Below are 57,671 nucleotides of genomic sequence, written 5' to 3'. Positions count from 1 at the left end.
TGGTTGCGGGGTCGCTCGTTGCGTTCATCGCCTCTACTGTGGAGTGGGTGCAGACCCTCGCGGGCTGAGCGCAGGGATCTCGACAGACTCGATCACCCGGCCGCGGTCGATCACCGGGGCCCCCGGGTCTACTCTTCCGTCACGCGGAGAAGAACCACCCGCTCCGGGAACGAACCCGGAGCCTGCAGACCCACCACGGCGAGCGCCCGCCCGCTCAGCACCGTTCCCGCGCCGCCGTTGTACCAGAGCGGCTCGGTGCGGCCGCGGTCGGGAGTACCGACGATCACCGGCGCGACCCGGTAGCGCTTGCTCGGGTCGAGGCCCGGCAGCGTGAACCGGCCTCGCGGCGACACGTCTGAACGACCGAGGAACGCCAGGAACATCAGCGCCTCCGTCTTATCGGCAGACACCGCTCCGTACACCTGCAGAGTCGGGTCGGTCTCGTCGGCCCGCACCAAGTCACCGGTGTGCAGCAGCGCACGGTGCTCCTTGTAGAACTCCACCCACCCCGCCAGGTCGCTGAGCTCCTGCTCCGTCGCCTTCGCCAGGTCCCACTCGATGCCGAAGTGCCCGAACAACGCCGTACCCGCCCGGAAAGACAGCTCATGCCAGCGCCCCGTGGTGTGATTCACCCCTGAACCCACGTGCGTTCCGAGCATCTCCGCCGGGAGCAGCTGCATCGTCCACCGGTTCATCTGCTGCCGGTCGAGCGGGTCGACACAATCGCTGACCCACACCCGGTCAGTGCGCTCGATCACACCGAGGTCGACGCGACCACCACCCGACGAGCACGACTCGATCTCGAGCCCGGGGAAGCGGCGCTTCAGCTCGTCCATCAGCCGGTACGCCGCGAGCGTCTGCTCGTGCACGCCCGCCACCCCGGTCGGAAACGTACCTGCGTCGATCAGGTCACGGTTGTGATCCCACTTGATGTACGCGATGTCGTACTCGGTGAGGATGCTCGACATCCGCCCGAGAATATGGTCGTACGCCTCCGGAATGCCGAGGTTCAGCACCTGCTGACTCCGCGACCTCACCGGCATCCGCCTCCCAGTCTGCATGATCCACTCAGGGTGCGCCCGTGCCAGGTCACTGTCTTCATTCACCATCTCGGGTTCGAACCAGAGCCCGAACTCCATGCCGAGACCGGTGACGTGGTCAACGATCGGCCCGAGACCGTTCGGCCAGACATCCTTGTCCACGGTCCAGTCGCCGAGTGCACGCGTGTCGTCCCGCCGACCGGTGAACCAGCCGTCGTCGAGCACGTACCGCTCGATGCCCAGCGCGGCCGCGCGGTCGGCGAGGTCGGTCAGCCGGCCGAGGTCGTGGTCGAAGTACACCGCCTCCCACACGTTGAGCGTCGCCGGTCGCGGACGGGACGGATGCTGGTCACGAGCACGCAGGAACCGATGGAACCGGTGGGCCTGCTCGTCGAGCCCGGTGCCGTACGCGCCGTACAGCCAGGGACTGCGGTAGCTCTCGCCCTCAGCGAGGCGCACTTCGCCGGGCAGCAGCAGCTCACCACCGCCGACCACCTGGAACCCGGAGTGCAGCCGCTCGGCGTAGTGCCGGTGGTTGCCGCTGAAGCCGACGTGAACGCCCCACACCTCACCGTGCTCGAAACCGAAGCCGGGCGTCCCGACGCTGAGGATCGTGGCAGCATCCGACCCGGTGCGCCCCTTACGGCCCTCGCGTTCGTGGATGCCGACGACGAGTTCCCGGCGCTGCGGCGTGCGTTCCTTGCCCCAGCGGCCGGCGAAGTCGAGGATCTCGCGCGCCCGCGCCGGAATCGGCAACGCCAGCTGCAGGTCGGTCACCGTGTAGACCCCCAAGCCGGAATTCGTGAGCTCGGCCCGCGCCCGCAGCAGCCCGCTGACCAGCAGCTCGATCTCCAGCACCAGACCCAGCCCGGCGACGGCATCCTGCGCCTGGAACGTCACCACAGCCGGCCCGGTTTCGACGATGATGCCGTCACGGTGCGCATCGCCAGCCACGTCGATCGAGGTGACGACGAACTTCGGTGACCAGTCGGCACCATCGCGGTGCCCGGCGACACCCGGCTTGCCTTCCCAGCCGGCGTGCTGCTCCGGCAGAATCGCGAGCCGAACCGCCTCGTCGACGAGGTTGCCTGCCTGGGGTTCAACGGCTGCCGTGCTGAGCGCGGCGAGATCGTCGATGCTCTGCGAGCCGAGGTCAGCGCCCCAGTGCACGATCGCGGGAAGCCGCCCGTCCGTCGCGTCCAGAACGACGCTGATGCCCGCCGCCGTGAGGTGCAGGAGAGCAGACGGCGCGGATGCCGAATCGGTGGATGTCGGGCCGGTCGCGGGGATGGTGTTCACAGAACTCCTTCGTCGTGGTGCTTCTATCGTGTCAGTCCTCGCGCTCCAGCGCGGTAAGTCGCAGTCCCGGCGACCGCACCTTGGGTCTCAACAGTCGGCTTCACACATGGCTGCCGTCGCTGACCTGCAGGACGACTGTTTGCTCAGATGCTCCGTGCCGCTACATTCAAGGCATGGGCCTTCGACGGAAGAACGAACGAACTGCTCTCCTTGTCGTGCTCGCCGCGCTTGGCGCCATCCCGGTCGCGTCTGGGACGGCCGGAATGGTGTTGGGGACTGGTGCACTTCCAGGCGGTGCGAAGACGGTCGGCAGCGTTGACAGCGAGTACCGATTCGTCAATGTCTTCTGGGCAGCAGCGGGTGGGCTCCTCTGGTGGTCTCTCCGTCAGCCCGAGAATCGCTCAGCGACCACCCGGATGGTCCTGAGCCTTGCGGCCCTTGGTGGTTTGCCACGACTGCTGTCCTGGGCGAAAACCGGATCACCTCATCCGGTGTTCCGAGCCACAATTCTGCTTGAACTGTTGGTGGTTCCCGTCGTCCTGGCCTGGCACGCGCGCGTCATCGGAGCCCGGAGCACGTAACCAGTGGGAAGCCCCGTCTCGAGCTGAACCGGCTGTCGCCCCGCGACACCGCCGAGCAATTCGAGGAATGATGAGCGAGCGCACTCGTCATGGACTGATTCGCGCGGTGCTCGTGGCGTTCAGACCCCCTGCCCCGTTGTCGATACGATTCACAAAGCCATCTGCACTTTTCCACCAACACACGAGCGCTCACCGAGTGGTTCGCGATGAAGGACACCTCCCCATGAACAACGTTCCGAGCCAGTACCTCCCGCGCTTCTTCGTCAAGCAGCGGTTCACGATGATGGTGAACCGCTACGAGATCGTCGAGGCTCTCCCGGACGGATCCGCTGGGCGGGTGTTCGCGATCGCCCAGCAGAAACGCATGGCCATGAAGGAGCAGGTCACCTTCTTCGCAGACGAAGCGCGGACTCAGCCGCTGTTCAGCTTCAAGGCTCGCCAGATGATGGACCTCGCCGCGATCTACGACGTCACGGCCGCCGATGGAACCCCGCTCGGAGCCTTCCAGAAGGACTTCAAAGCCAGCCTCATGCGCTCGAGCTTTCACCTGTTCGGCCCCAATCTGGAGGCGTATGGCCAGGAGCGCAACGCGACGACCGCCATCCTGCGTCGGTTCATCAACTTTCCGTTCTCGTTCCACTTCGACTTCACCGACAAGGCGACCGGCGCCCCCGTGCTCTCGAGCGAGCGCCAGTTCAGCCTGCGCGACCGCTACACGGTCACCGTGCCCGACCAGCGGGTCGACTTCCGGCTCGCTGCGGCCGTCGCCGTCGGCATGGACGCGTTGATGCAGCGGTAGCTCGACCGCACCCGGCTGGTTCCGGCGAGCCGCCGGGGTCGAACCACTCTCCGTCAAGCAAATGTGATTAACCGCTTGACCAACGGCTCAAGATGCCGCTACGGTACTGCGTAACCGCTTAACCAGTACTGAAGAGGACATCATGGACCAACGAGGGTTCTACAAGCCGGACGGCGCGTGGGTCGGGGATGTCATCCCCTGGCACGAGGATGGCGTGTTCCATCTCTTCTACCTGCACGAGTCGCGCCGCCTGCCGAAGGACGGCATGCCGTGGCATCACGTCGTGACCGAAAATCTCGTCGATTTCGACAGTGCCGGCGAAGCGCTCGCATCGGGCGGACCGTCGGCCGCTGATTTCAACGTCTACACGGGCAGCGTCGTTCTCGACGCCTCAGGCACGCACCATGTTTTCTACACCGGACAGAATCCGTCTGACCGCGGAGAGGACGGGCAGCCCGTGCAGGTGGTGATGCACGCGACCAGCCGCGACGGGATGAGCTCCTGGCAACGACATGACCTCGATACGTTCGGAGCGACGGCCGGGTACGAGTCCGCAGACTGGCGTGACCCGTTCGTCTTCTGGGATGACGAAGACCAGCTGTGGCGGATGCTCATCACCGCACGGCACACGCACGGCCCCTCACGCCGCCGCGGCGTGATCGCACAGTGCATCTCCCGCGATCTCAGCGGCTGGGAACCGGCGCCACCATTCTGGGACCCACGGCGATACATCGCGCATGAATGCCCTGAGGTCTTCCAGCTGGGCGACTGGTGGTACCTCGTCTATTCGGAATTCAGCGATGCGTTCACGACCCGGTATCGGATGTCGCGCTCCCTGCATGGACCGTGGATCGTGCCCGAGCACGACACGCTCGACGGCCGCGCATACTACGCCGCCAAATCGGCGGAGCGAGATGGCCGCCGCTACTTCTTCGGATGGATCGCATCACGCGAGGGCTCGCTCGATGACGGCGCCTGGCAGTGGGCCGGAACCCTGTCGGTCCTCGAGGCAGAGCAGCGAGAAGACGGCACCCTCGCTTTCCATCCGACCACAGCGTTGCGGGAGACATTCACACAACCGGTCGAGGAGATCTGCGCAGGCACGACACTTCACGCACCAGACGGCTATGCAGACGTTGTGACGTCGATGGATGCTCCATCGTCGTTCCGGCTCGTCGCCCGGTTCAAGATCACCGAGCACACGAGCGAATGCGGTGTTCTGCTGCGTGCAAGTGCAGACGGAGGCGAGGGCTACGCTCTTCGCCTCGAACCGAAGCGTGGACGTCTGGTCTTCGACCGCTGGCCGCGCCGCGCGACGGGGACTGAGCAGTGGCAGATCTCAGGAGACGTGCCGTTCGCCATCGAACTGGAGCGACCGTGCCTGCTCGGCCCCGGTGAACACGAGCTCGAGGTGATCGTCGACGGGAACATCTGCATCGCCACCGTCGACAACGCCACCGTGCTGAGTACACGCATCTACGACCGGCCTGCCGGTCGTATCGGCGCCTTCGTCGGCGAGGGCATCGTCACGGTGGAGGAGTTCTCGGTCTCCTCCCGCGCCGACCATGATCCCCTCTCAGAGCCCTCGGCGAACACCCGTTTCGCCGTGGCGACCTAGTTCTGGCTTTCCCTCCCCTCAACAGCACCACCCACCCTTCGATCAATCAATGGAGATCTGACCATGCCAATCAACACGCGTAAGGCGGCGTTCATTACCGCAATCGCTGCCTCTGCACTTTTGCTCTCGAGCTGCGCAGGCAGCTCCCCGAGCGCCGACCCCACCGATGTCGACCCGGAGGGAGAGATCGTCACCCGCGAGATCTCCTGGCTCCTCTCCCGCCCAGCGGATGGCGGTGTCATCACCGCCATGGAGCAGATCGCCGATGAGTATGCGCAGGAGAACCCGGGCTTCGCGCTGAACCTCATCACGACACCGGACCGTCCGTCGTACATTCAGAAGTACGAGACCCTCGCCGCCGCGAACAAGCTCCCGGAACTCTTCGACACCGATGCGACCCCGTTCGCGCAGAAGCTCGCGGGGCAGGGACGCATGGTCGACATCGACGTTCTGCTCGAAGACCTCGATCTGGCCGACGAATATCGCGAGGCGGCGGTGAACTACCAGCGATTCGACGATGGATCGCTGTACATGGTGCCGTTCGAGTTCCAGCTCGAGTTCTTCTGGTACAACTCAGCCCTCTTCGCAGACGCCGGCGTCGACGTTCCCGCCACCCTCGACGACTTCCCGGAGATGTGTGAAGCGCTCCGCGCCGAAGGGGTCACACCCATCGCGCTCGACGGGCAGGACCAGTGGCCGCTGGAACGATACATGGCCTACTACCCGTTCCGGATGGCTGGCCCTGAATACATTCAGGAGTTGAAGACCGGCGATGCGTCGTTCTCCGACCCTGCCGGCCAGGCTGCAGCCGAGTGGTTGTACGACCTCGGTCAGGCGGGATGCTTCCAGGAAGGATTCTCGTCGACCGGATACGCAGACGCGCAGGCGCTGTTCACCTCCGGCCGAGCCGCGGTGTACAACATCGGAACCTGGGAACTGGGCAACCTCGCCACCGAGACACTCGACCCGACCGTGCGCGACTCGATCGACTACTTCACCCTGCCGACGATCGAGAACGCCGTCACCGCAGACAACGAATACGTGACCCCGTCAGGTATCGGCATGGCGGTCAACTCCAAGACATACGACCCGCTGGTTCGCGACTTCCTCGCGTTCGCACTCGAGCGGTATCCCGCGGTCTACTCCGCAACCGGTGCACTGTCACCGACGACAGGTGCGAAGACAACCGTTCCCGCTGATGCGACCGACCTGTACACGCGCGCCGTCGAGCAGGCCGATGAGGTGGGAGAGGCGATCGCCATGCCGTGGGATACTCAGCTCGATCCCGCGACCAACACCAGGCTGCAACAGGAGCTCACACTCCTGGTTCAGGGCGACATCACGCCTGACGAGTTCGTCGAGACGATGGATGCGACGTTGAAAGAGAATACCGATGACTGAGTTCGCACGGTCCGGGGTGGGTGCGACACCGTCGCGCCCACCCCGGCGGGCACGGCCGATGTCGACGTCGATGCTCCCGCGTCGGTCCCGGCTCTCGGTGGCCGTCTTCCTGATCCCGCCGCTCCTCCTCTACGGTGTCGCCGTGCTCCTGCCGATCGTGCAGTCGCTGTTCCTCAGCCTGTTCGAGTGGGACGGCATCACCGATATGGCCTTCGTCGGCCTCGACAACTATGTCAAGATGCTGACCCGCGACGACGTCTTCTGGACGGCATTCGGCAACGCACTCGGCTATCTGGCGATCTGTCTCGTGCTGCAACTCGGCGGTGCGCTGGTCGTCGCGGGACTGCTCACGGCGCTCCCCCGGGCGCGCGAGCTCGTGAAAACGCTGTATCTCTTGCCCGCGGTCATCTCGACTGTCGCGATCGCGATCCTGTTCCAGCGCCTGTACGCACTCGAACCGGTCGGACTGTTCAATCAGATCCTCGAATGGGTTGGACTGGGAAGCCTGCAAACGGCGTGGCTCTCGAACGTGCAGACCGTGTTGGCGGCGGTGTCGATCCCGGAGGGTTGGCGCTTCACCGGGCTCTACATGCTCATCATCTATGCGGCACTCATCGCTGTGCCTCGTGACCTCGAAGAGGCAGCGAGGCTGGACGGTGCCTCCTGGTGGCAGGTGTTCTGGCGCATCCGATTCCCCTACATCCGGCCCGTGTGGATCACGACCACGATCATGGCGACGACCTTCGCCCTGCGGGGATTCGACATCCCCTACCTGCTCACGAATGGTGGCCCAGGTCAGGCCTCTGAGCTGCTGACCACGTACATGTACAAGACGGCGTTCGTGCACACCGACTACGGCTACGCCAGCGCCATCTCCATGTTCATCGTCGTCGAGTGTCTTGTCGCCGTCGGCATCATCTTCCTGCTGCTTCGTCGAAGGGACGACTCGTGACCTCCCCAGTACTCACTCGGCCCGCCGAGCACACTCCCCCGACGCAACCGGGCAAGCGCACGGTCACACGGTCACCCCGGCTGCGCGCACAGCGCACGCTGCTTACCGTCACGGTGATCGTGATCGTGCTCGTTCAGGTTTACCCACTCGCTTGGCTGTTTCTCACGAGTTTCCGTACCGCGGCGGACTTCGCAGGCGGTAATCCGTTCGCCTTTCCCTCCGAATTCACGCTCGACAACTATGCGCGTGCATTCGCGACGGGCAACCTCGGCCTGAACATCCTGAACAGCCTCATCGTCACGCTCGGAGCGAGTGCCCTCATTGTCGCGGCGGGAATGATGGCCGCCTTCGCCCTGCAAGTGCTCGGCTTCCGCTTCAGCGGGCTCGTTCGGGCACTGTTCCTTCTGGGCATCATCGTGCCGGTACAAATCGCGTTGGTGCCGTTGTTCATCGACTACTCGCAGGTCGGACTCCTCGACACTCACCTGTCGATGATCATCCCTCTGGCCGCTTTCGCGCTGCCGATGGCGGTGTATCTGTTCTCCTCGTTCTACGAGTACATCCCGCGGGAGATGTATGAGGCCGCATCCCTCGACGGCGCCGGCCCCTACCGGATCTTCACGCAGATCACGTTCCCCCTGTCGCTGAACACGATCATCACGGTCGTGCTGGTCAACAGCATCTTCATCTGGAACGACTTCATCTTCGCGAACACCTTCGTGCTCTCCGACGGGCTGAAGACCATCCCGCTCGGCTTGCAGAACTACATCGGCGCGATGGGGAACACTGACTGGACGGCGACGTTCGCTGCCGTCTGCGTGACGGTCACACCACTCCTGCTGGTGTTCCTCGTGCTGAACAAGGCAATGATCAGCGGTCTCGAGAGCGGAGCAACAAAAGGATGACCACGATGGATCACGGAAAAAGCACCTCAGCAATCACGATGCGCGACGTCGCCAAGGCTGCGGGCGTCTCGGTGGCGACGGTGTCCCACGTGGTGAACGACAAGGCCGGTGCGCGGATCGGCGATGACGCCAAGCGCCGGGTGCACGAGGCCGTCAGCCGACTCGGCTACCGTCCGAACGCACTGGCGAAAACGCTGTCGCAGGGCACCTCGCGGTTCATCGGGCTCGTCGCCGACGCGATCGCCACGACCCCATTTGCCGGCCAGATCATCCATGGCGCGCAGGATGAAGCCTGGAAGCACGGTTTCGTCCTGCTCGTCGCCAACACCGACGGCAACAAGGCAGCCGAGGACGAAGCGATCGCCATGATGCTGGAGCACCAGGTACGCGGCATCCTCTATTCGACCTGGTACCACCGCGAGATCGTCGTCCCCGAGGCCTTGCACCAGACCGACTCGGTACTCGTGGACTGCTTCGCTGACGGAAGCGGACTCCCCGCCGTCGTGCCCGATGAGGAGCAAGGGGGACGGACGGCAACGGATGCACTGCTCGCCGCCGGTCACCGCCGGATCGCGTTCATCAACACGACCACGCCATCACCTGCCCAGACCGGACGTCTCGCCGGCTACCGCTCCGCCCTCGAATCCGCAGGAATCGACTTCGACGAATCGCTCGTGATTCCTGCCGCACCCGAACAGGAGGGCGGGTATGCGTCGACGACGCGCATCGTCGATTCGAAAGCGACCGCCGTCTTCTGCCACAACGATCGCGTGGCGATGGGGCTCTATGACGGGCTTCGCGAACAGGGGCTCCGTATCCCGGACGACATCGCGGTGATCGGTTTCGACAACCAGGATGTCATCGCCGCCCACCTCCGCCCGCCGCTCTCCACTGTCGCCCTGCCCCACTACGAGCTGGGCGCGGCCGGGGTGCGGCGGCTTCTGGGCCTCGAGACAGCACCGTCAGAGCATCCGCAGCTCATCGCCTGCCCACCAATCCCGCGCCAATCGATCTGACAGCGAATCCGTGCACACCACGTCGAGGGCGTGGCGTGTGTGGGTCTCACATCGTGAGCAGGATCTTGCCCGTGTGCTCCCCCGAATCGAAATATTCGTGTGCCTCGGCGGCTCGCTCGAGTGGAAAACGTGCCTCGACCGCCGCACGCACGGTTCCTGCTTCGACGAGCGGCCACACGTGCTCGGCGACCTCGGCGACGATTCGCGCCTTCTCCTCGGCCGGTCGTGCCCGCAGCGTCGTTCCGATCACGCGCGCGCGGCGTGACATCAGAAGTCCCAGGTCGAGTTCGCCCGTCGCCCCGCCCTGCAGACCGATGACGACGAGCCGTCCGCCGAAAGCCAGCGCACGAATGTTGCGGTCGAGGTAAGCGGCCCCGACGACGTCGAGAACGGCATCGGCTCCGTGCCCGCCGGAGATCACGCGCATCCGCTCGACGAAGTCCTCGTCGCGGTAGTTGATGCCGGCCTCGGCGCCGAAACTGCGGCAGTACTCGATCTTCGACCCGCTGCCTGCGGTCACCACCGGGTGGGCTCCGACTGCAGCAACGAGCTGGGTCGCCATCGTGCCTATGCCGCCGGCACCGCCGTGGATCAGCACCCAGTCGCCCGACGTGATCCTGGCGGTCATGACCAGGTTGGACCAGACCGTGCACGTCACCTCGGGGAGTGCTGCGGCGTCGACCGTCGGCATCCCGACCGGAACCGGCAGCACCTGCCCGACCGGCACCGCGACGTATTCTGCATACCCGCCGCCGGTGAGCAGCGCGCAGACGGATGCCCCGACCTCGAACCGGTCGACGCCGCTGCCGAGCGCGGCAACCGTGCCGCTGACCTCGAGGCCCGGAATGTCGGATGCCCCGGGCGGCGGCGCGTAGAACCCTCGCCGTTGCTGCACGTCGGCGCGGTTTAGCCCCGCTGCGGCGACCCGGATGAGCACCTCGCCGGGGCCTGCCTCGGGCCGAGGCCGGTCGACGATGCGCAGGACCTCGGGTCCGCCTGCACCGGCGAACTCGATCGCCCTCATCGTGGTTGTCATGCCTGCTCCCCTTTACTGTCGCGCTGTGTTTACTGCCGCGCTGTGCCGCTGCGTTGGCTCACGCCCGGCCTCTCGACCATGCTCGCACGGGGGCGAGGAGCGTCAGAGCCGCACATGCCGCAGCTGCACGCGCAACCGCCGAAGAGGCAGCACAAGCCTCTCGCGAGCCGAGTAGCTGACCCCGACCCCGATCGCCTGCGCGACGTGCTCGACGGCATCCGTCAGTGCAGCGCAGGATGCTCAGGGCGCTGACACCATGAGCGTGATGCGCACGAGCCGCCCGGACCCGTCGAACTCGACGTGCAGATACCGGCCATCGACGACGAAGCGGTCGGCCGTCGCGCTCGTCCACTCGGGAACGCCGAACCTGGCGACGACCTCGGCGCGGGTCGCCGCACCGGAGAGGCCGTCGATGAGAGCGTCGGGGCGGGGGTATGCGCCGTATTTCGCCTGCGGCTGGGTTCGAATGATGACGGATGCCAGTGTGCGGTTTTCGAACAGGAAGTCCGTTCCCGCGTCACGTGCGGTCAGGTAGAGCACCGTCAGGTCACCCTCCTCGAACACGCTGTTCTCGGACAGTCCGCCCACGAGGTCGATGGCGTCGAGCACGCGGTCGTCCGCCGGCTGGAGGCCGAGCACGTTCATCATCGTGGTGAGCTCGCCGCTGATCGTCGCCACCGGTTCGGGTCGATCTGACGCGTCGGGTGCCGTCGCCGACCAGTACAGGGGTCCGCCGTCGGGTCCGCCCTCTGCGCGGACGACCGCCCGCGCGTGCTCGTGCTCGGCACGGGCCACCCGCATCTCGTCGTGCTCGGCACGGGCAGCGTCGGCGAGCGCAGCGAACGCCGCCGCGGCATCCGGGTTGTCGGCCGGAGCCGAGATGCGGACGTTCAGCGCATCAGCCCCGTCTTCGTACGACTGGAACTCGACGGCGAAGTCTCCACCCAGTTCGTGGGCGAGGCGGTGGGCAAGACTGCGACCGTCTTCCGTGTACTGGGAAGCGAGAGCATCCGACCGCCATTCGAAGTCGTCGGTGAGTGCATCCTCGTACGACTGCTCCCATGCCCGCAGGTCGTGCTCGAGCCCGGCGCTGAGGCTCGCCACCTCATAGGGGACGGGGTCGATGAACCACAGCACGGTGCCGGCGGAATCGGGGAACAGTCGCACGATCGAAGTGGCGTAGGGGCTCAGGTCGCTCATGACTGCGACGATAGCGGGTCAGGATCGGTGCGCGACCGCGAGGCCCGTACATCCGCCGTCCGAGCGCCGGAAGGCGGGTGCCTCACCTCACAGCGACAGCGCCCCATCCACGATCGCCGCAGCCGCACCCAGGTACGAGATCGCGATAACACTGGCCCGCGCCGCGCGCACGCTCACTCGCTTGGCGACGAGCTCACCGGCCACCAGCCCGGCCAGGGTGCAGGCGATCACGACCAGCCACAACCACCAGTCATGATCGGGCAGGATGCCGCCGGTTGCGATGATCTTGCTGACGAATGCCGAGAGACCGAGCGTCGCGAAAAAAGGCTGAAGCGTCGCGGCAAAACTGCGATGCTCCCAGTTGGTCAGCACGGCGAAGATGCCAACCGCTGGGCCGCTGACCCCGGCCGTGGCGCTCATCAGTCCCGACACACTACCCGCCACGATCCCGGTGGGAACGGCCGGCGTCGTGTAGTCGCCCCTCGTGACCAGAAGGGACGTTGTCAGGGCGATGCCCAGAATTACCCCCACCACGATCTGCAGCGTCGGACCACTCACCGCGATCGAGATCAACACTCCGGGAACGATCGCAAGCAGCGCAGGAATGGCGAGCAGAACGTAGCGCTTCCATTGGATGTGACGCCACACCCGGGTACAGACGATGAGTGCGGAGGCGGCTCCACAGAGATTGACCATCAGAACACCGTCGAAAGGGCCGATGAGGAGCACGAGCGCTGGCGCGGCGACGAGCGCGAAGCCCATACCGGAGACACGCTGCGCAATCGCCCCGGCGAACACCGAGAGCCCGATGAGGACAAACACTCCCGAGAAACCGTCAGGCAACCGGACGTCGCGTGAGCAACTCCCGCGGGTTGACCGTCAGCGCCTTCTCGATCGCCTGCGGATGCTCGACGAGTGCGGAACGCAGTGATCCCACCGGGTCTGGATCGGCCATGTCGAACGGGTAGTCGCTGCCCAGGCACACGCGGTCTTCACCGACCCGGTCAAGAAGGAACTGCAACGACAACGGGTCATGAGTGAGCGTGTCGAACCAGAACCGGTGCAGCAACTCCGACGGAAGCACGTCAAGGTGTGTCCTCGCTTCTGGTCGGACTTTCCACCCGTGGTCGAAGCGACCGATCTGGTACGGCAGAAAACCGCCGCCGTGGAGCAACGCAACCCGAAGCGCCTCGTTTCGTGAAAGCACGCCTCCGAACAGGAGCGAACCCGCGGCGAGGGTCGAGTCGGTGGGGTTGCCCACGAAGTTGTGCAAGTAGTGGTCATGCATGCGGTCGGCCCCGGCGACGTCGCCAGGGTGCAGCACCACGGCGAGCCCGGCGGCGTTGAGTGCGTTCCAAACCGACTCGTGCCGCTCGTTTCCGAGGTTGACCCCGGCCACGTTCGTGCTGAGCTCGACGCCGACGATCTCAGGGATGCCGACGAGGCGTTCGAGTTCGGCCAGCGCGTGCTCTTCACTTTGCATCGGGAGATGCCCCAGGACAGTGAACCGTGTCGGGTGCGCACGTGCCATCTCGATCATCGCGTCATTGTGCATTCGTGCAGCATCCGCGGCAGCCTCGGCGGGCAACCGATAGCCGAAGTGCGTTGGCGGAACACTCAGTGCCTGGACATCCACTCCGCAGTCGTCCATGTCGGAGAGCCGCTCTCCCAGGTCGAACATCCCGGGGGGAACCGGGCCGCTGCGTCGCCCTCCTGGATAGTCGAACCACCACCCGTCGTCCTGCTTCGTCACCTTCGGCGTGGCCGCCGGAACGACTCCCGCCAGCTCCGCGATGAATCCCTCGGGGACCGTGTGGGCGTGAATATCGATGGTCATTGCTTCTCCAGGTCGGGTCGGGTGATATCCGTGCGGCGCCAGAAGACGACCTTCTTCTCGATGTACCAGATCAGCAGGTACGTGGCCAGACCGATCGCCAGGAAGAAGAAGATGATCACCCAGTAGGCAGCAGTGTCGAAGCTGCCCCGGTAGCGGATCATCAGGTATCCCAGACCGCCGGTGGAACCGATGAACTCCGACACGATCGCACCGATGATCGCTGTGGTCGCGCCGAGCTGCAGCCCCCCGAAGATCACAGGGAGGGCAGTAGGAATCCGGAGCTTAGTCATCGTCTGCCATTTGGATGCCCCGAGGGATCGCATCAGGTTCACCGCGTTCGGCTCAGCGAGGCCCAGCCCTGAGAGCGTGGTGATGAATACGGCGTAGAAGCACGCGAGTGCCGCCTGCATGATCTTGCCCTCGACGCCGAAGCCGACCCACGCGATGATGATCGGCGCGAGGATGACGGTCGGGATGGCCTCCAGCGCCGACAACGCCGGCAGGTACGCCGCCCGGAGTCTGCTCGAGGAGCTCAGAAGCATCCCCAGCGCGAATCCGATCGTCGCTCCAAGAAGGAAACCACCGACGATCTCTGACAGGGTGCGCAGCACCTGTTCTCCGAAGCCGTCGGCGAAGACCACCCGCGGGAAGGAGTTCCACACCGCCTGCGGCGCAGGAAGCAGGATGGGCGACACGAATCTCGTCGACGTCGCCAGCCACCAGATCGCGTAGATGAGGGGCGCGAACGCCACCGTCAGGATGTATGGGGAAAACCTGCGACGACGCGCCTGCGGCGAACTGGCAACGGCTACCGCTGCGATGGCCTCCGTTCTCATGACCGTCTCCTTGTTCGTGACTCTTCTGACCAGAACACAACCCGGCGTTCGACGACGTCAGCGATCGACACCAGCGTCACTGCCAGGATCACGACGATCCCGACGACGGAGTACGTGAGGGGCATGTTCAGTTGGGAGGCGAATTCCTTCGCGAGTTTGCCCAGGCCCCCATCGGATGCCGCAAGGATCTCAGCGACGAGCACCCCGGTGAATGCCAGCAAAAGCGAGTGCTTCACACCGACCATGATCATGGGGATGGCAGACGGCAGTTGCAGCTTGACGAAGATCTGCCATCTCGTTGCCTTCAGTGACTGCATGAGCTTGAACTCGTTCGCCGCCGGGAGGGCGAGACCGACCATCGTGTCGATCCACACCGGAAAGAAACAGATGATCACGGCGAGGGCGATTTTGCTCTCTGACCCGAAACCGAGCCAACCGATGAGGAGTGGTGCGAGCACAACCTTGGGGAGGGCCTGCACAGCGATGGCGTACGGGGTGATCGCGGTACGGATGAACGGCGAGGTGCCCAGGACCACGCCCATTGTGAACCCGAAGGTGACACCGATCGTCCAGGCGATGGCCACGGCGATCATCGTCTTTCCCAGATCGTCCCACCAGTAGCCGCTGGTGACCAACTGCACGAACCCGGCGAGCGTCTCGGTGAAGGTCGGAAACAACACCCGGTTGATGAGCCCGGTCTGCGGGATGAATTCCCACAGCAGAAGAACGACCGCGATGGTGGCGATCGAGATCCAGACGGGTCCCGAGTCCATCTTCTCCGCCGATGGGCGTCTTCCGCGCGTCGGGCGGAGCCGGTGCATCGGTTTCGTGATGGTCATTGCAGCTCCAGCATTTGCCGCGCCTCTGCGACGAGCTTGACGAAGTCGTTCGTCGTCTGCAGCGCAGGCCTGCGAGGCCGGTCGAACGGGACCTCGATGATGCCGACCAGCCGGCCGGGACGCGCACTCATCACGGCGATGCGATCCGACATGAAGACCGCTTCCGCGATGTTGTGAGTCACGAGTACGGCCGTGCTTCCGGCGTACGCCTGAAGGCGAAGCAGCTCCTGGTTCATCGTTTCGCGGGTGAACTCGTCCAATGCTCCGAACGGCTCGTCGAGGAGAAGGAGCTTGGGATCGTGCAACAGCACGCGGCAGAGGGCCGCGCGCTGCTGCATGCCACCAGAAAGTTGCCACGGGTATGATCCGGCAAACTCGCTGATCCCGACCATGTTGAGCAGTTCCTCAGCCTTCGCCTTGTACTGCTTCTTCGATTCTCCGAAGATCTCAACAGGCAGCAGAACATTGTCGAGAGTCGTTCGCCAGGGAAACATGACCGCCTGTTGGAACATCATGCCGATCTGTCGGCTGGGTCCCGTGATGGTCTCGCCACCGAATGTGACTGTGCCTTCCGTTGCCTTGAGCAGTCCGCCCATGATGTTCAGGGCGGTCGATTTTCCGCAGCCGCTCGGCCCGAGGAGGGAGAGGAACTCCCCCTCCCGGACCTCGAGGTTGAGGCCGCTGAGGGCGACCATTTCTTTGTCGCCAGAGCCGAACCGCTTGGTGACTCCCGTCGCCTGGACGAGGGGGGAGGTTTGAGTTGTCATCGTCATTGTCATCTCAGTTCGCTGTCGAGGTTGTCATCTGCATCGTCGTTGATTGCCATGTCACCACTCCGGCGGGTGGTCAGTCGTTCTTCAGGACGTAGTCTGCTGCATCCTTTTCGACCGCAGCGCGATCGAAATCGTTGGCGTAATCGAGGAACTCGTCATTCAGCACGGTGGACGCTTCGACTTCCATGTATTCGTCCGACGTGGAGCGGATGGTGTCGAGGAACTCCTGCGTACCCTCCACATCGTGCGCGCCGTATCGTTCGGGATCAGCGGGCGGCACCTGCTCGAGCGACAGGTCGAATCGGAGCTGCCCCTGCGAGATGCCATCGGCGTTCTCCTCGAATGCAGCCGGGATGGCGTCCTTCAGCATGTCGATGCAGGCGTCGTTGTTGGCCAGGCAGAAGTGGATGCCCATCGCGGTACCCCGGGCGAACCGCTGCATCGCTTCGGGCTTTTCTTCGAGGACTTTCGACGTTGTGATGATGCCGCGTGCGGGGAAGTCGTTGTAGATCGCCGGCGTGAGGTCGAGGAGGTCAACGCCCGCGGTCTGAAGCGCAAAGATGTCGTTGTATGCGGTGGAGTACGCATCCACCGAACCCGTATCCAGGGCAGCGAGCGTCTCAGGACCACCGTCACCGATCGGAATCAGTTGCACCTCGGTGATCGGGTCGATGCCTTCGGCCCGAAGTGCGGCCTCGAGGAACGCGACCTCACCGCCGCCGGCCTCCGAGATGCCGATGTTCGCGCCTTTCAGACCCGCGATGTCGGTGATTCCTTCGCTCTCAGGCACGAAGATACCGAAAATGGCCCCGCTCGAGTAGGTGAACATGTTCACTACGTCGAGTCCCACGAGTGCCGCCTCGCCGAACGCAGGTGCCGACGGATTGCCTGCATCCGCGTTGCCAGCGATGAGCTGCTCCATCGCAGCCCCGCTTCCACCAGCTCCCACGAAGTCGACATCGACATTGAGGTCGTCGTAGTAGCCCATCTCCTCAGCGGCGAGCCACCCCCACCACTCGGCGGTGAATTCGTCTTCGGCTGCCATGGCCATCGTGACGGCGTATCGCTCGTCTTCGCCGCCAGAACCCTCAGCCGGGGCGTTTGCGCAACCGGCCAGGGCCAGGGTACTCACCGCGACGATTCCTATAACGGAATGCTGCTTCTTCATGCTCGAATCTCCTTTGGTTCGGTGCAATGGTCCGTGCCGGCGACCCGAGACCAGCGAGCGGTGAATGCTGCCCGGTCCTGACGTTGCCGTTCAGTTCTTCACAATGTGACATCAGATCGCCCCATTGTCAAGACACTGTCTTACTTTTGGCGCATTACCGTTACCGGAGCGCGCCGATACTCATTTTTTCGGTGCTTCGATGACGAGTTCTGTCCCCGCAGTCATCAGGGCGAACGCGTCCGGCAGTGCCTCCGCGATCGCCCGCTGGGCCCGGAATCCGCTGCAGTGCATGGGCGAGACCAGCGAAACCTGCCGCTCGACCAACCCCGCGACGGTGCGGTCGATCTTCTCCTGGGTGATGTTGGCGTGTCCCAGGTGGAACCCGCCGAGAACGCCATGCACCCGGTCGACACCGGTGACCTTCACGGCATGATCAAGCGAGCTGAGCACGCCCGAATGGCCGCACGGGTCCAGTACCACGAGCCCGACACCCTCGACGTTGATGATGACGGTGAGGTAGTCGTCGATCGGGTCAGGGTGGACATGGCCGTCGCGGATCGACATCCGACCGGTCGGTACCTCTTCTTCGAAGTCGACCGTGATCGGGATCTCGCCGCTCGTGGTGACGCCTGGTGCGAGGTCGAGCGGGGTGCGTACCGCCACGATGCCGGCTCCCGCATCGGTCAGCTCGCGTTCCGTCAGACCCCGGTTGAAGTACTGGAGCATGAGATCGGGGCGTCGGATCGACCGCGGAAGGAAGGCTGACGGATGCACGACGAGCGGAACCCGACGACCGATCCCTTCGAGAGCGGCATAGATACCGCCGAAATGATCGGGATGCCCGTGGCTCAGCACCACCTGGTCGATCTCGGAGAGGTCCACCCCGAGCACGCGCGCATTGTGGATGATCGGAATGCCGCTCATCCCCGCGTCGAACAGGATCTTCGTCGTGCGGCCCTTGGCGGTGGCCTCGATGAGGAACGAGATGCCGTTCTCTGCGAGCGGTGTCCCCCTTCTGGGCAGGAAGTGCTCGGGCATGCCCTGCCGGCGGATGCCGGGCGAGTCCTGCAGCAGCATGTCGATGTAGTTGTCGACGAGCACGGTGATGGTCAGTCGTTCGCATGTCTGCACGGTCGGTCTCCTTGGTTCTGGGCGTCATGTCACGCGGTGGGTTGGTTGGAGAGGATGGCGCTCGCATGCGCGGCGAGGGTCATGCCCATGCCGTGCACGAGCGAGAGCCTGGCATCCGGGATCTGGCGACGCCCTGCGGTGCCGCGCAGCTGCTGGACCGCCTCGATAATGAGGAACATCGACAGCATGCCGGGGTGGCTGTACGAGAGGCCGGCACCGTTGGTGTTGAGGGCAAGCCGGCCGCCGGGCGCGACGCCGCCGTTCTCGACGAAAGCGCCTCCCTCTCCCTTTTTGCAGAAGCCCAGATCCTCGAGAAGCACAAGCAGACTGATCGTGAATGCGTCATAGACGTGAGCCGTGTCGATGTCGTCTCGGGTTACTCCCGCCATCGTGAACGCCCGGTTCGCACTGTGGACCGCTTCGGTGGTGGTCAGGTCGGCCATCTGCGACACGTTGCGATGGTTCTGCGCTTCGCCCGCGCCGAGGAGGTAGACCGGATCAGACCGGAGGTCCCTCGCACGAGCAGCGGATGTCACGACAACCGCTCCGCCGCCGTCGGTCACGAGGCAGCAATCCAATTTGTGCAAAGGACTCGCGATGACCGGAGACCCGACAACGTCCTCGATGGTCAGCGGATTCGGATAGGGAGCGTCGTCTGTGAGCATCGACCACTGCCGCGCGGCCACCGCGAGCTCGGCGAGTTGTTCGCTCGTGGTACCGAACTCCGCCATATGGCGATGCGCGATCATGCCGAAGGCGCCGATCGGATGGATGAGTCCGTAAGGCAGCTCGTAGGCCGACTGCTCCGCCATGCTGATCAGCTTGCCCGCGTCACTGCGCTGGGTGCTCCCGTAGGCAATGACCGCCACCTCGCACAGTCCAGCCTCGATCGCCGCTGCCGCGTGGGCGAGCTGGGCGACGAAGGCGCATCCGCCGATCGCTGTCGAGTCGACGTACCGCGGATGCACTCCCAGATACTCGCCGAGGGTGAGCGTGGGCATTGCGTAGTAGGAGGACGACGTGAACAGACCGTCCACATCCGCCAGCGAGAGCCCGGCGTCACCGAGCGCCCTCGTGACGGCCACAGACATCACTCCGACCGGGGATCGCCCGACGGTCTTGAACATGTCGACCTGTGCGGCCCCGACGATCGCTACCTTCCCACTGATGGTCACCGTGGTTCCCCTTTTCTGTCGGTATCACGCAATCGAAAGCGCGGCAGCGTGAGTTCGTCCGACACGTCGTCGAACACCGTTTCAACGGAAAGACCGACCTGTACGTCATCGGGATCGCATTCGATCAGGTCGGCGAACATCCGGAATCCCTCCTCCATGTCGACAAGGACCAGGGTCGAGGGGAGGTCGGCCGCGAAGAACGGATGCGCCGCTCGGTACTGGGTGGTGAAGGAGTAGACGATCCCTCGGCCCGAGGATTGCTCGATGCTGAGAGACTCCGAACCGCACCCGGGGCAAATCGTGCGGAGGTAGAAGATCGGGCTCGAGCACTCGGCGCAGCGATGAAAAACCAGTTCGTGCTTGCGGGCGTGGTCGTAGAAGAGTTGTTCCTCTCCACGCAGTACGGCGGTCGGCCGGGCAACGTCATTCGTCGTCATGCCGTCACCGGTTCCGTGCGTTGCGGGAGCGACTGGAGAACGGCGGATGCCATCTCGCTCGTCGATGCCGTTCCACCGATATCCGGGGTGCGGATGTCGGAATCCCCGAGCACGGTATGAATGGCGTGCATCATCGCTTCGGATGCCTCCGTCTCGCCCAGGTGATCGAGCATCATGGCCGCAGACCAGATCTGACCGATCGGGTTCGCGACACCCCGCCCGGCGATGTCGGGGGCAGACCCGTGCACGGGTTCGAACATCGACGGGTGTCGACCCTCCGGGTTCAGATTTGCGGAGGGTGCCATACCCATGCTCCCGACGATGACCGCGCCGATGTCGGTGAGGATGTCGCCGAACAGGTTCGACCCGACGACGACGTCGAGATCGTGAGGATGGCTGACGAACCGCGCGGCCAGAGCGTCGACGTGCATCAGTTGCGCGTCGACGTCGGCATATCCGACCATCACCTCACGGAACACCTCGTCCCAGAAGGTCATGCTGTGGATGATCCCGTTTGATTTCGTCGCCGATGTCAGACGAGACCTTCGCTTTCGGGCCAGCTCCGCCGCGAAAGTGACCACTCGAGTGATGCCGCGACGACTGAAAACGGCCTCCTGAACGGCGAATTCCTCGGGGGTCCCACGGAACATCCGCCCGCCGACCTCTGAGTACTCCCCTTCGCTGTTCTCGCGCACCACCATGATGTCGATGCCCCTGTCGGTGTTGCGCAGGGGACTTTCGACACCCGGCATCAGGCGCGCAGGACGCAGGTTGATGTATTGATCGAATGCCCGGCGAATGGGGATCAACAGCCCCCAGAGGGACAGGTGATCGGGCAGGCTCGGGTCTCCGACTGCGCCGAGCAGGATGGCTTTCTGCTCCGAGAGCCTGTCGATCCCATCTGCAGGCATCATCGCGCCGGTCTCGGCGTAGTACTCGCAGCTCCAGGGGTATTCGACCCAGTCGACCGAGAAGCCGAAGGTGTGCGCGACGGACTCGACGACCTCCAACGCGGGTGGCATGACCTCGCGGCCGATCCCGTCGCCGGCGAGGACCGCGATCGGATAATGACGCGCCTGCTGCGCGGCGGCATCCATCATTTGATCGCCATCGGGTTCACAGGCGAACCGACAGCGCGCGTGAAGGGCAGAGGCGGAGCGCAGAAGAAGAAGTCGTACTGTCCGTCTTCTGCACAGTCGGCCGCGAGATCCTCCAGGTCGAAGATCTCTCCGACGAAGAGACCCATTGCCACGAGGAAAACACAGTGCAGTGGCTGGAAGACGTCAGGGCTCTCGTTCGGGAGCACCTCCATTCCCCATGTGTCCGTCGCGACGGCAGCGATCTCGCGCTCCGCCACCCAGGGGATGCTCGAGAATCCCAGACCGGGCGCCGAACCTGCGGAATAGTCCGACCAGTTGCCCTTGCGCTCACCCATCTGCCCAGTCCGGACCATGACGAAGTCCCCTCGCCCGACCGTGACGTTCTGCGCGGCCTCACAGGCCTCGAGATCCTCCGCGGTGATCGCGTAGCCCGGTTCCAGGGCATCGACACCTTTCAGCCGGGCGACGTCGAGAAGCACGCCGCGCCCGGCGATCTGGTTCTTCGCCTGGGCAATGTCGCCGAACGTGGCGCCCTTGCTCGTCACGGCCTGCGGCGTGCGTCCGTTGTACATGTGCCCGTCGAAGAAGATGTGCCCGAGAGCGTCCCATTGTGTTCCCGACTGCAACGGCATGATGATCATGTCATCGGTGCCACGGATGTGACGGTCGTTGCCGCCGTAGAAATCATCGATGACGGTTCCATTGGCGATGTCACCCCCGTCACGGAACATCAAATGGATCGGGTTGAACCTGCCGCCGAATGCGCCGCCGCCCTGAGGGCCGTTCTGGTCGAAGTTGAGGCCGAGCGAGATGCGCTTGCCCGAACGGATGCTGGCGCTCGCTTTCGCAACCAACTCCGGGGTCACATGGTTGAGGGTGCCCAACTGATCGTTGGCGCCCCACCGCTCCCAGTTGGAGTATTTCCTGCTGAGCTCGCGCACGGTCTCAACCGTGGGCACCTCCGTCTGCTCGACGGAGGAGGATGTGGTCGGCGTTTCGGTTGTCATGATTCTCCTTTGAATGTGATGAGGACTAGGGGGTGACGGCGTTGGTCCTGGTGGAGCGGACGCCGGCATCGAAGCGCTCGCCGGGGGCGTAATCGCCCGAGCGGAGGCGGTGTTTCTCGATCTTCGACGTCGGAGTCTTCGGCAGCGCCTCGATGACCTCAACGAAGCGGGGGACTTTGAACGAGGCCAGATGCTCGGCACTCCACTCGATGATCGACTGCTCGTCGACGACGTGGTCGGGGCGGGCGACAACGAACGCACACAGCTCCTCGTCGGTGAGGTCGGACGGCACGCCGATGACGGCAGACTCCATCACGTCTGCGTGCTGGTTGATGACGTTCTCCACCTCGAGCGATGAAACATTCTCGCCGCGGCGCCGAACGATGTCTTTCTTGCGATCGACGAAGAAGAACCAGCCATCCTCATCCTGCCAGGCGCTGTCTCCCGTGCGGAGCCATCCGTCCACCAGCGCCTCGGCGGTCTTGTCTGGCTCCTTGAAGTAGCCGAGCATCATCGCCGCGTTCCTGATGACGAGTTCGCCGATCGTCCCGGCCGGGACGTCGTTGCCGTCGGCGTCGATGATCTTCACCTCGGTCGGCGGAACGGCAGGATTCGGATGCGATCGAGGGAGCCCCATCGATCCCGGGCGCCTGGGGGCGTCGATCGGCTCCAGAAGACCGTAGGTGGTCTCGCTCATTCCGAACCCGGAGACACAGGCGAGTCCGAATCGCTCTTCGACGACATCGCGCACTTCTGCCGGAAGCGCAGGAACGCCGTACGCGACCCGTACCTTGTGGTCCTTGTCGTCGGGGCTGGGCTTGCTCTTCGACAGAATCACGGTCATCGCACCGATGAAATTGAAGACCGTGACGTTGTGGCGACGCACATCCGGCCAGAAGTTGCTGGCGCTGAACCGCTTCGCGAGAACGAGAGCGCCCTCGGCGCCGATCGCTCCCATGGTGGAGTAAGCCTGCGAGTTGATGTGGAAGAGCGGCAAACAGGCGTAGATCCGGTCGCCCTTCTCCATTTTCATCCAGTGCGGGTAGGCCTGCCCAGTCAGCACGTAATTGCGGTGGGACTGCATGACCCCCTTCGGCTTGCCCGTGGTACCCGAGGTATAGATGAGGCTGATCAGGTCGTCTCCCGCAAGGTCGACCGACGGCATCCGCCCTCCGAACTCTCTCGACGACCGCGCGAAGTTCTCGTACCCGTCTGCCGACCCCAGGGCAAACGTGCGTCGAAGCGAGGGCACCGCCTCGTGGATCCGACGGAACAGGTCAGCGTGCTGGGGATCGATCAGAGCGAACCGGGCTTCGGAGTGCTCGATGAGATAGCTGGCCTCTGCGAACTTGAAACCCGTGTTGATCGCGACGAGGATGGCGCCGATCTTGGCGAGGCCGAGCCAGGAATGAAGAAATCCGGGGCTGTTGTCGGCCATGAACGCCACCCGGTCACCCTTGCGTACTCCGACTTCATGCCAATACGCAGCCGACGCATCGACCTGGGCGTTGAACTCTTCGTAGCTTTGGCGCTCGTCCTCCCAGAGCAGGAAAGGCGAGCTCGCGTTCTTAGCGACGGCATCCTCGAGGAAGCTGCGGACGTTGAGTGAGTGAAGATCCATCGGGGTTCCTTGGCTGTCGGTGGTCACGAGAGCGCCCGGGCTGCTGAGCCCTTGGGGGCGATGATGTCGATGTCGGTCACGACATCGATGAGAACAGGCCCGTTCAGGGCCACCGCACGCGCGAGCGCCGGTTCGAAATCCTGCGGCCGGGTCACGCGAATTCCGGTGACACCGAGAGATTCTGCGACCTTGGCGAGATCGAGGTCAGTGAAATGCCAGAGCTCGTGGTGCCGGCCGTTCAGCGATCCGCCGTACGCGACGGTGTACGGGTTGATCTCCTGGTTCAGCGACCGGTTGTCGTTCACGACGACCACCAGAGGGACGTTCCAACGCGCAGCGGTTTCGAGTTCGGCCAGGTGGTACATCAGTCCCCCGTCGCCGGTGAAGACGACGACCTGGGCGTCCGGCCGCGCGATCTGCGCGCCGATGCCGGCCGGTAGACCCCAACCCAGCGAGCCGGCGGCCCGCAGGAAACCCTGGTTCGGCCCGGCGAGGTCGAGATAGCCACCCGTCCACATCCCGGCGTGTCCGGTGTCGGCGACGACCAGGGCGTTGTCTGGCAGGATCTGACCGAGTTCATGGGCGAGGCGTTCGGGCCGTATCGGGGTGGCATCCGACTCAAGCCGGTCGGTCAGGTCGCGGCGCCACCGCTCGCCGAGCGTGCGCGCGCGAGCGACCCAGTCCGCCGTACGGCTTCGATCGACGTCCGAAAGTGCGGAGAGAAGAGCAATGAGGCCCAGCTTGGCGTCGCTGACGATCGGCACCGTGTTCGGGTAGTGGCGACCGAGTTCCTGTGGCTCGATATCGAGATGGACGATCTGCGTACTGGGAGGCGGCACCTGCCAAGTCAGCGTCAGTTGACTACCGGTCTGGCTGCCGATGTAGAACACGAGATCAGCTTCGAGAAGGATCTCGTTTGCACTCGCTCGCGAGTAGAGGCCCGGGATACCGATCGCAAGCGGATGACCGGCCGGAACCGTGTCTTTTCCGTTGAGCGAGGTCGCGAGGGGGGCGCCGAGCAGCTCGGCGAGCGCGACCACTTCGTCACCGGCTCCGGATGCTCGCACGCCGCCGCCGGCGACGATCACCGGGCGCTGCGCTGAACGGAGCGCTTCAGCGGCACGGGCGATATCCGCCGGGTTCGGGGAGATCCGTGCCGCGGGCACCTGACGGATGTTGGCGTCGGGGATCTCGGCGTCGATCCGCTGGTTCTCGATGGTGTCGCCGGTGTGTCCGGCGAGTTCGAGGTGGGCGGGCCCAGGCTTACCCACCGTCGCATCGCGAAACGCCTGGTCGAGTTGGTCAGGGAGCCGGGCGGCATCCAGAACCTGCCTGCTCGACTTGGTCACTGGTTTGAAGAGCGGAAAGTCTTCGATCTCCTGGTAATAGTTGCGTCCACGACTGAATTCGTAGGGTCCGCCGGTCAACGCGATGACGGGCGAGCACCCGAGGTAGGGGTCTCGGAGTCCGGCGGCGAGGTTGGCGCCGCCGATGTTCTGAGCCATACACACCCCCGGTCGACCGGTGGCCCGCGCGTAGCCATCCGCCATATAGGCGGCGGCCTTTTCTCCGTGGGTGACGATGCGCTTGATCTCGGTCTCGCGCTCCATCGTGACGAGGGTCGCGCTCAACGAGGTCGGCACCAGGAACACTGCGGACACACCGTATGCATCGAGGGTGCGGGCGAGATATTCCGCGCCGGTCTGTTCTGTCACGTGGACCCCTTTGTCTGTGAACCATGTCTTATCCAACAAGACATCGTCTTGTTATTGTGGCGTGCGTTTCGACTGGAGTCAAGAAGCTGGGACCGGACGATGTCGTATCATTTGCTCATGGGGGCCAAGATGAGCACTGTGGACACTGACGTCGATCAGCCAAAAGAGAACTCCAAGTCAGGGGTTCTCGGGCGCGCGATCACTCTCCTGGAACTCGTCGCCACTCACGCCGATGGGATCGGTGTTCGCGAGGCCGCTCGAGTCACCGGCATCGACCGCAGCGCGGTGAGTCGCATCCTGACCCAGTTCGAAGAGCTCGGGTACGTCGAACAGGCCCTCGACCGCGGAATGTACGCAGCGGGCCCCAGTTTGTTCTCGATCGTTGCGGCACTCGCGGAGCGCGACACCCTGGTCAAGGCGGCGGAGCCTTTCCTCAAGGAGCTGGTGAGCAAATTCAACGAGACCTGCTACGTGGCGTCGCGGGTCGATGACTCGCTCGTTTTTCGGGGCAAGGTCGACTGCGAGCACACGATCCGCTACGTGATCGATCTGGGTAAGCCGTTCCCTCTGGTCAGCGGCGCTGCGGGTATGGCCATTCTCGCCGGGATGCCGGCCGAGGAGAGCGATCGCATCCTGTCTGGCGGGTTGCCGGCGAACACTCCGCAGAGCATCACGGATCAGGACGAGTTCCGGCGCCAACTCGAGATCGACCGCAACCAGGGCTATACCTACAGCCCTGGGCGCTGGGTCAGAAACGGCGCGGGAATTTCCGCCCCCTTCTTCGATGCCGGCGGACGATGTGCTGGCGCAATCACGCTGAGTTGCCCCGCTGATCGCCTGGAGGCGCTCTCCATCGAGGAAGTCGGAGCCTCGATCCGGACCGCCGCCCAAGGACTGTCTCGTCGTTTGGGCTTCATCCCGGCCGACGCCGCGACCGGCGCCTGACACTGCCTGCTGCGGGCAGGAGGCAGTGTCGGTGGTCATCGGGTAGAAGCGGATCGAGCAGGCCCTCGCCCGAGTGGGAAGCACCGGGGACCTCTGCCCCTCGACCCGCGGCATCGGGTGCGCGAGACTGGGGGCATGACCAACCCACCGCAGAGCCCGTACGGACCGGCGGATCCCTCCGGCCAGAACCCCACTGGCCAGAACCCGCCACCGTATTCGGGGCAGCAACAGCCCTACAACGCGGCGCAGTACTATCCGCAGGAGCAGCCTCCGTACGGCTACACCGTGGTCGGTCCGACGGGTCCGAAGCGCAGCAACGGGCCGGGCCTCGCCGCGCTCATCATCGGCGTCGTCGCGGTCGTGATCGCCTTCATCCCGTTCATCGGCTTCTTCGCGTTCCTGCTCGGCCCGGCCGGCATCATCGTCGGCATCGTGGGGCTCGTGCTCGCCGACCGCCCCCGTCGCCAGGCCGCCTGGGGCACCGGGCTCTCCGCCGCGTCGATGGTGATCGCGTTCATCATGATCTTCGTCTATACGTTCGGCCTCATCTTCGCTGTCGGCGGTGCGGTCGACGGGGCGACCCGTGATCTCCCGACCATCGAACCCAGCCCGTTCGTCAGCCCGTCTCCCACCGAGGCCGCCGCCGATCCGCTGCCGCTCGGCACCGTCGTGGAGCTGACCGACATCGGTGGCCAGGCGGACTACGAGGCCACCATCACGACATCCGTTCTCGACGCAACCGATCTGGTCGCTGCCGCCAATGCGAGCAACACGGATGCCCCGGCCGGCTTCCAGTGGGCCATGATCACGGTCGACCTGACGTCGCTGTCAGACGACGGCGTGACGCCGCGCACCAACATCCTCATCAATTTCGTGACAGCAGACGGCGAACGGTACAGCTCACTCACCCCGTTCGCGATCGCTCCCGACCCACGCTTCGAGCTGATCGACGGCCTGGCTGCTGGCGACTCGGCGACGGGCAACGTTGTCGTGGCCATTCCGAGCGACGCTGTCGACGGGGGCACCTGGGAACTGTCGCACGCCGACGCCGTGTATCAGGAAGACCGGTTCACCTTCGAGACCGAGTAGTCGACGCTTCGCGCGCCGCGGCATCCGTCGTTCAAATGCGAAACGGTCGCCAAACCGCCGGATGCGAGCAGTTTCTGCCCAATGAACGTGCGCGGCGAACGGGCGCGTGGCACGCCAGTGCGCCGAACCGCGAGCCTCCGGAGACGCGGTTCACGCATCCGCGACGCCCCATGCTGCACCTTTGCGTCGATGCTGCAGTTGCAACTGCAGCATCGACAAGAAAGTGCAGCACGGGCGCCGGCCTCGACACTGTAAATGCCGCATCGGCACACAACTGCAGCACGGAGCGTCCCGCGCGCGTGGTTCGCGGCGCGGGTGCGGCATCCGTCCGTCGATGAGCGCAAATAGTCGCCGCATGACCCGGAGAGACCAGCTTGTGCGCACTGAAGTGGCCCGCGAACGGATGCCGCGGCTTCAGGCCGCGCAAACGGTCGCCATACCCGCCGGACAACAGTCGTTTGCGCGACCTGAGGAGCCGGCGCGGCCTCGCGTCGTCGTCGACGCGACTCCATCGAACCAGCGCGGGTGCGTTTGTCGGCGCGACAGCATTGAGGGCGCGACAGCATCGAGGCACTACGGCGCCGCGAACTCGAGCGACGCCTCGTCGTGCACCGAGAGCGACAACACCGCCGTCTCGATCCCCTCGTGTTCCTCGATCGATCGCTCGATCCGCCGCAGTCGTTCCGCCACCGAGGATTCCGCGGCATCCCCCACCAGGTCGACCGCTGCGACCAGGTAGAGGCGCTCGGGCCCGACGAATTCGAGATGCAGGTAGGTGACCCGGTCGATGTCTGGCGATGCGAGGAGGGCGCGCCCTGCGGCATCCCGCAGCCCGGGCGACGAGTTGGCGCCGATGAGATACCGCCGGTTCTGATCGATCAGGATGAGCGCGACCACCCCAAGCAGCACCCCGATGAGGATCGACCCGATCGCATCGAACACGGCATTGCCCGTCACCTGGTGAACGAAGATGCTCGTCGCGGCGATCACCAGTCCGATCAGGGCAGCGAAATCCTCGAGGAACACAGCCCGCAGCGTCGCGTTCGAGCTCGTGAGTACGAATCGCACCGTCGACTGGTCGCGCTTCGAGGCACTTCGCCGCGACTGTCTGACGGCCTGAGCGAACGAGATCCCCTCGAGGATGAACGACACCCCGAGCACGAGATAGGCGATCGCCGGGCTCTCGACGGGCTCAGGATTCGTCAGCTCCTGGATGCCGTGCGTCACCGACACGACGGCCCCAGCGGTGAAGATCCCCACAGCAGCGAACAGTGACCACACCCAGGCTTCCCGCCCATAACCGCGCGGATGCTCCTCGTCCTTCTCGCGCGACGACCTCCTGTCGGCGATCAACAGGAAGATCTCGTTGCCGGCATCCGCCCACGAATGTGCGGCTTCGGCCACCATCGATGCCGACCCGGTGAGGAAGGCGGCCACCGTCTTGGCGACAGCGACGAGCACGTTGGCGCAGAATGCGATGATCACGGTCACGTTGGTACTCCCCCGATGGCTGACGCCAGCCTACGCTCGGCTCTACGCACGCTCCGTCGCGGTCGCCACCGCACCGCACCGCACCGCGGAGCCTACATACTCCCCCAATGCGGATCTGTCAGGATGCCGTCGCGAACATCCGCCCAGACAACGCGCGCTCGTACTTCAACGTGCCACAGCACGAGCCGGTGCCTGCGGGCGTTCGGGAGGGGCAACGCTCGTTTGGGGCATAACTCCCCATCGCGCAGCCGTCACCCCGGCCGATAGCGTGTCGGTGTCCGCCCGAAACGATCGAGAAGGAACTGCCCCCGTGACACAGCCCGCGTCCTACCCGACCGTCGACTCCGCACCAACCTCAACGGATGCCCCGATCCGCCGCGCCTCCCCGAAAGTTGCGGTTTCGCGGTTCTTCGGCCGGTACGCCACCTTCGCCGGCCGGTCGAGCCGCAGCGAATACTGGTGGATTGCGCTCCTCAACGTCATCGTGTTCTTCGGCGGAAGCCTCCTCGCGCTGGTCATCCAGTCGGCGGTGGTTGGTCAGACGGCGACCGGAACCGGGGAAACCGAGTTCGCCCCGGCAGCCGTCGTGGTGATGGTGGTCATGGTGCTCTATTTCCTCGCGGTCTTCATTCCGGGGATCGCCCTCACGGTGCGACGCCTGCACGACATCGACTTCTCGGGCGGATGGATTCTGCTCGCACTCTTTCCGACATTCGGTGCAATCGTCCTTCTTGTGTTCACGCTGCTGCCGAGCAATCCCGAGGGCGCGCGCTTCGACCGCTGACGCTCCGGTGGACAGTCGATGCTGCACTTCTTTTTCGATGCTGCAGTTGCAACTGCAGCATCGAAAAGAAAGTGCAGCACGGCCGGGCTTGGTGCGCCCAAAAGTGCAGCATCGGCATGAAACTGCAGCACACGAGGCGGATGCCACCCGACGACAGGATGCCAGGGCTCCGGTCGCACAATGGTCGCCACACGCGCGGGCTGGGAGCCACTAGCGCGAGCCGAAGTGTGAGGCGTAGTCGCAGAGCGCCGGACGCGGCGCGAGTGCGGATGGGACAGCCTCGGCTTGGTCGCTGGCGCTCTGCCTGGGAGGCGCGGCGTCAACGCGCGGCCGTAGCCGTTGCGCCACACGCCACCGCCCTCCCCCGGGCACATCGGGAGAGGGCGGTGGCGCTCGGGAGGCCACCCCGAGGTGGTGGCGGTCTCCCTCCGCGGCTAGCGTTCCCCCCGCGAACGATGCCACGAGCTGGCCCGCGCCCGGCGGAACAGCAGCAGACTCACGCCGGCCAACAGCACTGCCAGCGCCCCGAGCCCCAGGGCACCCGCCGGACCGGCCGACGCACCCGTGTCAGCAAGGCCGTCGCCCCCGGAGCCGGAACCGGAACCACCCGCATCCGGGCCCGAACCGATCGGCGACGAGCCCCCGCCCGCCGGATCACCGGGACCGGATCCCCCGCCGGTCCCGTCACCAGGCTCACCGTCACCACCGCCATCCCCAGGCCCGCCATCCCCAGGCGGATCGGTCGGGTCGTTCGGATCGGTCGGAACCTCAGCAGCCGGGATCACGGTGAAGAGCCTGACCGTCGAGAAGTCGACGGCGCCGTACGGGTCGGCCGTGTGCACGTACCAGCCGTGCTCACCGAGCTCCTCGAGCGGCCAGGTCGCGGTCAGCACGGAGCCGCTCGGCACATCCGCGAACCCGGCGATCTCGTTCGCCGTCAGGATTTCGGCGCTGAAGGCATCCGTCGCCAAAGTTTTCGTCGCCGGCGTGATTCCGAGGGCATCGTAGGAGACAGCGAACTCCTGGAACATGTACGGGTCTTCGACGGGCCCGAGCAGGCTCGCCTCCTCTGAGTTGTACACATCGAGCGACGGCGAATAGGTGCGCACGAGCATCTGGCCGGTCTCGTTGTCGAAGTGCAGCAGGCGCAGGAACCCCTGCCCACCCTCCGGGAGCCCCTGGTAATCGAACAGCATCGAGTGAACGGTGCGGTCGGGAATGCCGTCGCCGTTGTCGTCGAAGGAATCGAGCCGGGTGAACGCGTCGTGGTAGTGACCGGAGAACACCATCTTCACGTTCGGGTTGGTCGCGACGACCTCGTCCATGATGCGCTGCGGCATCGCGCCGAGGCCACCGGTGGTGAGCATGAACTCATGTTGGTTGAGGATCGCGATGCGCTCGGGGTGAGCCGCGAGCACCTCGTTCATCCAGTCGATCTCGGCATCGCCAGGACCCCAGCCCATGTAGACCATGAGAAAGTCGATTCCGCCAGCGGTTATCAGGTCGTAATGCCCGCGGTTGTCCTGGTAGCTCTCGCCGTACCAGGGGTTCGCCGCATACCGGTCTTCACCGAAGTACTCGCTGTAGTTGGTGTAGTCCACCTCCTTGTGCCCGACGTCGTGGTTGCCGGCGAGAACGCCGTACGGCAACCCGGCGTCATCGAACCGCTGATACTGCGGGTCGGCGTTCTTCCACTGGTAGGGCGCAAGGTGGTTGTCGACGATGTCACCGGTGTGGATGACGTACTGCAGGTTGAGCTCTTCACGACGATCGAGCAGGTAATCGTGAATCGCCACCTGGTGGTCGTAGTACTCCGCGTTGTAGTACTGGGTGTCGGACTCCCAGGCGATCGTGAAGTCGTAGTCCGATCGCGGCACGTCTCCCGCGTTGTGCGGAGCGACCGCGTCGTCCCGTGACGTTTGGTCAGCGGCAGCGAAGCCCTCGGAGTGCTGCACCAGGATGCTCACGGTTCCGTCGACCGCGTGGGTGTCAGCGTCGACGACACCGGAGAGGGTGAACGCTTCGTCATCTGTGGTCGTTCGGTGACGGGTGACCTCGGTCCAGGATGCTCCGTCGGCGGTGAGTGCGTAGAGGATCACCTGCGCGTTCGCGTTCGCTGCCCCTGCCCACGAGACCCGCACGAGAGCGCCGGCACCGGCATCCGTCGGCACGTCCACGTCGAACAGCTGGTACGGGAACTCGTCGTCCGAGCTGATCTCGGTGGCGATGCCGTCCACGGTTTCGAGTGCGGCAACATCGGTGGCTTTCAGAGAGACGGGCTGCTCCCGGTCGGTGGACGCGGCGTCCTGCGTCGTCCCTGACCGGGTCGACACGTCGCCGTCTTCGAGATCGAGCCGGTACCCCTCGCGGAACGACACATCGAGGATGTCGCCCGTCGGGTCCTCGACCTGCGCCGAGAGACTCACGTTCCCGGCTTCGACCTCGCTGCCTTCGGTCGGGCTGATCGCCCCGCCGCTGGGCTGCTCCTCGAAGGTGGTGAACGTTGCCTCGAAGCGGGTGACGTTGCCGACCTTGTCTGTGGATTCGATCACGACGGCGTGATCGCCCGCGTTGAGGATCAACGACGAGGTCGTATACGGCAGAGTGATCGGCATCCCGTCGAGGGTGGCCGTGTACGAGCCGACGCCCGCACCACCATCGGTGATCTCGGCTTCAATGCGGATCTCGCCCTGGTACGGCGTGCCATCGACGATCGAGGAGGTGACCTCTGGCGCCGTGTTGTCGACGATCACGGTGCGGCTGAGGCTGTCGATGCCATCCGTCGCCGATACGGTGTGCTCGCCGTCGGTCTCTGCGGTGGTGTCCCAGACGGTCGACTCGCCGGTGAAGGCGTCCGTCGGCAGCGTGAATCGGGCGTCGAAGAAGTCGAGCCTGCCCGCGCTGTCTCCCATGTTGAGGGTGAGGGTGGGGTCGTCGTATCCGGCAGGGGTGAGCGTGCGACCGTCAGGAAGCACGAGCCTGAGGCCCTTCACCTGGAAGTCGTCGTTGTTCTCGTCGAGGTTGATCTCCGGTGCCGCTTTGGTGCCGGCCCAGATGCTGACGACGAGGTCGTCGCCGTCGACCACGTAGTCGAGCGGGACCGGGGTGACGATCGTCTCGAATCCGGTCGGCAGCCCGTCGTCGAAGATCGTCAGCACGTCCTCACCGATGCGCACGCCGTTCTGGAAGAACGTGTTCACCCCGCCTGCTTCGAAGACGAAGGTCGGTGCGCTCTCGAGGTTCGGCGTCGTCTCGACCGGAGTGCCGTCGATGCTCAGCTCGAGTTCACTCGGAAAGTCGTCGCCGGCAGCGATCACGGTGGACTCGCCACCGATGTACTGCCCGTCGGTCACGTTGAGCCGGATCGGGTCGGTGTTCGCCCCCGCGATCGGCACACGCCGGGTCTCGGTCGTCGTGGTGTTCGGGCCGTCACGTGCGGTGACCGTGTACTCGTACCACTTCTTGCCGATAAGGTCGGCGGCGTTCACGACGGAACGGTACCGACCGTCGGCATCGACGACGAGGTTGATCAAACGGATGCCGTCATCCACGTTGTTCGCGACGTCCAGTTGAAGCGTGCGCACCTGCACGTCGTCGCTCGCGTCGAGTTCGATCGTGAAGTTCACGGTGGGGTCGATGGTGGCTGCGGTGAGGTCGGCGACGACAGGACCGGTGGTGTCGACCGGGTCGATCATCAGTCCGGCGGGGACCTGGTCTTCCTGGATCGCGCCGGGCGTCGCCGCGGTGAGTCCGAGCATCCGCTGCAGTCCGAGATCGTCGTCTGAGACGGCGTACCTCACGCCCTGGTCGGCCTGGGCATCGTCGGTCGCGCCCATGTTGTAGTAGGCGCGGTTGACGCTGAACCCGGTGTTGGTGACGATTTCGATGCCGCGCGCCGAGCCGTTCGCCAGGCCGCCGGAGTAGATTTCGACGAGGTCGGTGCCCAGCTCGAGGTCCGTGCCGAACTGGGTGTTGAAGGCGTCAGCGCCGAGGGCGTCGTTGGGGCCGTTCTTGATCCAGAAGACGAGGGTCTTGCCCGGGTCGATGACGACGTCGGCGGGCTGGGCCGGCCAGAGCACTTCGTTGCTGTTCGACGCGAGGTCGATCGGGTACAGGTAGTTGATCGCGTAGTCGCTGAAGTCGACCGGCTCGCTCGTGGCGTTGTAGACCTCGACGAACTCGAAACCGTCAGAAGCGCCGACGTTGGTCGAATCGGGCAGCAGCTCGGTGACCTGGAGACGAGCGGTGCTGAGGGCCGGGTCCGGCTGCGGGTCCCAGCCGGGGGTCGGCTCGGGCTCGGGAGCGGTGAGCGCTGCGCCTGTCACGATGCCTGGGCTGGCCGCCGCCGACTCGAGCAACGGCAGGCTCTTCTCGGCGATGTCGCCTGGGATCCGGAAGTGGGCGGTTGTGGTGGTCGAGACGGAACCGGCCGGGTAGTGCGACCAGCTGACCGGCTCGGCACCGGCATCCGTCGTCTGGATCACGCGGATGCCGCGGGCTCCGCCGTTCGCCATGCCGTTCTGCCCGGTGATCCGAACGACCTCGGTGTCTGCCGGAACGCTCCACTGGGCTCGGAAATCTGCTTCGGTGAACGCGGACGAGTCGACGTTGCCGCTCGTGTAGCTCAGCCAGTAGACCGCGGTCTCGTCAGCGCCGAGCACGAGGTTCTCCTCGGCGGTGAGTGGAACATCCGAGGTCGTGTCATCGGAACTGACCGGGCCGTAGGCGAAGGAGTAGCCATCGGCGGCGAGGTCGATGGCGCGGCCGGTCGTGTTGTGCACCTCGAAGAACTCGAAGTTGTCGAAGCCGGTGTGGTCAGGCGCGATCTCGGTGACGAGAACCGGCCAGTTCGTGGCAGGCCCGGGTTCGGGAACCGGCTCAGGTTCGGGCGTCGGCCGAACGAGTGCTGCCGGGTCGACGATCCCGGGGCTCTTCGCAGCGTTGGGAGCGAGCACGTCGAGGCCGAGGTCGGCGGCGTCTTCAGGCAGACGAAAGTGCACGGCCTGGTCTTCACCCATCGATCCGGCCGGGTAGTGCGACCAGGAGACGATACCGTCGGCGTCGAGGATGCGCAGGCCGCGGTCACCGCCGTTTGCCATGCCGTTCTGGCCGGTGACGCGGAGAACGCGCGTTGCGGCATCCGCTCCGACAGCGGTGCGGAAGCCCTCTTCGGTGAACGCCGTGGAGTCGACGGCACCGGTCGTGTAGCTCAGCCAGAAGACCACGGTCTCGCCTGCCGCGATGCTCACGTCGCCTGCAACGGTGAGTGGCACGTCGCGCCCACGGTCGTCTGAGTCGGCGTACGAGTAGGCGAAGGTGATGCCTGCTGCCGCGAGGTCGATGGCATCCGTCGTCGTGTTGTGCACCTCGAAGTACTCGAAGTTGTCGTTACCCGGATTGTTGGCGACGATCTCGGTGATCACGAGCGGCGGGATGCCTGCTGGAGCGGCGGATGCAGGGATGGCAGCAAGCAGGCCCATACCCAGCGCACACACAGTGGCTGTGGCAAGAGCTCCGCTGAACCGCCGAAGACGTGGCGTAGACACAGAAAAACCTTCGGTTCGATGGGGAGTTCTCCGAACCTACGGATGCCGGGGGACGCGGAGGTGAACGCCGGGTGTCCGGGGAGTGGTGCCGCTCGGCTCGGCCGCGCCCGCTCGGTCCCGTCGCCGCCGCGGTGCTCATGCTGCACTTGTGTGTCGATGCTGCAGTTGCAACTGCAGCGTCGACACGAAAGTGCAGCACGGATGCCGCGCGCGGTCCTGAAAGTGCCGCATCGACACGAAACTGCAGCACGGGCACGGCGCGAGCGAACCGCCCCCGGAGCAACACACAGCCGATGCCGCGTAAACTCGCGGAGTGACCCTCCACATCGCCCTGATCAGCCTGCACACGTCGCCAGACGACGACCCGGGCAGCGGTGACGTCGGCGGAATGAATGTCGCGGTCCGTTCAACAGCCATCGCGCTCGCCGCCCAGGGCCACACCGTCGAGATCCTCACCCGCCGCACCGACCCTGCAGGGTCCGCGGCACACGAGCTCGCACCGCGCGTGATTATCCGCCACCTCGACGCGGGCCCAGCCGAACGCCGCGTCAAAGGCGACCACGAGGGCTTCATCCCTGACTTTCGTCGCGCCCTCGAACCGCTCGGCCCCTACGACGTCATCCACTCACACCACTGGTTCTCCGGAGAAGCCGCGCTCGAGTACGCCCGCAGCCGCGGCATCCCGCACGTGCAGAGTTTCCATAGCATCGCCGCGGACCCGTCGACCCCGCTCTCCGAGGGTGAACGCCCCGAATCCCCCGGACGGATGCTCGGTGAAGCGCACCTCGCCCAGGCATCCGACGCGGTCATCACGGTCAGTTCCGCCGAACGCGACACCGTCGTCGAGCGTCTCGGCGCCTCCCCCGCGCACGTGGTCGTGGTGACCCCAGGCGTCGACGCCGACCTCTTCATCCCCGCAACCACGCCGGCCGCCCGGCCCGGCTACATCGTCGCGGCCGCCCGCCTCGAACCGCTCAAGGGACTCGACCTCGCCATCGAGGCGATCGCGGCGCTGCCGGACAGCATCCGCCCTGAGCTCGTCCTCGCCGGCGGACCGACCACCGGCCACGATTCCTACCCGGCCGACCTGCGCGCGCACGCCGATGCGCACGGCCTGGCCGACGGCATCCGCTTCGTGGGCCCGCAGTCACGGAACGACCTCGCCGCCCTGCTGCGCGGCGCCAGGATGCTGCTCGTCCCGTCACACTCCGAAACCTACGGACTCGTCGCCCTCGAGGCCGCAGCAAGCGGCATCCCGGTCGTCGCGACAGCATCGGGCGGACTGCTCGAGGCGGTCGACGACGGGGTCACCGGGCTGCTTCTCGACTCGCGTGAACCCGCCGTGTGGACGGATGCCATCAGCAGGCTCCTCACCGACGACGCCCTCGCCGCGCGCATCGGCACCGCAGCGCGCGTCCGTGCCGAACGCTTCACCTGGGACCGCACCGCTGCGGCCACCGCCGACGTCTACACCCGACTCCTGAACCACCGAACGGACCTCGCTTCGTGACCGATCTTCTCCCCACGCCCGGCATTCTCGACGGCGTCAGCTCCGTGCTGTTCGCCCACGCGCACCCCGACGACGAAACACTCGCCTCCGGCGGGCTCATCGCCGAACTCGTCGCGCGCGGCGTGCGGGTGACGTTGCTGACGGCATCCCGCGGCGAACGTGGCGAGATCGTCTCCGGTGCACTCCCTGCCGACACCGACGCGGATGCCCTCACCCGCGCCCGCGAGAACGAGCTGGCCGGCGCAGTGGCCGCGTTGGGCATCAGCGCGCAGTACTGGCTCGGTGAACAGCCGGCCCGGGCGGCCGGGCTGCCGTTACGGCGCTACCGGGACTCCGGAATGGAGTGGATCCGCCCAGGGTTGGCCGGCCCGGCCGGCGATGCGGATGCCGATGCCCTCTCGGTCGTGCCACTCGACCAGGTCGTGGACGACGTCGCCGCGCTGCTCGCGTTCGAACAGCCCTCGCTCGTGATCAGCTACGACTCCGACGGTGGATACGGCCACCCCGACCACGTGCGCATCGGTGAGGCCGCTCTGGCGGCATCCGTCACGGCGGGGATTCCGTATGCCGAACTGCTCGAGACGCAGTCGGATGCCGCCGAATGGTTCGCCCTGTCCGGGCACCACGACCGTGTGACCGCCGCGCTCCGCTGCCACGCGAGCCAGCTCACCGTTGTGGGCGACGACATCGTGCACTCGGGTGGGCAGCGGCATCCGATCGGAACCGACGTCGGGCTGCGCATCGTCGAACCCGCCGATGTGCCCGCACTCTCGCTGCGGGACCTGCGCGAGCTGCTCGACCAGCACTAAGCCGCGGCCCGGTCCCCGGGTTCGTGGGGGCTCGGGGCATCCATGCTGCACTTGTGTGTCGATGCTGCAGTTGCAACTGCAGCATCGACAAGGAAGTGCAGCACGGGAGTCGAGACGAGTCTGCCTACCCGACGAGCGGTCAGTCGTCGAAGACGTTCCAGCAGATCGGGCTTCGCGTGCGCTGATCCTCGAGAACGAGATCACGGATGCCGATTGGCAGCTGCTCCCGCTGCCGGTCGCGTTCACCGAGGCGCAACTCGTCCGCGTCCTCTGCCGAACCGGATGCCGCGACGGCGCGGATCGCATATGCGGCTGCGCCCAGATCGTGCGCGGCAACGTGTGCGACGGCAACAGCCTGCCCAGCCGACAGAGCGGCGAATCGTGCGGCGTCGCTGAGCTCCTTGCCTGCTGCGTTTGCCCCGAACGACATCTGGTGGGCGTCCTTCATCGGCACGTCACCGCGGATCCACGCCCGGGTCATGTCGATGGCGCGCCGGGGCCTGTCGTCATCGGGAGCTTCACGCTCGAACAGAGGCAGAACGTGCTCGGCGCAGGTGGCCGCCCACTCCGCGAGGAGGTGATGATCGGCATCCGTGAGCGTCCCACCACGACGGATGGTGATGAGACGAGGGTCACGCTCTGTCGGCAGGATCGGCATCCGACCAGTGTGCACGAGCAGCAGGGGCCCGACATGCACACCGCGCGCACTGCCCGAGCAATAAACTGGCAGCAGACGGGAAATCCATTGACCACACAGCTTCCACCTCGCAAAAGCGGCCGCGCGACCATCTCTGACGTCGCGGCTCTCGCCGGCGTCTCCCCCGGAGCCGTCTCCAAGGTGTTCAACGGAAACGGCCGCATCTCCGAGGCGACGAGTACCCGCATCCGTGAGGCTGCCCGCACCCTCAACTGGACCCCGAACCCGGCCGCCATCGCTCTCCGCACCGCTCGTGCGCAGGCGATCGGCCTCGTGCTCAACAGCTCCTCTGAGACACCGGATGTCGGGGCCGCAAGCGTCGGCCTCATCTCGGGCATCGAATCCGTCCTCGCCCCGCGCGAATACGGGCTGCTGCTCAACGTGTTCATGGTCGGTTCTCATGACGAAACCACGTTCTACCGCAACCTCGCCGAGCGGCAGCGCATGGACGGCGTCATCCTCACCAGCTCGCTGATCGACGACACCCGGTTCGATCTCATGCGAGAGGTCGGCCTCCCCGCCGTCCTCGTCGGAACACCGTGGAAGCCCGGCGTCGTCGAGTACATCGACGCAGACCCACCCAACGCCGGCATCCCCGAATCGGTGAAGCACCTCGTCGACCTCGGCCACCGCCGCATCGCCTACATCGGTGGGCCGTCCGCGTTCGTGCTTCCGAACATCCGCCGCAGCGCCGTCGAAGACACGCTCGCCGCGCTCGGCATCACCCCGCTTGCGGTGATCAGCACCGAGTATTCACCGGATGCGGCCGCCGTGGAAACCAGGAAGCTCCTCGATCTGGATGCTCCGCCGACTGCCATCATGTACGGCACGGATACGATGGCGATCGCCGGCATGCGCACGGCACAGAGTCGTGGACTCCGGGTACCCGAGGACCTCTCCGTCGTCGGCTACGAGGGCCTTCAGGTCGGCGAGTGGGTCGATCCGCAGCTGACCACGGTGCAACGTTTCGCGGTGCAGCGCGGCCGGGCGGCCGCCGCCAAGCTCATCCGACTGCTCGGTGAAGAAGTCACCGACGAGCCGCTCGAGAAGCCGGTGCTCGTCGTCCGAGCGTCGACCGGGCCTGCGCCCCGCGTCTAGCGCACACCCGCCCCCGCGGCACCATGCTGCACTTCCATGCCCGCGCTGCACTTCCAGCGGCTCCCGCGGCATCCATGCTGCACTTGTGTGTCGATGCTGCAGTTGCAACAGCAGCATCGACACGAAAGTGCAGCACAGGCCAGAACGTTCAGAACCCGAGCGCCGCCATCACCAGGAGACCCGCACCAGCCCGAGCTCGAACACGGTCGGCAGCACGACGACGACCCGGCCGGCGTCGTCGAGGCTCCAGTCGGCACGCCTCACCTCGTCACCGTCGAACACGTCGACCGTGATGTCACCGGCTCCGAGGCTCCGGCCGACCGCGGTCGACAACCGCGCAAGGTCGATCGACGCGGTCAGTCCGTCGAGCGGCCACACGTCGCGCTGCTGGCCCCGCATCGCCATCGGCCCGGTGAGATTTGCGAACGCGATCGCGTAGTCGCTCTCGCCTGCCCAGACGGCGGAGTCGATCAGCCCGGCACCAGTGATCTCCACGGCGGGCTCGTCGCCGAGGCCCTCACGCACGGCGTTGCCGAGCAGGATGAGGTGGTCCTCCAGCAGAACCTCTCCGTACAGTTCCGCAGCGTTGAAGCCGAGCACGCTGACGTGCCCGTCCCCGACAGCACCACCGAACACCGCGGGCGTCACGGCTTCCGACCGCGGATACACCTCTTCCATCGGCAGGTCGGGGTGATCAGGCACGAATCGCCAGTCCACGGTGAGGTGAGCTGGCGTCTCGAAGGTCGCCAGTCGTGTGCCTCCGATGATCCGTGTGGCCCCATCGAATCCTCGGTGCAGCCGGCCGTTTGCGGCGGGAACAATGTAATTGTTCCTCACGATCCCGTCGCGCCGCTCGACCAGTTCCGCCCCGAGCAGGTCGCCGACCAGCAGTCGTCCGTCCGGCGTCTGCGGGCCCGTGCCGATGACGACCAGTGAGCCTCCGTCCTGCACGAAACGACGCAGAGCGGATGCCGACTCCGCGGCGATCTCGCTGACCTCCGGCAGGATGACGAGGCGGGTCTCCGGCGCGAGCAACCGATGCTGGCTGCGGTCGTTCACGTACTCGAACGGCACCCGCAGTTCGACGAGAGCCTGATAGATGCCGATGCCCGCCCTGCGGACCCGGTCGGTGACGAGCGGACCGTCGACGTCCCAGACACAGACCTCCGCGGCCGGACGGCTCCCCTGCCAGAGCGAGGCCACGTCGCGGTGCAATCCGAACGCACGCTCCACCGCGGGGATCCAGCGCGAGTCGTGGATGCGTGCCGCGAATTTCGTGAACCAGGGGAAGGCCCCGTGCACGAATCCGTCGACGATCCAGCCGACCGTCTCAGCAGACGCGTTGACCGAGTCCTTCCAGCGGTAGCCGTGCGACTCGGGGCCGACAGACGTGATGAGTCCGACGGGCTTGTCGGGATAGATCGAGCGGGTGCGCTTGGCGTCGCGGCCCGCCGCCCACTGCGTCTCCCCCTCGTTGCGAGCCTGATGATCGACGAGGAAGAACGGCACGTGGTCGCGCGCGACCGCGTCGTCGAGTTCACCGGCGGCGAAAGACCCGAGATTGGGGATGAAGCGGACAGACGGTTTGACCGCACGCACCTGCTCATCCCAGTGGGCTACGAGTTCGCTCAGGCGTGACCGCCTCCAGCGGTGGTAGGTCGACCAGAGAGCGGAGCCGGGCGCGTCGGCCGATGTCGGCAACTCGAGTCCGCTGTTCGCGCGGAACAACCGCCGCGCCGTCTCGGTGTACGAGGGACCGTGGCCCTGCCACCGGTTGGCGAAGATGGCGTCCACGTCGTAGTCCGCGGCGATCTCACGGGCCACCTGGGTGGTGAACTCCCAGTTGTAATCACCGTAGGCATCGGTGACATACGTGCCAGGGAACGCCCAGTGCTCGAAGTGCTTCCCGTCTTCGGTACGCGCGATCCACTCGGGATGCGCGTCGACGACATCCTGATGCACGGCGTGCGGGTCGATTCGAGCCATCACCGACATCCCGCGAGACCGGGCGAGGTCGACGACCTCGCCGAGGAGATCGCGGCTGCCGAGATGCATGCTGCGGTAGTGCATCGGGATCTTCGTGGGATAGAACGCGATATAGCCTCCGGCGCTGATGCAGATCGCCGTCGATGACGTGCGCTCCAGAACATCCGCCCACTCGGCGAGGTCGAAGGTGAGCGGGTCGTCTTCGACGAAGGTGAGTTGAGTCCAGCGCTGTTCGCCGTCATACCAGCGGGCAGCCGGGGTGGGAAGGCTCGTCGCCGTCGTTGTGATGGTGGTCATTTGATTCCCGTCGTCGCGATGCCCTTGATGATGTGTTTCTGGGCGAAGAGGAAGAACAGCAGGATCGGCACCAGCGAGACGAGCGACATGGCGAACATGATGCCGATCCCGCTCTGTGTCTCTGTGTCGACGAGCGATTTGAGGGCGACAGGCACCGTGTAGAGCTTCGTCTTCGTGAGATAGAGCAGCGGCCCGAAGTAGTCGTTCCACGTCCAGATGAAGGTGAAGATCGTCGTGGTGATCAGCGCCGGTTGCATGAGCGGCAGGATGACCGACCAGAAGATCCGGAACGGCCCGGCACCGTCGAGCATCGCCGCGTGGTCGAGTTCCCTCGGGATCGAGCGGATGAACTGCACCATCAGGAAGATGAAGACGGCGTCCGTCGCGAGGAACTTCGGAACGAGCAGAGGCGCATAGGTATTGATCCAGCCGATCTCGGCGAAAAGGATGTACTGCGGAATGATCAGCACGTGGAACGGCAGCATCATCGTCAGCAGTGCGAGGCCGAAGTAGAGCTTGTTGCCGCGGAAGTTCAGCCGAGCCAGCGCATACGCGGTGAGGGCGCAGGAGAACAGGTTGCCGAGGATCGAGCCGACAGCGACGATGCCCGAGTTGACCAGAAAGGTGGTGAACGGGGTACCGAGGGCATCCCAGCCGCCGGTGTAGTTCTCCGTCGTCACTTCGCTCGGGAACAGTCCGGTCTGCGACAGGATGAGATTGCTCGGTTTGAACGAACTCACCACCATCCAGAGCAGCGGATAGAGCATCAGCAGCGCGAAGATCGTCAGAAAGATGTGCCGGAGCAGCCGTTTCCCCCGCCCGTTCGAACGCCGCGGTGGCTTCTTCTCGTCGAGGTCGGGGTTGAGCGAATCGAGGGTGGGATGTGCGATGACCATTATTCGTCTCCGTAGTAGACCCAGCGCCGCGAGGCGATGAAGTTGGCGCCCGTCGCGACGGCGATGACGATGAGGAGCACCCAGGCCATGGCTGCGGCGTAGCCCATGTCGAAGCTGCGGAAACCCTCCTGGTAGATGTACAGCGTGTAGAAGAGGGTGGAGTCCAGAGGCCCGCCGGTCCCTCCGCTCACGACGTGCGCCTGCGTGAAGGCCTGGAACGCGCTGATCATCTGGAGGATCAGGTTGAGGAAGATGATCGGGGTAAGCAGCGGAATGGTGATCGACATGAACCGTCTCACTCGCCCGGCACCATCGACCTCAGCAGCCTCGAGTAGTTCCTCGGGGATCTGACGCAAACCGGCGAGGAAGATGACCATCGGCGAACCGAACGTCCACACGTTGAGCACGATGAGTGTCCACGGCGCGGTGTCCGGGTTCTGCAGCCAACTGTCCGCCTCGATCCCGAAAAAGGCGAGCGCGGTGTTGATCAGCCCGGCGTCACCGAAGATCTGACGCCAGAGGATCGCGATCGCGACGCTCCCACCGAGCAGCGACGGCAGGTAGAACGCACTGCGGTACAGCGACAGCCCCCGAAGCCCCTTGTCGAGCAGGATCGCCAGGAACAGCGCGAACCCGAGCTGGAGCGGAACCGAAACGACGACGTAGAGCAGAGTGACGCGCACCGCAGCCCAGAAACGTTCGTCCTCCGCCATCCGGGTGAAGTTGTCGAAGCCGATGAACTCGGGCGTCGTGAGCAGGTCGTAGTCGGTGAACGCCAGCACGGCGGATGCCACGAGCGGTCCGGCCGTGACCAGGATCATCCCGAGCATCCACGGCAGGAGGAAGATGTGGGCGATCCACCCCTGTCGCTCGTGGGAGGCGCCGCGTCTGCGCTTCTTCGCTGGCGTCGGTGCCGGGGTGGATTCCGGGGGCGATTCCGGGGGCTCGATGGTGCCCCTGTCTGAGAGAGCAGTCATTACGCTTTCTCGATCTCCGAGGTGACGGCCGAGACGAAGTTCTTCGAGGCATCCTTCACCGAACGATCGCCGAGGGTCACGCCCTCGAGTTCACGCACGAGGATGTCACGCCAGGTGCCGGATCCGGCCGGAGCCTCCGACCGTGCGCGCTGCTCGCGCGTGGCGACGTCGCGCGTGCTCGCGATGACCTTCTGCTCGTCGGCAGACGCCGATGACTCGTACGAGTCGAGGAGCTTCGCGCTGGGCGGAGCGCCCGCTGAGAGGCCGACGAGCTTGAGCAGGTCGAGCGAGTTGAGGTTGAAGTTCATCAGCTCGGCTGCCGCGGCCACCCGGTCGTCTTCGGTGCCCTGGTACATCGCGAACCGGCTGTAGTAGGTGAAGTGGTAGCCGGCCTCTGCGTCGGCGAATGCCGGCAGGTCACGCTGGTCGAATTCGTAGTCCGGGAAGACCGGGGCTTCGTCGACGATGTGGTTGGAATTGGCGAAGCTCATGAGGATCTTGCCGCCGGTGTCGCCCCAGCCCGGCTGGATGCCGTCCTGCTCGCTGATGCTTGTGGTCGCGCCCGCCTTGCGCAGCGTCTCCCACCAGTTGATCCACTCGGCGACGCTCTCCGTGCTCGCGCCGAGTTTGCCGTCCTTCGTCCACAGGTCTTCACCGCGCTGGCGCAGGTACGACTCGAACGGCATGTCGTGGTACGCACCGTACGTGGTGCCCTTGTGGCCGCCGGAGTTGTTCTTCGCGTAGTCGATGAGAAGTTCGGAGAGGCCTTCCCAGGTCAGCTTCTCGGGGATGGTGACGCCATCCTGGTCGAGGAACGTTTTGTTGTACCGCAGGATCGGGCTGAACATCGACTTCGGCAGGGTGTTGAGTTCACCGTCGAGCTGGAAGAGCTTGATCTCGGCGTCGGTGAAGGCGCTGAGGTCGAGCGCATCGATGTCGTCGAGCGGCCGGTAGATTCCGGCATCCCGGTAGGTGAGCACCTGGGGTGAGGGAATCCAGAAGACCTCGGGCACGTCGCGGGCGGCCATCTGCGTGGTCATCCGCTCCTGGTAAGCGTCGTAGTCGCCGAACTCGGGCTCGACCGTGATCTCGGGGAAGGACTTGCTGAAACTGTCGAGTGAGGCGATATAGGCCTTCTGCCGGTCGACGCCGCCCCACCAGGCGAACCGGATGGTTCCTGCGGCCGCACCGCCGCCTCCTCCGGCGCTACCCGAGGTTCCCGGTGCGCATCCGGTGAGTGCCAGGGCGCCGATCGAGAGCGCTCCGAGGCCGGTGAATGTCAGAAAGGTTCTGCGGTTGACGTCCTGCATGGTGTCCTTCTTTCGATACGGCTTTGTATGAATGATGTGAGGGTGAAGCGGATGTCGGCGTCAGACCAGGGCGGTGACGTCGACACGGTTGAGGAGCGGGCGGGAGGAGAGGCGTCGTCGCAGGTTGGCGCGAAAGATCTCCGCTCCCCTGGCGGCGGTCGCCGGCGTCGTCGCACCGTTGTGCGGTGTCACGAGAACGTTGGGGAGGGTCCAGAACGGCGAATCTTCTGGCAGCGGCTCGACCGTGTGCGCGTCGAGTCCTGCCGCGGCGAGCGGCCCGGATTTCAATGCTGCCAGCAGATCGGTGTCGCGGACGATTCCGCCCCGCGACACCACGACGAGAGAAGCGCCCGGTCGAAGTGCGGAAAGCACGGAAGCATCGATGGCGCCGTGTGTCTCCGGCGTGCTGGCAGCAGTGACGACGAGCACGTCGCACAGTGCAGCGAATTCATGGATGCCCTCCGGCCCGAACATCTCGTCGACGAGCTCGGTGTCACGGCTCGGGTCCCTGCGCAGGGCGACGACCCGCATGCCGAATGCTCGGGCCCGCGTCGCCAATTCGCGCCCGACGTTGCCGAATCCGTAGATACCCATCGTCAGGCCGTGCAATTCTGCGTGTGTGAACCGGTCCCAGCGGCCGGCGCGCTGCGCCGCGAGCCAGCGCGGGGCATCCCGGTTGAGCATCAGGGTCAGCATGAGCGCGTGCTCAGCGAGCGGGATCGCACCGTTACCTGCTGAGGAGGTCACGGTGATGCCGCTCTGCCGCAGCTGGGGGCCGACATCACCCTCGACTCCTGCCGCCCACGAGTGCACCCAGTCGAGCGCGGGCAGCGACGCGAGTTCGTCGTCGTGCACCCGGCCCGCGGCTACCGTGATCTCGCCGGCTGCCGACGCCGCGTCCGTCACGATCTCGAGAGACGGATGCTCCTCGCGGAGCGCGGCAACGAGGCGCTCTCCTTCACCGCCGCGCACGAGCACGATCTCGTGGTCAGGAGACATGGTCGGCCCCCTCGATCACGATGACCGCGAACCGGTCGAGCGGACCGAACTCGACGACGAGGTCCTCGCCGTCCCTGGTCGTCTGCGGCTCCGACTGGTCATTCGTCGGGCTGAGCAGGCGAGTAGCGGAACCAGCGACGCCGGCGACCCGCAGTCGTACGGCTCCGATCGGCACGACCGGGCCGAAGCCGTTGCGACGCTGGCCGGAATGGTTGAGCAGGTGGATGACGAGCCCGGCAGCCGATCGACCAAGGATGACCTCGACCTGTTCGGGCGCGTCGACGGTGACCGGGAGACTGCCGGCGGCGAGCTCGGCGACCAGGTCGATCGCAGCATCCCGCACCGAGGTCAGGGTGAGGCCGGTGTACGCGATCCCAGGCAGCCAGCCCAGCTGGACGACCCGGCCGGCCCCGGACTCGAGCACTCCGCAGGCGAAGTGGTCACCGGCGATGTGCCCATACGCTTTCTCGGGCGGCCCGTATGGAGCAGACGGGATGATCCGCTGCCGTCGCTCGACGCCGGCCTTCCAGTCGAGAATGTGCTGGCGGCCGTAGCGCGCGATCACCGTCGAGCCCTCGATGCTCTCGGCGGGCTGCAGTTGCAGGTACGACGACTTGAGCGAGTGGGCGTCACTCTCGGTCGCGGTCTGACGCGACGCGGGCACCCAGTTCGCGGTGGTCCCGTCCGGTCGGATGCCGGTCGCTCCTGTGGCGAGGACCCGGCCGCCGTCCGCGATGAACGCAGCGAAGGCGGCATCCTGATCATCACTGAGGGCGGCGAGGTCGGGAGCGAGGAGAACGCGGAATCGTGTGAGTGGGATGCGGCTGAGCGACTCGGCTGGCACGACATCGAACGGGATGTGCCGTTCGATCAGACCAAGGAACAGCCCGCGAAACTCGGCGACCGATTCCGCATGCCGCGCGGGTGGGGAGCTCAGCGGGTCAGGGCGCACGAGGCCGACCGTCGCAGCGGGGGCCAGCCCGTCATAGACCGCCCGATGGTCGCGGTGAAAACGGGTGACCGTGGCCGCGGCCGGCAGGCAGTCGTAGTCGATGCGTCCGGGTGCTCCCATGATGTACGTCGACGGGTTGGCCCCGCGCGCGATGGCCTGGGTCAGGTATTCGGCGAACATCTCGGGCTGCTCGCCGGCCATCCGGTATGGCATGTCGAAGAAGGTGACGGCGTTGACGAGCACGGCCTTCTCGGGCTGCGAGATCCGGAAGCCGCTCACCGAGTCGGAGGTGGCGTGCGGCCAGAGCGTGCGCCCCAGCGCGTTGTTGGCCTCGTGGAAGAGGATGTCGGCGGAACGACCGAGAATGAGCCCGGCTTCCGGGTTGCGAGCATGGATGTGACGACGGATGCGATCGGTGAGCGCGTCGATCGTGCGACTGGCGAACCGCTTCCACTCGAGGTAGCTCTCGTCGGCGGCCCCGGTCGGAAGCTCGGTGATCCCGGTGAGAGCGGTGAATCCGCTGCGGCATGCGGCGCAATGGCAGACGCCGTGCACGGTTCCGCCGTAGTCGACCTCGTTGAAACCGAACCAGTTGAAGAAGAACCCGTCGACCGGGTAGCGGTCGAGGATCTCGTCGAGGATGTCGAGCGTGCGGTCCTGGTAGTAGCCGGCGCTCGGGCACACGCTGACGAGTCCTTCGTAGACCTGTCGCTCGCCTGACGCAGACACGAAGCACCATTCGGGGTGCTCGTCGGCGATGCGCGGGGAGATCTTCGAGAAGTCCATCCGGGCGAGCAGTCGGATGCCGCGTGCGTGCGCCGCCGTGATCGCGTCACCGACGAGGTCCCCGCTCGCACGCCCCGCGAGGGCGGGGTTGCGGGTCTGGAACGGTAGTGCGGTCGGGTAGTGAGACAGGATGCCGCCGACGTTGAGGAGCCAGACGCCGGCGCCGTGCTCCTCGACGGCGGTGAGAGCGGCATCCACATCGAGGTCGGCGTCGATCTCACGGAGGTTGGTCTGGAACATCTGGAACGGGTGGTTCCACCAACCGGTCCGCTCATCGGTTGCAGTCGCGTCGTCGGTGGGGATCGTCATCGTCATGCGCGGGCTCCCACGTTCGCCTCACGGGCGAGGGTCACGAGCGCCGAGTGGTCGAGCCCGCCGTCGCCGCGGGTCACCAGCGATTGGACGAACTGCGAGATGAGCGCGGTCACGGGGAGCGCGGTGCCGGTCTTGCGGGCGGCATCCCGAACGATACCGAGGTCTTTGTGGTGGAGTTCGATGCGGAACCCGGGGCGGAAGTTCTCGGCGAGGACGCCGTTCACCTTGCGGTCGATCACCGTGCTACCGCCGAGGCCCTTGGCGATCACCGAGAGCGCCGTGCCGACATCCGTTTTCTGGGCTTCGAGAAAGACGATGGCTTCGGCGAGCATCTGCAGGTGCCCGGCGACCATCAGCTGGTTGGCCGCTTTGACGACCTGGCCGGAGCCGGAATCGCCGACGTGAACAATGGTGCCTCCCATCGCGGAGAGAACATTTCGCCAACGGTCGAGGTCTGCGGCGTTCCCACCGACCATGATCGACAGGGTGCCTTCCTGGGCTCCGGCCTCTCCGCCCGAGACGGGGGCGTCCAGCACTGCATGCCCCTTTTCACGGAGGCGGTCGGCGACGAGTCGGGCAGACTCCGGGGTGATCGTGCTCATGTCGATGTAGCCGGCGCCCGGCTCGATGCTGGCGAGGACGCCGTCGTCGCCGAGGACGACCGCTTCGACGTCGGGAGAGTCGGGGAGCATCGTGAGAACGAGTTCCGCCCCGGCGACGGCTGCTGCCACGGAGTCAACGGCGGTGATTCCGAGGTCGGCGAGGCCTGCCCGGGCGGATTCGGATCGCGCATAACCCCGGACGTCGTGGCCGGCGTTCACGAGGTTGGCGGCCATGGGCCGTCCCATCACACCGAGGCCGATGAATCCGATGACAGTCATGCGTTCAATCTCCTTTGATCCGAGCGAACCGATCCGGCGCGAAAGAACCCTCGCGAGGTATATCGATTTCCCTTAGTATTTCGATATACCAATTCGGAAGTCAAGACCCAATTTCTTCACCGTCGAGGAAGGCGCGCATTATGAAGTTCTCCGCAAATCTGTCGATCCTGTTCCCCGAGCTGGCGTTCACCGACCGAGCGGCCGCTGCCCATGCGGCCGGTTTCGACGCCGTGGAATGCTGGTGGCCGTTCACCGATCCGACCCCTGATCCGGCGCCGTCGAGCGCCAGGATCACGGCGTTCGTCGACACTCTCGACCGCGCAGGAGTGCGGCTGACTGGCCTGAATTTCTACGCGGGCGACATGCCGGCGGGCGACCGCGGCATCCTCTCGCACCCGGATGCCACCGATGCGTTCGACGCGAACCTCGTGGTGGTGCGTGAGATCGCGGAACGCACCGGATGCCGCCACTTCAACGCCCTGTACGGCCAGCGCCTGCCCGGCGTCGACCCGGACCTGCAGGATCTGACCGCGGTCAGAAACCTGACCAGGGCGGCGGAAAACCTTGCAGACATCGGCGGAGTGATTCTGCTCGAGCCGTTGAGTTCCGGAGAGAACGGCGACTATCCGCTCGCGACCCCCGACGACGCCTGCGCTGTGATCGACCGTGTGGGCTCGCCCGCGGTGCGGTTGCTGTTCGACGCGTATCACCTGACGAACAACGGGGTGGATGTGGTCGCCGCCGTGACCGAGCTCGCGCCGCGGATCGGGCACATCCAGATCGCTGACAGCCCGGGTCGCGGGCAGCCGGGCACCGGAACGATCGACTACGACGGGTTCTTCACTGCGGTGGAAGCGACCGGTTATGACGGTGTGGTCGGCTGTGAGTACAGGCCGCACGGGCCGACGGTCGAGAGCTTCGACTGGATGACCAAGCGAAGCTGAGGGCACGGGCGGCTCGCCCTCGTCGTGACGCAGTTGCGCGCCGATGCTGCAGCTTCAGCGGTCGGCACCGCCTCCATGCTGCACTTATGTGGCGATGCTGCAGTTGCAACAGCAGCATCGGCAAGAAAGTGCAGCATCGGCAATTGAATGCCACTCCAGCCAGCCCCGGAAACCCTCGCACGTGTCCCCCAAATGGCCGACACCCATGGCCCACATTCGGGGGTACTCTCAGGAACACTGTGCCGGGGCAACGAGGCCCCGGTCTGACTGTCACACTCCACAGAAGGAGCAATACATGATTCAGAGACGCAAACTGGGCACCATGTTGGGGGCAACCCTCGCGACCGGTGCACTGATCGCCGTCGGCTTCGCGGGCCCCGCATACGCGGGCAACGGCAACGGAAACGGGAACGGCAACAAGTCGGTCTCGCAGCAGTTGCGCAAGGCTGTCACCGCCACCGGAGTCAATCAACACCTCAAGGCTCTCCAGAAAGTCGCGGATGCCAATGGCGGCAACCGTGCAGCAGGAACGCCTGGCCACGTGGCATCCGCTGCGTACATGGAAGCGAAACTGAAGAAGGCGGGCTACACCACCTGGCGCCAGCCGTTCACCTACGACAAGTCGGTCGTCGACACCGCCGTCCTCGACCAGACCGCGCCCACCACCGTCAGCTATGAGTACGGAGTCGACTTCGTCGAGGCGACGAATGCCTCAGAGGGAGACATCTCCGGTGCGGTGCAGGCCGTCGACGTCAACCTCGTCGGCGACCGCGCCTCCACCAGCGCCTGTGAAGACACCGACTTCGACAACTTCACCGCCGGCAGCATCGCCCTCGTACAGCGGGGTACCTGCGACTTCCGCACGAAAGCCGAGAATGCCCTCGCCAACGGGGCCGTCGGCGTGATCATCTTCAACCAGGGCAACGCCAGCGAGTCCGAGGACCGCGAGGCCCTCTTCGGCGGCACCCTGGGTGACACGATCTTCTCGCTCCCCGTAGCGACGACGACCTTTGCGCTCGGTGAGACACTCGCCAACACGGCCGGCGCCGAAGTGCGCCTTGCCTTCGATGCGCACATCGAGACCGTGAACACCTTCAACCTCTTCGCAGACAGCCGGTTCGGTGACGTCAACAAGACGATCGTCGTCGGTGGACACCTCGACAGCGTCGCTGAAGGCCCCGGCATCAACGACAACGGCTCGGGAACCGCCTCGATGCTCGAGACGGCCATCCAGATGACCAAGACGAAGATCGTTCCGAAGAACAAGGTGCGTTTCGCATTCTGGAGCGGTGAAGAAGACGGCCTCCTCGGCTCGAACTACTACGTCGCCCAGCTGAGTGCCGCACAGATCGCGCAGCACGCCGCCAACCTCAACTTCGACATGGTCGGCTCGCCCAACGCGGTGCGTTTCGTCTATGACGGAAACGGGGACGCCTTCGGAACCGAAGGGCCGACCGGATCGGATGCCATCGAGACCACGTTCGAGGACTACTTCGCCTCGCAGGGACTCGAGACGGCACCGACCGCGTTCGACGGACGCAGTGACTATTTCGCGTTCATCGAGAACGGCATCCCGGCTGGTGGATTGTTCACCGGAGCTGAAGGTCGCAAGACCGTGGACGAGGCCGCCATCTTCGGCGGCACGGCCGGCGCCGCGTACGACCCGTGCTACCACGCGGCGTGCGACGACATCAACAACATCGACCAGAAGGTGCTCGGACAGATGGCTGACGCCATCGCTCACGCCACGGTCGTCTACGCCGAAGCCAAGACCCTCAAGGGTCACGGCAAGGGCAATGGAAAAAACCACAACAACAAGAGCTACGGCAAGAACCATGGCTCGGAGAAGTTCGGCTACAAGGGATACGACAAGGGACGCTGACGCTCCCGCATGAAAAGGCCTCGGGGTCTCTGCGCATCGCGCGGGGGCCCCGAGTGCTGTGTGCCTACAGCTCGATCAGCTGCAGATGTACCGGCACGGGGTCGCCCTCGCCGATCCCCTCAGCGGCACGAACGGCCTTCTTCACGGGGAGGATGTAGACGCCCTCGGTGCTGTCGGGGAACACCGACGTGTCCCAGGTCGAGCTGCCGACGGTGACGCGTACTTTGACCGAGCCGAAACCCCGCGGCATCCGTGGCAGTTCGCGGATGTCGTCACTCGCCTCCGCCGGCAGCGACACGAAGAACCACGCGGCATTGCCGCTCCAGGCCCAGAGTGGAGCAGTGAAGTCGAAGTCCATGCCTGATGGTAACCGGCGCTCGCTGCTGCAAATTCAGGAACGTGCCCCAAATTCAGGAGATTCACTCCGACACGCCGACTAGCGGCGTGCCCACAACGGCGTGTCGCCAGAACCTCCTGAATTTGGAGGGATGGCGGAGCAGCCGCCGATGCGAGCGGGTTACTCCACCTTCGGGAGAGGCCGGGGCAGCCGCTCCCCCAGCGGACCGCTCGGCTCGACTCCGTTGCGCACCGCCGCAAGCCGTTCGGTCAGCGCCTCGACGACTGCATCTCTCTTGCCGTGGGATTCCTCGTAAGCAAGCAGCGCCAAGATTCCATCGGCGCCGAGCGATTCGGAGAGGTGCGGGTGGCCCCCCGAATCCATGCTGGACGACTGCGCCGCACCGGACACCATTACGTCGTTCATGGTCCCCTCCACCCGATGCCATGACCGGCATCCCCTCATGATCCATTGAACGGGTTCACCCCGCCTGCAACAAGGGTATTGACAGCCGCCGACAGTGCTGTTCCGGCAACCGTCGTTCCGGCCGCAAGTGGGTCGCGGGCGCGAGCGCTGCAGTTCCATTCCGGTGCTGATGGTGCAACCGCAGTACTCGAATGCTCGAGCAGCACTCCGGCAGTGGCCCTACTCGACGAGCGCCTCGGCGCGGGTTGCGCGGTAGGCGGTCACGGCATCCCGGGCCTCTTGCAGGATGAGGTCGCCGTTGACGGCCGCCCCCGCACGCAGACCCTGCGCGGCCGAGGTGACGACCTGGCCCATCAGGTCGGTGACGTTGCCTGCCGCCCATACGCCGGGGACCGACGTCGCACCGAACTCATCCGCCTCGATGAAGCTGCCCATGCCCATCGGGTGCGTGGTGACCTCGGCGCCGAGCGACTCGAGCAGTTCGCTGCGCGCCGTGAAGATCGGGGCGACGACGAGCTCTTCGATCGGGTGGACCGATCCGTCCTCGAGGGTGACACTGCTCAGCGTTGTTCCGGATGCCTCCACAGACGCGACGCGTCCGCGCACGAGGTCGATGCCGAGGGCCGCAAGCTGGTCGAGCTCGTCGTCGGTCGGTTCAGGTGCCTGGTGCAGGAACACGGTCACACGGTCGCTGAGCTGCCGGAACATCATGGCCTGATGCATGGCGGCCGGTCCGGTCGCGAGGATGCCGATCGCGTGGTCGCGCACCTCCCAGCCGTGGCAGTAGGGGCAGTGCAGCACGTTTCGACCCCAGCGTTCGCGCAGGCCGGGGATGTTCGGGAGTTCGTCGACGAGTCCGGTCGTGACGATGAGGCGACGGCCGGCGATCACGTCGCCGTCGTCCGTGGTGACGGCGAAACCGGCGTCCGTCCGCTCGACTGAGATGGCGGTGCCGCGGATGATGGTGCCACCGTAACCTTCGACCTCGGCGCGACCGAGCTGCATCAGCTCGGCGGGCGGGGTTCCGTCACGGGTGAGGAAATTGTGGACACCGGATGCCGGAGCGTTGCGGGGCTCGCCCGCATCGATCACGACGGCGGAACGGCGCGAGCGGCCCAGCGCGGTCGCAGCGCTGAGCCCGGCGGCGCCGCCACCGACGATGACCGCATCGAAGAGAATGGGAGTGGTGTGGTTTGTCATATTCATAGGGTCGCCCCGGAGCATCCGTATTGACAAGCTTTGTTGCTGCAATGGCAAACTGGGGTCATGGAAACCACAGAAGAGATCCTCACCGCCGTCGGGCCGCGCCTGCGAGCGCTGCGGCTGCGGCGACAGGTCACCCTCGCCGACCTGTCGACAGCGACGGGCATCTCGGTGAGCACACTGTCGCGGCTCGAATCGGGGCAGCGCCGCCCGAACCTCGAGTTGCTGCTGCCGCTCGCCCGGGAGCACGGCGTTCCGCTCGACGAACTCGTCGGGGCGCCTGCGACCGGGGATCCACGCATCCACATCCGGCCGCTGAAGCGGTTCGGCATGACGGTGCTTCCGCTGAGTCGCGACAACGGCGGCCTGCAAGCGTTCAAGTTCGTCATCCCTGCGTCGTCGCCGCGCAACGAGCCCGCTCCGAAAACCCACGAGGGATACGAGTGGATCTACGTTCTCAAAGGTGAGCTGCGGCTCGTTCTCGGGGAGCACGACCTCGTCCTCGCAGCGGGCGAGGCTGCAGAATTCAGCACCCAGACGCCGCACTGGTTCGGTCGGGCAGGCGACAGTGTGGTCGAGTTCCTCAGCCTGTTCAGCAAGCAGGGCGAACGGATGCATGTGCGCGCGAAGCCGCAGAAGGCCGGGGACTGACGCGGCATCGGGCGTTGCGGTCGCTGCGAGCACCCACGCGAACTTCTCAGGCTGGCCAGGGGTAGAGCAGGACGACCGCGCCCGCGACCGAGAGAAAGGTTCGCAGGTGGTTCGCGCGCGTCCACGGCCGGTCGAACGCGTCCCACGCCGATGCCCGGTCGGATGCTGCACCGAGGCGGGTGTTCAGCGGAACGTTGACGGCAACGGTCGATATCCAGCTCAGCACCGAGAGCACGGCACCGACGGCGTGAAGGGGCGGCAGCCCGTTCTGGATATCAGGCACCGCAACGACGAGCACCCCGATCGAAGCCGCGGCGGCACCGAAGAACACGATCATGAATGGGGCGCGGACCGCCTGTACATTGATCGCGACCATGGCTGCTCCCGCTTCGGCGGAAGGTCGCCGACGTAGGGCGGGCATCACCACAGCTGAGAACGCGAAGTAGAAGCCACCGGCGACGGCCGTCAGCACGCCAGCGACCAACGGCACCCAGTCCGTCATACGGGAGCGGTCTCGGAGGAACGTTTCGGTGCGCGCGGGGTCATGGTTCGAGTGTGCCGCACGAAGCCACCGGAGCGCTACGACAGTCGACCAGGCTCCTTCGGGTTGTAGAGCCAGCCGAGCCAGCCATCGTTCGTTGGCATGATCTCATAGCCACCGCAGACGAGAACGATGTCAGGGCGCTCGGCGGCAGACCAGGTCGCGGTCAGCACAGGGGCGCCGATGCGCGGCTGCTCCACGCACTCGCCGCGCGGCGGGCTGCTCGATTCGATGCGGATCGTCGAGATCCGCTCATCCCTGGTTGCGATGCGACGGATGCCGGTGGCATCCGTCGGGATCCAACCGGGGATCTCGCCGCCGACCCAGTCTTCAGCCGCGGTGTCGTAGGTCGCGAAGTGGTCTTCGTGCGCGTTGCGCAGGTAGCTTTCGACGGAATCGACGGAGCATCCGCTGAGGGCGATGGATGCCGTCGCCGCAAGCACGAGGGCGGCCGTGAGCCTGGGAAGAAGTGCCATGTTCCCAGTTCAGCGCGTCGGCGGCGCCAGCGGATCAGCTCGGAGGATGACCGGGCCCCGACCAGAGGATGAGATCCCGGGGGGTCGCGGGCGCTTGGGTGCGGGTGGCGTCGGCGCTCACCCGTGCTGCACCTTTGTGTCGATGCTGCAGTTGCAACTACAGCATCGACAAGGAAGTGCAGCATCGACCGAGCGACACCACTGCCCTCACCACCGTTCCTCCACAACCCGGGTCGTTCGCCCCGATTACCCCGAGGTGGGGCGATTTCGGTCGCGGATCGTGCGCCACCGGCATCCTGAACTCTGTGGTTCAGACGATTCGACGACGCGAGCAACTCCTTCTCGGCACGACGGATGCCGTGCTGCGCTCGCACAGCCAGAAGGGCACCATCGTCCGGTTCGCCCGTGGCTCGTATCTGCCTGCAGCGGAATGGGTGGCGCTCGAGGCGATGGAGCGGCACCGGCTCCGGGCGCTCGAGGCTGTCGACCGTTCTCGCTCAGGTGTGGTCCTCTCGTACTTCGCGGCGTGCGCGATCTGAGGCATCCGCATCCTGGGCTCGTGGCCGACGTTGATCGATGTGGAGGTCGGGCGCTCGAACGGTGGTCGGTCGAGTGGGGCGCTCGCCCGGCATTCGCGCCCACTGGCGAGCCTCGAGATCGTCGAGCTCGACGGGCTGGCGCTGACGTCGCCGGCGCAGAGCGTCGTCGACGTCGCCCGAACGATGCGATTCCCGGATGCCGTGGCCGCGATGGATTCGGCCCTCTATGCCCGGCGAACAGGAGGCCCGCTCTGCACCCGCGACGAGATCGAGGCCGTTATCGAGCGAAGTGCAGGTCAACCTGGAGTTGCGCGTGCTCGCGCCGCCGCGGCATTCGCGACCTCGTTGTCGGACTCCGTCGAAGAGTCGCACAGTCGGGTTCAGATCCATCTGCTCGGCTTTCCGGCACCGGAACTGCAGGTGCGGATCCGGCTCCCGAACGGCACGACGGCACTCCCCGACTTCTACTGGCGTGAGTTCGACCACGCGGGCGAGTGCGACGGCAGGTCGAAGTACACGGACCCGGCGTTCCTGCGCGGGCGCACGGCCGCGGAGGCCGTCATCGACGAGAAGAACCGCGAGAACCAGCTTCGCCAGGTTGTCGGTCGCGTCTCACGGTGGGAACCGAAGCATCTGTATCCGCCGCGGCAGTTGTACGACATCCTCACGCAGGACGGACTGCCGTCTTCGAAGCGGCGCCCGTCGTAGCCAGGCGCGCTCTCGCCGAGTGGCCACTCCCCGCATCGAAGCTGCGGTCGCGTGCCCATGCTGCACCTTTGTGTCGCCGCTGCACCTTTGTGTCCATGCTGCACCTTTGTGTCGCCGCGGCTCACCCATGCTGCACCTTTGTGTCGATGCTGCAGTTGCAACTGCAGCATCGACAAAGAAGTGCAGCACGCGCGCCGGATGGCCCGACCAGCACGGCCGATCGGGCCATCCCAAACGGCGTCAGTTGCGCTGCATTGTGCGCGTGCGGCCGAACAGCACCGTCGCGGCTCCGAGCAACATCATCAGCGCAGCGAGCTGCAGCAGCAGTGCCGCGCTGGTTGTGCCGGTTTCAGCCAGCTGAGGATCGGTGGCTGATGCCGCCACCTGCCCGGCCATGGATACGTCCGTTGTGGATGCCGCCACCTGCGCGCCCGTGGAAGCGTCCGTTCCGGATGCGCTGACACCTTCACCGGGTCCGTCGCCAGGAACCATGGGAGTGGTGGGCTCGGTCGGGTCCGTGGGGACGACCGGAGTGGTCGGCGTGACCACTGTTCCCGCAGCATCGGTCGAAGTGTCACCGATGACGGCAACGCTGTTTCCACCGAGGTCGATCGGGAGGCTGACCACCGGAGCGGTCTGCGTCCCACCGAGCACACTCTCGTCACCCGAGGTGGACGAACCATCGGTGCCAGCAGGAACCACAGAACCACCGGTCGTCGAACCCGAAGCAGCCGAGTCACCGACCACCGAAACCGCATTGCCGCCGACGGCAACCGGAGCCGTCACAGCAGGAACAACCTGCGTCCCACCGAGCACACTCTCGTCACCCGAGGTGGACGAACCATCTGTCCGTGCAGGAACCTCAGCAGAAGAACCGCCAGTGCTCGAACCAGCACTGGAGGAATCACCCAGCACGCTGATGCTGTTGCCCCCAAGCGTGACCGGAACAGTCACGCCCGGTGAGACCTGGCTCCCTCCAGCGATGGCGTCATCACCCGAGGTTGTGGCCGGCACTGCTCCAAAACCCGATCCGGTCGCAGCCGACGAGTCCGCCGACGAGGAGTCCCCGACGACCGAAACGGCGTTTCCGCCGACGTTCACGGGAACCGA

Annotated in this window: 49 protein-coding genes and 1 pseudogene; 18 read left to right on the top strand and 32 right to left on the bottom strand. The window is 65.5% G+C overall.

The annotated features are described in order from the left end of the window. Window positions 1–128: 128 nt before the first annotated feature. The gene (locus IWX78_RS06955) at window positions 129–2,339 is read right to left on the bottom strand and encodes an alpha-galactosidase (protein ID WP_442929220.1); all 2,211 of its coding nucleotides are present in this window, start codon (window positions 2,337–2,339) and stop codon (window positions 129–131) included. A 173-nt stretch (window positions 2,340–2,512) separates the two neighbouring features. Between IWX78_RS06955 and IWX78_RS06950 the strand changes: the two genes are divergently transcribed. The 7 genes from IWX78_RS06950 (at window position 2,513) to IWX78_RS06920 (ending at window position 9,611) form a co-directional block, all read left to right on the top strand. Continuing rightward, window positions 2,513–2,920 carry a DUF4345 domain-containing protein gene (locus IWX78_RS06950; RefSeq protein ID WP_196832806.1) on the top strand — a complete coding sequence of 136 codons (408 nt, stop codon included), beginning with the start codon at window positions 2,513–2,515 and terminating at the stop codon, window positions 2,918–2,920. Between the two features lie 223 nt (window positions 2,921–3,143). Further along, the gene (locus IWX78_RS06945) at window positions 3,144–3,719 is read left to right on the top strand and encodes a hypothetical protein (RefSeq protein ID WP_196832805.1); all 576 of its coding nucleotides are present in this window, start codon (window positions 3,144–3,146) and stop codon (window positions 3,717–3,719) included. Window positions 3,720–3,861: 142 nt separating this feature from the next. Continuing rightward, complete coding sequence (locus tag IWX78_RS06940; protein ID WP_196832804.1) at window positions 3,862–5,337, top strand: family 43 glycosylhydrolase; 1,476 nt, start codon at window positions 3,862–3,864, stop codon at window positions 5,335–5,337. A 63-nt stretch (window positions 5,338–5,400) separates the two neighbouring features. Then, the gene (locus IWX78_RS06935) at window positions 5,401–6,738 is read left to right on the top strand and encodes an ABC transporter substrate-binding protein (RefSeq protein ID WP_196832803.1); all 1,338 of its coding nucleotides are present in this window, start codon (window positions 5,401–5,403) and stop codon (window positions 6,736–6,738) included. Window positions 6,739–6,808: 70 nt separating this feature from the next. Next, window positions 6,809–7,690 carry a carbohydrate ABC transporter permease gene (locus tag IWX78_RS06930; protein ID WP_196833241.1) on the top strand — a complete coding sequence of 294 codons (882 nt, stop codon included), beginning with the start codon at window positions 6,809–6,811 and terminating at the stop codon, window positions 7,688–7,690. Continuing rightward, on the top strand, window positions 7,687–8,595 hold the full coding sequence (locus IWX78_RS06925; protein WP_196832802.1) for a carbohydrate ABC transporter permease: 909 nt from the start codon (window positions 7,687–7,689) through the stop codon (window positions 8,593–8,595). The genes IWX78_RS06930 and IWX78_RS06925 overlap by 4 nt, the downstream gene beginning before the upstream one ends. Window positions 8,596–8,600: 5 nt before the next feature. Then, window positions 8,601–9,611 carry a LacI family DNA-binding transcriptional regulator gene (locus tag IWX78_RS06920; protein ID WP_334684611.1) on the top strand — a complete coding sequence of 337 codons (1,011 nt, stop codon included), beginning with the start codon at window positions 8,601–8,603 and terminating at the stop codon, window positions 9,609–9,611. Between the two features lie 46 nt (window positions 9,612–9,657). Here IWX78_RS06920 and IWX78_RS06915 read toward each other — a convergent pair whose 3' ends face one another. From IWX78_RS06915 to IWX78_RS06845, 15 genes are all read right to left on the bottom strand, one after another. After that, window positions 9,658–10,635 (bottom strand): NAD(P)H-quinone oxidoreductase, encoded by a 978-nt coding sequence (locus IWX78_RS06915; RefSeq protein WP_196833240.1) that lies wholly within the window; start codon window positions 10,633–10,635, stop codon window positions 9,658–9,660. Window positions 10,636–10,887: 252 nt separating this feature from the next. Beyond that, complete coding sequence (locus IWX78_RS06910; RefSeq protein WP_196832800.1) at window positions 10,888–11,847, bottom strand: hypothetical protein; 960 nt, start codon at window positions 11,845–11,847, stop codon at window positions 10,888–10,890. Window positions 11,848–11,934: 87 nt separating this feature from the next. After that, the gene (locus IWX78_RS06905; protein WP_334684610.1) at window positions 11,935–12,645 is read right to left on the bottom strand and encodes a sulfite exporter TauE/SafE family protein; all 711 of its coding nucleotides are present in this window, start codon (window positions 12,643–12,645) and stop codon (window positions 11,935–11,937) included. A gap of 37 nt (window positions 12,646–12,682) precedes the next feature. Then, window positions 12,683–13,684 (bottom strand): amidohydrolase family protein, encoded by a 1,002-nt coding sequence (locus IWX78_RS06900; protein WP_196832798.1) that lies wholly within the window; start codon window positions 13,682–13,684, stop codon window positions 12,683–12,685. Continuing rightward, window positions 13,681–14,520, bottom strand: a complete 840-nt coding sequence (locus tag IWX78_RS06895; RefSeq protein ID WP_196832797.1) for an ABC transporter permease — start codon at window positions 14,518–14,520, stop codon at window positions 13,681–13,683. Before IWX78_RS06895 ends, IWX78_RS06900 begins: the two co-directional genes overlap by 4 nt. Then, window positions 14,517–15,359 carry an ABC transporter permease gene (locus tag IWX78_RS06890; RefSeq protein WP_196832796.1) on the bottom strand — a complete coding sequence of 281 codons (843 nt, stop codon included), beginning with the start codon at window positions 15,357–15,359 and terminating at the stop codon, window positions 14,517–14,519. Before IWX78_RS06890 ends, IWX78_RS06895 begins: the two co-directional genes overlap by 4 nt. Next, window positions 15,356–16,126 carry an ABC transporter ATP-binding protein gene (locus IWX78_RS06885; RefSeq protein ID WP_196832795.1) on the bottom strand — a complete coding sequence of 257 codons (771 nt, stop codon included), beginning with the start codon at window positions 16,124–16,126 and terminating at the stop codon, window positions 15,356–15,358. The genes IWX78_RS06890 and IWX78_RS06885 overlap by 4 nt, the downstream gene beginning before the upstream one ends. Window positions 16,127–16,205: 79 nt before the next feature. Continuing rightward, window positions 16,206–17,300, bottom strand: coding sequence for an ABC transporter substrate-binding protein (locus tag IWX78_RS06880; protein WP_196832794.1), 1,095 nt, complete (start codon window positions 17,298–17,300; stop codon window positions 16,206–16,208). 180 nt (window positions 17,301–17,480) lie between these two features. Then, window positions 17,481–18,431 carry an MBL fold metallo-hydrolase gene (locus IWX78_RS06875; protein ID WP_196832793.1) on the bottom strand — a complete coding sequence of 317 codons (951 nt, stop codon included), beginning with the start codon at window positions 18,429–18,431 and terminating at the stop codon, window positions 17,481–17,483. Between the two features lie 29 nt (window positions 18,432–18,460). Further along, window positions 18,461–19,606 carry an acetyl-CoA acetyltransferase gene (locus IWX78_RS06870; RefSeq protein ID WP_196832792.1) on the bottom strand — a complete coding sequence of 382 codons (1,146 nt, stop codon included), beginning with the start codon at window positions 19,604–19,606 and terminating at the stop codon, window positions 18,461–18,463. Next, on the bottom strand, window positions 19,603–20,043 hold the full coding sequence (locus IWX78_RS06865; protein WP_196832791.1) for a Zn-ribbon domain-containing OB-fold protein: 441 nt from the start codon (window positions 20,041–20,043) through the stop codon (window positions 19,603–19,605). The genes IWX78_RS06870 and IWX78_RS06865 overlap by 4 nt, the downstream gene beginning before the upstream one ends. Beyond that, window positions 20,040–21,143, bottom strand: a complete 1,104-nt coding sequence (locus IWX78_RS06860; protein ID WP_334684609.1) for a tartrate dehydrogenase — start codon at window positions 21,141–21,143, stop codon at window positions 20,040–20,042. The genes IWX78_RS06865 and IWX78_RS06860 overlap by 4 nt, the downstream gene beginning before the upstream one ends. Continuing rightward, window positions 21,140–22,150 (bottom strand): cyclase family protein, encoded by a 1,011-nt coding sequence (locus IWX78_RS06855; protein ID WP_196832790.1) that lies wholly within the window; start codon window positions 22,148–22,150, stop codon window positions 21,140–21,142. The genes IWX78_RS06860 and IWX78_RS06855 overlap by 4 nt, the downstream gene beginning before the upstream one ends. Before the next feature lie 25 nt (window positions 22,151–22,175). Continuing rightward, complete coding sequence (locus IWX78_RS06850) at window positions 22,176–23,771, bottom strand: AMP-binding protein (RefSeq protein WP_196832789.1); 1,596 nt, start codon at window positions 23,769–23,771, stop codon at window positions 22,176–22,178. A 23-nt stretch (window positions 23,772–23,794) separates the two neighbouring features. Then, a complete protein-coding gene (locus IWX78_RS06845; protein ID WP_196832788.1) occupies window positions 23,795–25,486 on the bottom strand; it encodes a thiamine pyrophosphate-binding protein in 1,692 nt (563 codons plus the stop codon). A gap of 129 nt (window positions 25,487–25,615) precedes the next feature. Here IWX78_RS06845 and IWX78_RS06840 point away from each other — a divergent pair, with 129 nt between their 5' ends. Together IWX78_RS06840 and IWX78_RS06835 are read left to right on the top strand one after the other, a co-directional pair. Further along, window positions 25,616–26,431 (top strand): IclR family transcriptional regulator, encoded by an 816-nt coding sequence (locus IWX78_RS06840; protein ID WP_196832787.1) that lies wholly within the window; start codon window positions 25,616–25,618, stop codon window positions 26,429–26,431. Between the two features lie 135 nt (window positions 26,432–26,566). Beyond that, on the top strand, window positions 26,567–27,520 hold the full coding sequence (locus IWX78_RS06835) for a hypothetical protein (protein WP_196832786.1): 954 nt from the start codon (window positions 26,567–26,569) through the stop codon (window positions 27,518–27,520). Between the two features lie 573 nt (window positions 27,521–28,093). Here IWX78_RS06835 and IWX78_RS06830 read toward each other — a convergent pair. After that, entirely contained in the window at window positions 28,094–29,011 is a 918-nt protein-coding gene (locus IWX78_RS06830) for a cation diffusion facilitator family transporter (protein WP_196832785.1), read from the bottom strand. Window positions 29,012–29,321: 310 nt separating this feature from the next. Between IWX78_RS06830 and IWX78_RS06825 the strand changes: the two genes are divergently transcribed. Next, complete coding sequence (locus IWX78_RS06825) at window positions 29,322–29,795, top strand: DUF805 domain-containing protein (RefSeq protein ID WP_196832784.1); 474 nt, start codon at window positions 29,322–29,324, stop codon at window positions 29,793–29,795. Between the two features lie 434 nt (window positions 29,796–30,229). On the opposite strand, the gene IWX78_RS06820 is transcribed toward IWX78_RS06825, so the two are convergent. Beyond that, the gene (locus IWX78_RS06820; protein ID WP_196832783.1) at window positions 30,230–35,341 is read right to left on the bottom strand and encodes a metallophosphoesterase; all 5,112 of its coding nucleotides are present in this window, start codon (window positions 35,339–35,341) and stop codon (window positions 30,230–30,232) included. Between the two features lie 313 nt (window positions 35,342–35,654). Here IWX78_RS06820 and IWX78_RS06815 point away from each other — a divergent pair, with 313 nt between their 5' ends. Then, a complete protein-coding gene (locus tag IWX78_RS06815; RefSeq protein ID WP_334684608.1) occupies window positions 35,655–36,851 on the top strand; it encodes a glycosyltransferase in 1,197 nt (398 codons plus the stop codon). Then, window positions 36,848–37,660 (top strand): PIG-L deacetylase family protein, encoded by an 813-nt coding sequence (locus tag IWX78_RS06810; protein ID WP_196832782.1) that lies wholly within the window; start codon window positions 36,848–36,850, stop codon window positions 37,658–37,660. Before IWX78_RS06815 ends, IWX78_RS06810 begins: the two co-directional genes overlap by 4 nt. Window positions 37,661–37,799: 139 nt before the next feature. Here IWX78_RS06810 and IWX78_RS06805 read toward each other — a convergent pair whose 3' ends face one another. Then, window positions 37,800–38,318 (bottom strand): putative immunity protein, encoded by a 519-nt coding sequence (locus IWX78_RS06805; RefSeq protein ID WP_196832781.1) that lies wholly within the window; start codon window positions 38,316–38,318, stop codon window positions 37,800–37,802. A gap of 87 nt (window positions 38,319–38,405) precedes the next feature. Between IWX78_RS06805 and IWX78_RS06800 the strand changes: the two genes are divergently transcribed. After that, entirely contained in the window at window positions 38,406–39,455 is a 1,050-nt protein-coding gene (locus IWX78_RS06800; protein WP_196832780.1) for a LacI family DNA-binding transcriptional regulator, read from the top strand. Window positions 39,456–39,623: 168 nt separating this feature from the next. On the opposite strand, the gene IWX78_RS06795 is transcribed toward IWX78_RS06800, so the two are convergent. Genes IWX78_RS06795 through IWX78_RS06765 form a run of 7 tightly spaced genes read right to left on the bottom strand, consistent with a single transcriptional unit; the run spans window position 39,624 to window position 48,854 of the window. Next, window positions 39,624–41,738: a family 10 glycosylhydrolase gene (locus tag IWX78_RS06795; protein WP_196832779.1), complete on the bottom strand. Its 2,115-nt coding sequence runs from the start codon at window positions 41,736–41,738 to the stop codon at window positions 39,624–39,626. Continuing rightward, window positions 41,735–42,634: a carbohydrate ABC transporter permease gene (locus IWX78_RS06790; RefSeq protein ID WP_196832778.1), complete on the bottom strand. Its 900-nt coding sequence runs from the start codon at window positions 42,632–42,634 to the stop codon at window positions 41,735–41,737. Before IWX78_RS06790 ends, IWX78_RS06795 begins: the two co-directional genes overlap by 4 nt. Then, on the bottom strand, window positions 42,634–43,611 hold the full coding sequence (locus tag IWX78_RS06785) for a carbohydrate ABC transporter permease (protein ID WP_196832777.1): 978 nt from the start codon (window positions 43,609–43,611) through the stop codon (window positions 42,634–42,636). The genes IWX78_RS06790 and IWX78_RS06785 overlap by 1 nt, the downstream gene beginning before the upstream one ends. Then, the gene (locus IWX78_RS06780) at window positions 43,611–44,921 is read right to left on the bottom strand and encodes an ABC transporter substrate-binding protein (RefSeq protein ID WP_196832776.1); all 1,311 of its coding nucleotides are present in this window, start codon (window positions 44,919–44,921) and stop codon (window positions 43,611–43,613) included. The genes IWX78_RS06785 and IWX78_RS06780 overlap by 1 nt, the downstream gene beginning before the upstream one ends. 60 nt (window positions 44,922–44,981) lie before the next feature. Then, window positions 44,982–45,920: a D-2-hydroxyacid dehydrogenase gene (locus IWX78_RS06775; RefSeq protein WP_196832775.1), complete on the bottom strand. Its 939-nt coding sequence runs from the start codon at window positions 45,918–45,920 to the stop codon at window positions 44,982–44,984. Next, complete coding sequence (locus IWX78_RS06770) at window positions 45,910–47,973, bottom strand: beta-galactosidase trimerization domain-containing protein (RefSeq protein WP_196832774.1); 2,064 nt, start codon at window positions 47,971–47,973, stop codon at window positions 45,910–45,912. Before IWX78_RS06770 ends, IWX78_RS06775 begins: the two co-directional genes overlap by 11 nt. Beyond that, window positions 47,970–48,854, bottom strand: coding sequence for an NAD(P)-dependent oxidoreductase (locus tag IWX78_RS06765; RefSeq protein WP_196832773.1), 885 nt, complete (start codon window positions 48,852–48,854; stop codon window positions 47,970–47,972). Before IWX78_RS06765 ends, IWX78_RS06770 begins: the two co-directional genes overlap by 4 nt. 140 nt (window positions 48,855–48,994) lie before the next feature. On the opposite strand from IWX78_RS06765, the gene IWX78_RS06760 reads away from it, so the two are divergent. Together IWX78_RS06760 and IWX78_RS06755 are read left to right on the top strand one after the other, a co-directional pair. After that, a complete protein-coding gene (locus IWX78_RS06760) occupies window positions 48,995–49,798 on the top strand; it encodes a hydroxypyruvate isomerase family protein (protein WP_196832772.1) in 804 nt (267 codons plus the stop codon). A gap of 295 nt (window positions 49,799–50,093) precedes the next feature. After that, a complete protein-coding gene (locus tag IWX78_RS06755) occupies window positions 50,094–51,680 on the top strand; it encodes a M20/M25/M40 family metallo-hydrolase (protein WP_196832771.1) in 1,587 nt (528 codons plus the stop codon). 64 nt (window positions 51,681–51,744) lie between these two features. Here IWX78_RS06755 and IWX78_RS06750 read toward each other — a convergent pair whose 3' ends face one another. From IWX78_RS06750 to IWX78_RS06740, 3 genes are all read right to left on the bottom strand, one after another. Beyond that, entirely contained in the window at window positions 51,745–52,038 is a 294-nt protein-coding gene (locus IWX78_RS06750) for a DUF1905 domain-containing protein (protein WP_196832770.1), read from the bottom strand. A 159-nt stretch (window positions 52,039–52,197) separates the two neighbouring features. Then, on the bottom strand, window positions 52,198–52,443 hold the full coding sequence (locus IWX78_RS06745; protein ID WP_196832769.1) for a hypothetical protein: 246 nt from the start codon (window positions 52,441–52,443) through the stop codon (window positions 52,198–52,200). Between the two features lie 219 nt (window positions 52,444–52,662). Further along, window positions 52,663–53,643: an NAD(P)/FAD-dependent oxidoreductase gene (locus IWX78_RS06740; protein WP_334684607.1), complete on the bottom strand. Its 981-nt coding sequence runs from the start codon at window positions 53,641–53,643 to the stop codon at window positions 52,663–52,665. 66 nt (window positions 53,644–53,709) lie between these two features. Here IWX78_RS06740 and IWX78_RS06735 point away from each other — a divergent pair, with 66 nt between their 5' ends. Beyond that, window positions 53,710–54,297 (top strand): helix-turn-helix domain-containing protein, encoded by a 588-nt coding sequence (locus IWX78_RS06735; protein WP_196832767.1) that lies wholly within the window; start codon window positions 53,710–53,712, stop codon window positions 54,295–54,297. A 46-nt stretch (window positions 54,298–54,343) separates the two neighbouring features. On the opposite strand, the gene IWX78_RS06730 is transcribed toward IWX78_RS06735, so the two are convergent. Beyond that, a complete protein-coding gene (locus IWX78_RS06730) occupies window positions 54,344–54,799 on the bottom strand; it encodes an anthrone oxygenase family protein (protein WP_196832766.1) in 456 nt (151 codons plus the stop codon). A gap of 77 nt (window positions 54,800–54,876) precedes the next feature. After that, complete coding sequence (locus IWX78_RS06725) at window positions 54,877–55,314, bottom strand: hypothetical protein (RefSeq protein WP_196832765.1); 438 nt, start codon at window positions 55,312–55,314, stop codon at window positions 54,877–54,879. Between the two features lie 305 nt (window positions 55,315–55,619). On the opposite strand from IWX78_RS06725, the gene IWX78_RS06720 reads away from it, so the two are divergent. Then, a complete protein-coding gene (locus IWX78_RS06720) occupies window positions 55,620–55,853 on the top strand; it encodes a hypothetical protein (RefSeq protein WP_196832764.1) in 234 nt (77 codons plus the stop codon). A 39-nt stretch (window positions 55,854–55,892) separates the two neighbouring features. Next, window positions 55,893–56,561 carry a hypothetical protein gene (locus tag IWX78_RS06715; RefSeq protein WP_196832763.1) on the top strand — a complete coding sequence of 223 codons (669 nt, stop codon included), beginning with the start codon at window positions 55,893–55,895 and terminating at the stop codon, window positions 56,559–56,561. Window positions 56,562–56,801: 240 nt separating this feature from the next. Here the strand turns inward: IWX78_RS06715 and IWX78_RS06710 are convergent. After that, window positions 56,802–57,671: pseudogene (locus IWX78_RS06710) on the bottom strand (hypothetical protein); the annotation flags it as partial.

This window comes from Mycetocola sp. CAN_C7, assembly GCF_015752285.1.
Taxonomy (GTDB): Bacteria; Actinomycetota; Actinomycetes; order Actinomycetales; family Microbacteriaceae; genus Mycetocola_A.
Note: the sequence above shows the minus strand (reverse complement) of the source record. Positions and strands in the feature narration are given on the sequence as shown.

Excerpts from the sequence above, each read along its gene's own strand:
- IWX78_RS06950 (WP_196832806.1), top strand. The coding sequence starts at position 2,513 with ATGGGCCTTCGACGGAAGAACGAACGAACTGCTCTCCTTGTCGTGCTC.
- IWX78_RS06945 (WP_196832805.1), top strand. The coding sequence starts at position 3,144 with ATGAACAACGTTCCGAGCCAGTACCTCCCGCGCTTCTTCGTCAAGCAG.
- IWX78_RS06940 (WP_196832804.1), top strand. The coding sequence starts at position 3,862 with ATGGACCAACGAGGGTTCTACAAGCCGGACGGCGCGTGGGTCGGGGAT.
- IWX78_RS06935 (WP_196832803.1), top strand. The coding sequence starts at position 5,401 with ATGCCAATCAACACGCGTAAGGCGGCGTTCATTACCGCAATCGCTGCC.
- IWX78_RS06930 (WP_196833241.1), top strand. The coding sequence starts at position 6,809 with ATGCTCCCGCGTCGGTCCCGGCTCTCGGTGGCCGTCTTCCTGATCCCG.
- IWX78_RS06920 (WP_334684611.1), top strand. The coding sequence starts at position 8,601 with ATGGATCACGGAAAAAGCACCTCAGCAATCACGATGCGCGACGTCGCC.
- IWX78_RS06915 (WP_196833240.1), bottom strand. The coding sequence starts at position 10,635 with ATGAGGGCGATCGAGTTCGCCGGTGCAGGCGGACCCGAGGTCCTGCGC.
- IWX78_RS06910 (WP_196832800.1), bottom strand. The coding sequence starts at position 11,847 with ATGAGCGACCTGAGCCCCTACGCCACTTCGATCGTGCGACTGTTCCCC.
- IWX78_RS06900 (WP_196832798.1), bottom strand. The coding sequence starts at position 13,684 with ATGACCATCGATATTCACGCCCACACGGTCCCCGAGGGATTCATCGCG.
- IWX78_RS06895 (WP_196832797.1), bottom strand. The coding sequence starts at position 14,520 with ATGAGAACGGAGGCCATCGCAGCGGTAGCCGTTGCCAGTTCGCCGCAG.
- IWX78_RS06890 (WP_196832796.1), bottom strand. The coding sequence starts at position 15,359 with ATGACCATCACGAAACCGATGCACCGGCTCCGCCCGACGCGCGGAAGA.
- IWX78_RS06885 (WP_196832795.1), bottom strand. The coding sequence starts at position 16,126 with ATGACAACTCAAACCTCCCCCCTCGTCCAGGCGACGGGAGTCACCAAG.
- IWX78_RS06880 (WP_196832794.1), bottom strand. The coding sequence starts at position 17,300 with ATGAAGAAGCAGCATTCCGTTATAGGAATCGTCGCGGTGAGTACCCTG.
- IWX78_RS06865 (WP_196832791.1), bottom strand. The coding sequence starts at position 20,043 with ATGACGACGAATGACGTTGCCCGGCCGACCGCCGTACTGCGTGGAGAG.
- IWX78_RS06860 (WP_334684609.1), bottom strand. The coding sequence starts at position 21,143 with ATGATGGATGCCGCCGCGCAGCAGGCGCGTCATTATCCGATCGCGGTC.
- IWX78_RS06855 (WP_196832790.1), bottom strand. The coding sequence starts at position 22,150 with ATGACAACCGAAACGCCGACCACATCCTCCTCCGTCGAGCAGACGGAG.
- IWX78_RS06850 (WP_196832789.1), bottom strand. The coding sequence starts at position 23,771 with ATGGATCTTCACTCACTCAACGTCCGCAGCTTCCTCGAGGATGCCGTC.
- IWX78_RS06840 (WP_196832787.1), top strand. The coding sequence starts at position 25,616 with ATGAGCACTGTGGACACTGACGTCGATCAGCCAAAAGAGAACTCCAAG.
- IWX78_RS06835 (WP_196832786.1), top strand. The coding sequence starts at position 26,567 with ATGACCAACCCACCGCAGAGCCCGTACGGACCGGCGGATCCCTCCGGC.
- IWX78_RS06805 (WP_196832781.1), bottom strand. The coding sequence starts at position 38,318 with ATGCCGATCCTGCCGACAGAGCGTGACCCTCGTCTCATCACCATCCGT.
- IWX78_RS06795 (WP_196832779.1), bottom strand. The coding sequence starts at position 41,738 with ATGACCACCATCACAACGACGGCGACGAGCCTTCCCACCCCGGCTGCC.
- IWX78_RS06790 (WP_196832778.1), bottom strand. The coding sequence starts at position 42,634 with ATGGTCATCGCACATCCCACCCTCGATTCGCTCAACCCCGACCTCGAC.
- IWX78_RS06785 (WP_196832777.1), bottom strand. The coding sequence starts at position 43,611 with ATGACTGCTCTCTCAGACAGGGGCACCATCGAGCCCCCGGAATCGCCC.
- IWX78_RS06780 (WP_196832776.1), bottom strand. The coding sequence starts at position 44,921 with ATGCAGGACGTCAACCGCAGAACCTTTCTGACATTCACCGGCCTCGGA.
- IWX78_RS06775 (WP_196832775.1), bottom strand. The coding sequence starts at position 45,920 with ATGTCTCCTGACCACGAGATCGTGCTCGTGCGCGGCGGTGAAGGAGAG.
- IWX78_RS06770 (WP_196832774.1), bottom strand. The coding sequence starts at position 47,973 with ATGACGATGACGATCCCCACCGACGACGCGACTGCAACCGATGAGCGG.
- IWX78_RS06765 (WP_196832773.1), bottom strand. The coding sequence starts at position 48,854 with ATGACTGTCATCGGATTCATCGGCCTCGGTGTGATGGGACGGCCCATG.
- IWX78_RS06760 (WP_196832772.1), top strand. The coding sequence starts at position 48,995 with ATGAAGTTCTCCGCAAATCTGTCGATCCTGTTCCCCGAGCTGGCGTTC.
- IWX78_RS06755 (WP_196832771.1), top strand. The coding sequence starts at position 50,094 with ATGATTCAGAGACGCAAACTGGGCACCATGTTGGGGGCAACCCTCGCG.
- IWX78_RS06750 (WP_196832770.1), bottom strand. The coding sequence starts at position 52,038 with ATGGACTTCGACTTCACTGCTCCACTCTGGGCCTGGAGCGGCAATGCC.
- IWX78_RS06745 (WP_196832769.1), bottom strand. The coding sequence starts at position 52,443 with ATGAACGACGTAATGGTGTCCGGTGCGGCGCAGTCGTCCAGCATGGAT.
- IWX78_RS06740 (WP_334684607.1), bottom strand. The coding sequence starts at position 53,643 with ATGACAAACCACACCACTCCCATTCTCTTCGATGCGGTCATCGTCGGT.
- IWX78_RS06735 (WP_196832767.1), top strand. The coding sequence starts at position 53,710 with ATGGAAACCACAGAAGAGATCCTCACCGCCGTCGGGCCGCGCCTGCGA.
- IWX78_RS06730 (WP_196832766.1), bottom strand. The coding sequence starts at position 54,799 with ATGACGGACTGGGTGCCGTTGGTCGCTGGCGTGCTGACGGCCGTCGCC.
- IWX78_RS06725 (WP_196832765.1), bottom strand. The coding sequence starts at position 55,314 with ATGGCACTTCTTCCCAGGCTCACGGCCGCCCTCGTGCTTGCGGCGACG.